Origin of the sequence: Streptomyces chiangmaiensis (assembly GCF_036281785.1) — a bacterium.
GTDB classification, from domain to species: domain Bacteria; phylum Actinomycetota; class Actinomycetes; order Streptomycetales; family Streptomycetaceae; genus Streptomyces; species Streptomyces chiangmaiensis.
The window spans coordinates 57,672-114,524 of sequence record NZ_JAYWVC010000002.1 but is presented as its reverse complement, the minus strand read 5'-3'; the positions used below and the strand labels follow the sequence as shown (position 1 = coordinate 114,524).

Genomic DNA, 56,853 nt, shown 5'->3' with positions numbered 1-56,853 from the left:
AGGACTCCACCCGCACCCGGATCTCCTTCGAGGCGGCCGAGAAGCGACTGTCCGCGGACGTCATCAACTTCTCCGCCAAGGGGTCCAGCGTGTCCAAGGGCGAGTCCCTGAAGGACACGGCCCAGACCCTGGAGGCCATGGGCGTCGACGCCGTCGTCATCCGGCACGGCGCCTCCGGAGCCCCTTACCGCCTGGCCAACTCCGGCTGGATCGACGCCGCCGTGATCAACGCAGGCGACGGCACCCACCAGCACCCGACCCAGGCCCTGCTGGACGCCTTCACCATGCGCCGCCGCCTGGTCGGACGGGATGCGGGGCTCGGTCACGACCTGGCCGGCAAACGCATCACGATCGTCGGCGACGTGCTGCACAGCAGGGTCGCCCGCTCCAACGTCGACCTGCTGCACACCCTCGGTGCCGAGGTCACGCTCGTCGCCCCGCCGACCCTGTTGCCGGTGGCCATCGGGTCCTGGCCCTGCGAGGTCTCGTACGACCTCGACAGCACGGTGCCCAAGTCCGACGCGGTGATGATGCTGCGGGTCCAGCGCGAGCGCATGAACGCCGCCTTCTTCCCGACCGAGCGAGAGTACGCGCGGCGCTACGGCCTCGACGCCGACCGCATGGCCAAGATGCCCGAGGACGCCATAGTGATGCACCCCGGCCCGATGGTCCGCGGCATGGAGATCACCGCCGAGGTCGCGGACTCCGACCGGTGCACCGCCGTGGAGCAGGTGGCCAACGGCGTCTCCATCCGCATGGCCGTCCTGTACCTGCTGCTCGGCGGGAACGAGCCCGCCGTCAGCCACACCCGGCCGCCCGTCTCCCACCACCACCCTTCCGACGAGCGCTCCGCGCACACCGTTTTCGCGGACGAGGAGAAGTAGGACAGATGAGCAAGATCCTTATCCGTGGCGCGAAGGTGCTCGGCGGCGAGCCGCAGGACGTGCTGATCGAGGGCGAGACGATCGCCGAGGTGGGTACCGGACTCGGTATCGACGGCGCGCAGGACGTGACCGTGGTCGAGGCCGACGGCAAGGTGCTGCTCCCGGGCCTCGTCGACTTGCACACCCACCTGCGCGAGCCCGGTCGCGAGGACTCCGAGACCGTCCTGACCGGTACCCGGGCCGCCGCGAGCGGCGGCTACACGGCCGTGTTCGCCATGGCCAACACCTTCCCGGTAGCCGACACCGCCGGTGTCGTCGAGCAGGTCTGGCGGCTCGGCAGGGAGCACGGCTACTGCGACGTGCAGCCCGTCGGCGCCGTCACGGTCGGCCTGGAGGGCAAGAAGCTCGCCGAGCTGGGCGCCATGCACGAGTCGGCGGCGGGCGTCACCGTCTTCTCCGACGACGGCAAGTGCGTCGACGACGCGGTGATCATGCGCCGGGCCCTGGAGTACGTGAAGGCCTTCAGCGGCGTGGTCGCCCAGCACGCGCAGGAGCCGCGGCTGACCGAGGGCGCCCAGATGAATGAGGGCGTGGTCTCCGCCGAGCTGGGTCTCGGCGGCTGGCCGGCGGTCGCCGAGGAGTCGATCATCGCGCGGGACGTCCTGCTCGCCGAGCACGTCGGCTCCCGGGTGCACATCTGCCACCTGTCGACCGCCGGATCCGTCGAGATCGTCCGCTGGGCCAAGTCCCGCGGCATCGACGTCACCGCCGAGGTCACCCCGCACCACCTCCTCCTCACCGACGAGCTGGTGCGCAGCTACAACCCGGTCTACAAGGTCAACCCGCCGCTGCGCACCGAGCGCGACGTGAGGGCGCTGCGCGAGGCGCTCGCCGACGGCACGATCGACATCGTCGCCACCGACCACGCCCCGCATCCCCACGAGGACAAGGACTGCGAGTGGGCTGCGGCCGCCATGGGCATGGTCGGCCTGGAGACGGCCCTGTCCGTGGTCCAGGAGACGATGGTCGACACCGGCCTGCTCGACTGGGCGGGCGTCGCCGACCGGATGTCCTGCAAGCCCGCGAAGATCGGCCGGGCCACCGGCCACGGCCGCCCCGTCGCGGCGGGCGAGCCCGCCAACCTCACGCTCGTCGACACGGCATACCGTGGGCTCGTGAACCCCGCGGGCTTCGCCTCGCGCAGCCGCAACACTCCGTACGAGGGCCGTGAGCTGCCGGGCCGCATCACGCACACATGGCTCCGGGGCAAGGCCACGCTCATCGACGGGAAGCTCGCGTGACACCTGTGATCCTGCTCGCCGCCGAGAAAAAATCGGCGGAAGTGACCGACTGGGCCGCCCGTATCGGCTGGCTCGTGGGGCTCGCCCTGTTCATCGCGCTCGTCTACTGGCTGATGCGCGAGGGCTGGAAGTGGCGCGGCACGCTCCAGGGCGGCCTGCCCGAGCCGTTCACCGCGCCCGAGGAGCCGGGCCCGGCGAAACTGAGCATGAGCGGCCGCTACCACGGGTCCACCACCGCAGGGCAGTGGCTGGACCGCATCGTGGCTCACGGCCTGGGCACGCGTAGCCGGGTCGAGCTCACGCTGACCGATGCCGGCCTCGACGTGGTCCGTCCCGGGGCGAGCGACTTCTTCGTTCCCGCCGACCGGCTGCGCGGTGCCCGGCTCGACAAGGGAATCGCGGGCAAGGTCCTCACCGAGGGCGGACTGCTGGTCGTGACCTGGCAGCTCGGCGACAAGCTGATCGACTCCGGGTTCCGCTCCGATCGTGCGGCCGAGCACAACGACTGGGTCGACACCCTGAACCAGATGATCAACAAGACGGAAGGCGCACGATGACGACCTCCACCAGGGAAGCCTCCAAGGTTCCCGCCGTACTCGTCCTGGAGGACGGCCGGATCTTCCGCGGCCGTGCCTACGGGGCCGTGGGGGTGACCTTCGGCGAGGCCGTGTTCTCCACCGGCATGACCGGCTACCAGGAGACCCTCACCGACCCGTCGTACCACCGCCAGGTCGTCGTGATGACCGCCCCCCACGTCGGCAACACCGGCGTCAACGACGAGGACGCCGAGTCGAAGCGCATCTGGGTCGCGGGCTACGTCGTGCGCGACCCCGCGCGTGTGCCCTCCAACTGGCGCGCCAGGCGCTCGCTGGACGAGGAACTGCGGCACCAGGGTGTCGTCGGCATCTGCGGCATCGACACCCGTGCGCTGACCCGCCATCTGCGCGAGCGCGGCGCCATGCGCGTGGGCATCTTCTCCGGCAACGCCCTGCCCGACGAGGGCACGATGCTCGCCGAGGTGCGCCAGACACCCGAGATGCAGGGCGCGAACCTCGCCGCCGAGGTCGCCACCACAGAGCCCTATGTCGTGCCCGCGATCGGCGAGAAGAAGTTCACCGTCGCCGCGGTCGACCTCGGGATCAAGGGCATGACCCCGCACCGCATGGCCGAGCGCGGCATCGAGGTGCACGTGCTGCCCGCAGCGGCGACCGCCGAGGACGTGTACGCCGTGAACCCGGACGGTGTGTTCTTCTCCAACGGTCCGGGCGACCCGGCCACCGCCGACCACGCGGTCGCCGTCATGCGGGCCGTGCTGGAGCACAGAACGCCGTTGTTCGGCATCTGCTTCGGCAACCAGATCCTGGGCCGCGCGCTCGGCTTCGGCACCTACAAGCTGAAGTACGGCCACCGCGGCATCAACCAGCCGGTGCAGGACCGTACGACCGGCAAGGTCGAGGTCACCGCGCACAACCACGGCTTCGCCGTCGACGCCCCGCTCGACCAGGTCTCCGACACCCCCTACGGCCGTGCCGAGGTCTCCCACGTCTGCCTCAACGACAACGTGGTGGAGGGCCTCCAGCTGCTCGACCGGCCGGCCTTCAGCGTCCAGTACCACCCCGAAGCGGCAGCGGGACCGCACGACGCCGCCTACCTGTTCGACCGCTTCGTATCCCTGATGGAGGGCCAGCGTGCCTAAGCGCACCGATATCCAGTCCGTCCTGGTCATCGGCTCCGGCCCGATCGTCATCGGCCAGGCAGCCGAGTTCGACTACTCCGGCACCCAGGCGTGCCGCGTCCTCAGGGCCGAGGGCCTGCGGGTGATCCTCGTCAACTCCAACCCGGCGACGATCATGACCGACCCGGAGATCGCCGACGCCACCTACGTCGAGCCGATCACCCCCGAGTTCGTCGAGAAGATCATTGCCAAGGAGCGGCCGTGCGCGCTGCTGCCCACCCTGGGCGGTCAGACCGCGCTGAACACGGCCATCAAGCTGCACGAGAACGGCGTCCTGGAGAAGTACGGCGTCGAACTGATCGGCGCCAACGTCGGGGCGATCCACAAGGGCGAGGACCGCGACCAGTTCAAGGAGGTCGTGGAGGAGGTCCGCAGGAAGACCGGGCACGGCGAGTCCGCCCGGTCCGTGATCTGCCACTCCATGGACGAGGTCCTGGCCGGCGTCGAGCAGCTCGGCGGTTACCCGGTCGTCGTCCGGCCCTCCTTCACCATGGGCGGCGCCGGCTCCGGCTTCGCGCACGACGAGGAGGAACTGCGGCGCATCGCCGGGCAGGGCCTCACCCTCTCGCCGACCACCGAGGTGCTCCTGGAGGAGTCCATCCTCGGCTGGAAGGAGTACGAGCTGGAGCTGATGCGCGACAAGCACGACAACGTCGTGGTCGTCTGCTCCATCGAGAACTTCGACCCGATGGGCGTGCACACCGGTGATTCGATCACCGTCGCCCCGGCGATGACCCTGACGGACCGCGAGTACCAGATCCTGCGCGACATCGGCATCGCCGTCATCCGCGAGGTCGGTGTCGACACCGGCGGCTGCAACATCCAGTTCGCGGTGAACCCCGAGGACGGTCGCGTGATCGTCATCGAGATGAACCCGCGGGTGTCGCGTTCGTCGGCCCTCGCCTCCAAGGCGACCGGTTTCCCGATCGCCAAGATCGCGGCCAAGCTCGCCGTCGGCTACACGCTCGACGAGATCCCGAACGACATCACCCAGGAGACCCCGGCCTCCTTCGAGCCGACCCTCGACTACGTCGTGGTCAAGGCGCCACGGTTCGCCTTCGAGAAGTTCCCGAGCGCCGACAACACACTGACCACGACCATGAAGTCGGTCGGCGAGGCCATGGCGATCGGCCGCAACTTCACCGAGGCGTTCCAGAAGGCGCTGCGCTCGCTGGAGAAGAAGGGCAGCCAGTTCACGTTCGTCGGCGACGCGGGCGACAAGGCCGAGCTGCTTCAGGAAGCTCAGCGCCCCACCGACGGCCGGATCAACACGGTCATGCGGGCCATCCGCGCCGGTGCCACCCAGGAAGAGGTCTTCCAGGCCACGAAGATCGACCCGTGGTTCGTCGACCAGCTCTTCCTGATCAAGGAGATCGCTGACGAGCTGGCCGAGGCGTCCGAGCTGACCCCCGAGCTGCTCGCCGAGGCCAAGCGGCACGGCTTCTCCGACCAGCAGATCGCCGAGATCCGCGGTCTGCGCGAGGACGTCGTGCGCGAGGTGCGGCACGCGCTGGGCGTGCGGCCGGTCTACAAGACGGTCGACACCTGCGCAGCCGAGTTCGCGGCGAGGACGCCGTACTTCTACTCGTCCTACGACGAGGAGAACGAGGTCGCCCCGCGCGAGAAGCCCGCGGTGATCATCCTGGGCTCCGGTCCCAACCGGATCGGCCAGGGCATCGAGTTCGACTACTCGTGCGTCCACGCCTCCTTCGCGCTGAGCGACGCCGGGTACGAGACGGTGATGGTCAACTGCAACCCGGAGACGGTCTCGACCGACTACGACACCTCCGACCGCCTGTACTTCGAGCCGCTGACGCTCGAGGACGTGCTGGAGATCGTCCACGCGGAGCGGCAGGCCGGCCCGGTCGCGGGTGTTGTCGTCCAGCTGGGCGGTCAGACCCCGCTGGGCCTGGCACAGGCGCTCAAGGACAACGGCGTGCCGATCGTGGGCACCTCCCCGGAGGCGATCCACGCCGCCGAGGACCGCGGCGCGTTCGGACGTGTGCTCGCCGAGGCCGGTCTGCCGGCTCCCAAGCACGGCACCGCCACCACCTTCGCCGAAGCCAAGGCCATCGCGGACGAGATCGGTTACCCGGTCCTCGTCCGGCCCTCCTATGTGCTGGGTGGACGCGGCATGGAGATCGTCTACGACGAGGCCCGCCTCGCCTCCTACATCGCCGAGTCCACCGAGATCGGCCCCTCCCGGCCGGTGCTGGTCGACCGCTTCCTCGACGATGCGATCGAGATCGACGTCGACGCCCTCTACGACGGTGCGGAGCTCTACCTCGGCGGCGTGATGGAGCACATCGAGGAGGCCGGCATCCACTCCGGCGACTCGGCGTGCGCCCTGCCGCCGATCACGCTCGGCGGTTTCGACATCAAGCGGCTGCGCGCCTCCACGGAGGCGATCGCCCGTGGCGTCGGGGTCCGCGGACTGATCAACATCCAGTTCGCGATGGCGGGCGACATCCTCTACGTCCTGGAGGCCAACCCGCGCGCGTCCCGCACCGTGCCCTTCACCTCGAAGGCCACCGCGGTGCCGCTGGCGAAGGCGGCCGCGCGGATCTCGCTGGGTGCGAGCATCGCCGAGCTGCGCTCCGAAGGACTGCTGCCCACGTACGGCGACGGCGGTGAACTGCCGCTCGACGCGCCGATCTCCGTGAAGGAGGCCGTCATGCCGTGGTCGCGGTTCCGCGACATCCACGGCCGGGGCATCGACACGGTCCTCGGCCCGGAGATGCGGTCCACCGGCGAGGTGATGGGCATCGACTCGGTCTTCGGCACGGCATACGCCAAGTCGCAGGCGGGGGCGTACGGCCCGCTGCCCACCAAGGGGCGTGCCTTCATCTCGGTCGCCAACCGCGACAAACGGTCGATGATCTTCCCGGCGCGTGAGCTGGTCGCCCACGGCTTCGAGCTGCTCGCCACCTCCGGCACGGCCGAGGTGCTCAAGCGCAACGGCATCCACGCCACGATCGTGCGCAAGCAGTCCGAGGGCACCGGACCGAACGGCGAGCGGACCATCGTCCAGCTCATCCACGACGGCGAGGTCGACCTCATCGTCAACACCCCGTACGGCACCGGCGGCCGCCTCGACGGCTACGACATCCGCACAGCCGCCGTCGCCCGCTCCGTGCCCTGCCTGACCACGGTCCAGGCGCTCGCCGCCGCGGTCCAGGGCATCGACGCCCTCAACCACGGTGACGTGGGCGTCAGTTCGCTTCAGGAACACGCGCAGCACCTGACCGCGGCCCGCGACTAGCAGCCCGAGGGGGACACCGGAAACGGTGTCCCCCTCTTCACGAGGACACCGAGAGATGTACAAGCTGTTTTTCCGTCTCGTTTTCCAACGGATGGACCCGGAGCAGGCCCACCACCTGGCCTTCCGCTGGATTCGCCTGGCGGTCCGCGTGCCGGTGCTGCGGACGTTCCTCGCCGCCGTGCTGGCGCCCCGCTACAAGGAACTGCGCACGGAGGCCTTCGGGCTGCGCATGCACGGCCCGTTCGGGCTCGCCGCCGGCTTCGACAAGAACGCGGTCGCGATCGACGGGATGTCGATGCTGGGCTTCGACCACGTGGAGATCGGCACGGTGACCGGGGAGCCGCAGCCCGGCAACCCCAGAAAGCGACTGTTCCGCCTCGTCCCGGACCGGGCACTGATCAACCGCATGGGCTTCAACAACGAGGGCTCGCTGGCGGTCGCCGAGCGCCTGGCCTCGCGCACCCCCGTGTTCCGGACGGTCGTGGGTGTGAACATCGGCAAGACCAAGGTCGTCCCGGAGGCCGAGGCCGCCCCGGACTACGTGAAGTCGACCGAGCGGCTCGCCGCCCACGCCGACTATCTGGTGGTCAACGTCTCCTCCCCGAACACCCCCGGCCTGCGCAACCTGCAGGCGACCGAGGCACTGCGCCCGCTGCTGACCGCCGTCCGCGAGGCCGCCGACCGTACCGTTCCGGGCCGCCGTGTGCCTCTGCTGGTGAAGATCGCCCCCGACCTCGCCGACGAGGACGTCGACGCCGTCGCCGACCTCGCCGTCGACCTGGGCCTGGACGGGATCATCGCCACGAACACCACCATCGCGCGTGAGGGACTCGGGCTGAAGTCCGGGCCGACCCTGGTCAAGGAGGCCGGCGGGCTGTCGGGCGCGCCGCTCGGGACACGCTCGCTGGAGGTGCTGCGCCGCCTCTACGCACGCGTGGGCGACCGCATCACCCTTGTGGGCGTCGGCGGCATCCAGGACGCCGAGGACGCCTGGCAGCGCATCCTGGCCGGTGCCACGCTGGTCCAGGGCTACAGCGCGTTCATCTACGAGGGGCCCTTCTGGGGGCGCGCCATCCACAAGGGGCTCGCCGCACGGCTCCGCACCAGCCCCTACGCCACCCTCGCCGACGCGGTCGGCGCCGATGTGAGGAAGCCCGTATGACCGTCCCCCCGACACCCGACCGCGCCCCCTCGACCAGGCCCTCCGGCTCGCAGCAGCGGCTCTCCGGAGAACCCTTCGGCGCCCGTCTCCGCCGGGCCATGGACGAGCGCGGCCCGCTGTGCGTCGGGATCGACCCGCACGCGTCGCTGCTCGCCGAGTGGGGCCTGAACGACGACGTCTCGGGCCTGGAGCGGTTCAGCCGCACCGTGGTGGAGGCGACGGCCGACCGGGTCGCCGTGCTCAAGCCGCAGAGCGCCTTCTTCGAGCGCTTCGGGTCGCGGGGCGTGGCCGTCCTGGAGAAAACGGTCGAGGAGGCCCGGGCGGCCGGGGCGCTGGTGATCATGGACGCCAAGCGCGGCGACATCGGTTCCACCATGGCCGCCTACGCCGAGTCGTTCCTGAAGAAGGACGCCCCGCTGTTCTCCGACGCGCTCACGGTCTCGCCCTACCTCGGGTACGGGTCGCTGAAGCCGGCCGTGGACCTGGCGCGCGAGAGCGGAGCCGGGCTGTTCGTGCTCGCGCTGACGTCCAATCCGCAGGGGGGCGAGGTGCAGCACGCCGTGCGGCCCGACGGCCGGAACGTGGCGGCGACGATGCTCGCCCATCTGGCCGCCGAGAACGCGGGGGAGGAGCCGCTGGGCTCCTTCGGCGCGGTCGTGGGCGCGACGCTCGGCGATCTGTCCTCGTACGACCTGGACATCAACGGACCCCTTCTCGCGCCCGGCATCGGGGCCCAGGGGGCCACTCCGGCCGATCTTCCCCGGGTCTTCGGGACGGCGGTGCGCCATGTCGTCCCGAACGTGAGCCGGGGAGTGCTGCGGTACGGGCCCGACGTCGTCGCGCTGCGTGACGCCGCGCAACGCTACGCGGAGGAGATCCGGGTCGCGGTGACGGCCACCTGAACCCCGCACGGCCATCGGATGAGCCCTCCGATGAGGGTCTCGAGGAGGGCCTGAGTCTGAATACATCCTCAAATCCTGGGCAATATGTCTGAAAAGTCTGGCTCGATAGAGGCTGACCAGGACTTTTCCGCTGTTCTCGCTGACTCCGGCGCACTTGACCGCTAGTCTCCGACGTGAGTGAACGGGCAAGCGTGTTGCTCGTGGCTCGTCAGGTGTGGGGCGACTAGGTTCCTCACCGGTCCGTATCCGACAGTTCGACATCCGAGGTGACGTAGGCGTGGCTCTTCCGCCCCTTACCCCTGAACAGCGCGCAGCCGCGCTCGAAAAGGCCGCCGCGGCTCGCCGGGAGCGGGCCGAGGTCAAGAATCGACTCAAGCACTCCGGCGCCTCTCTGCACGAGGTCATCAAGCAGGGCCAGGAGAACGACGTCATCGGCAAGATGAAGGTCTCCGCCCTCCTCGAGTCGCTGCCCGGCGTGGGCAAGGTCCGCGCCAAGCAGATCATGGAGCGACTGGGGATCTCCGAGAGCCGTCGCGTGCGTGGCCTCGGTTCCAACCAGATCGCCTCCCTGGAGCGCGAGTTCGGCGGCGCCGCCAGCTGAGTCCGGGACACACCGGGATTGCTGGAATAATCGCTGCATGAGTGAACGTCCGCGGCTGACCGTGCTCTCCGGCCCCTCCGGGGTGGGCAAGAGCACGGTCGTCGCCCACATGCGCCAGGAACATCCCGAGGTCTGGCTCTCGGTGTCGGCGACGACCCGCAGGCCCCGCCCCGGTGAGCGGCACGGAGTCCACTACTTCTTCGTCACCGACGAAGAGATGGACAAGCTGATCGCCAACGGTGAGCTGCTGGAGTGGGCCGAGTTCGCCGGCAACCGCTACGGCACGCCCCGGGCGGCCGTGCTGGAGCACCTGGAGGCCGGTGTGCCGGTGCTGCTGGAGATCGACCTCCAGGGCGCCCGGCAGGTCCGGGAGTCCATGCCCGAGGGCCGGCTCGTGTTCCTGGCTCCCCCCTCCTGGGAGGAGCTCGTGCGCAGGCTCACCGGACGGGGCACCGAGCCGCCGGCGGTGATCGAGCGCCGTCTGGAGGCGGCCAAGATCGAGCTGGCGGCCGAGCCCGAGTTCGATATGACCCTGGTCAACACCTCGGTCGAGGATGTGGCGCGCGAGCTGCTAGCCTTGATAAACGTTGTGTGATCAGGGTTGTGTGATCAGGTCTGATCTTTCCCATCTTTCGGAAGGCAGAGCGTGTCCTCTTCCATCACCGCGCCCGAGGGCATCATCAACCCGCCGATCGACGAGCTCCTCGAGGCCACGGACTCGAAGTACAGCCTCGTGATCTACGCGGCCAAGCGGGCCCGCCAGATCAACGCGTACTACTCGCAGCTCGGCGAGGGCCTCCTCGAGTACGTCGGTCCTCTCGTCGACACCCACGTCCACGAGAAGCCGCTCTCGATCGCCCTGCGCGAGATCAACGCGGGTCTGCTGACCTCCGAGGCCATCGAAGGCCCCGCGCAGTAAGTAGGCGCAGTACGTTCAGCAGTATGTCTATCTGCGGACCGCAGTAGGTTTCCACAGGCCCGACAGCAGCGCTGCCGGGCCTGTGGTGTGTCATGGATGGCGTACGCCTGTGAGTCGCGGCGTACGGGTGTCGAGTGCGGAGAGGACCGATGGACAAGCCGAAGGTCGTTCTGGGGGTCAGCGGCGGCATCGCCGCGTACAAGGCGTGCGAGCTGCTGCGCAGATTCACCGAGTCGGGACATGACGTCAAAGTCGTGCCGACCGCCTCGGCGCTGCACTTCGTCGGCGCAGCCACCTGGTCCGCGCTGTCCGGCAATCCCGTCTCGACCGAGGTCTGGGACGATGTGCACGAGGTCCCGCACGTCCGCATCGGCCAGCACGCCGACCTGGTGATCGTGGCTCCGGCGACGGCCGACGTGCTGGCCAAGGCGGCCCATGGCCTGGCGGACGACCTCCTGACCAACGCACTCCTCACCGCCCGCTGTCCGGTCGTCTTCGCGCCGGCGATGCATATGGAGATGTGGGAGCACGCGGCCACCCAGGAGAACGTGGCGACGCTGCGGCGCCGCGGTGCCGTGGTGCTCGAGCCCGCTGTGGGCCGGCTGACCGGGGTCGACACGGGCAAGGGCCGGCTGCCCGATCCCGCCGAGATCTTCGAGGCCTGCCGCCGGGTGCTGGCCCGGGGCGTGGCCGAGCCCGACCTCGCGGGCCGCCACGTCGTGGTCAGCGGGGGCGGTACCCGCGAGCCGCTCGACCCCGTCCGCTTCCTCGGCAACCGCTCCTCGGGCAAGCAGGGCTACGCCCTGGCCCGTACGGCCGCGGCCCGGGGCGCCCGCGTCACCCTGATCGCCGCCAACACGGGCCTGCCCGACCCGGCCGGAGTCGACGTCGTGCAGGTGGGCACGGCGGTGCAGTTGCGCGAGGCGGTGCTGAAGGCGGCCGCGGACGCGGATGCCGTGGTGATGGCGGCGGCGGTCGCGGACTTCCGCCCGGCGACATACGCCTCGGGGAAGATCAAGAAGAAGGACGACCAAGAGCCGGAGCCCATCGTCCTGGTCAGGAATCCGGACATTCTCGCCGAGATCTCGGCCGACCGCGCCCGTCCGGGCCAGGTGATCGTCGGCTTTGCCGCAGAGACGGACGACGTGCTGGCGAACGGCCGCAAGAAGCTGGAGCGCAAGGGCTGCGACCTGCTCGTGGTGAACGAGGTGGGCGAGCGCAAGACCTTCGGCTCCGAGGAGAACGAGGCGGTCGTGCTGGGCTCCGACGGCAGTGAGACCCCGGTGCCGTACGGCCCGAAGGAAGCGCTGGCCGAGACCGTCTGGGATCTTGTGGCCCCCCGCCTGGCCTGAGCGCTTCCCGCACGCCCTGACTCTTCGGCGGGCCCGGACATTCACGCGTGGCGACCCTGGAAAAGAGCGCGGGGCATTGGGCAGAATGCCCGTGCCGCAGGTCACAGCGCTCCCAAGAGGCGAGACGCGTGGGCCGGTGGCCGGGCGCGACCGATAAACTGTCCCCGGACGACGCCGGGCGCAGCCCCCGTTCCGTCCGCCAATGATCAGCCAGCAGCCGCTGCAACCACAGGGAGCGTTGTGTCCCGTCGCCTGTTCACCTCGGAGTCCGTGACCGAGGGCCACCCCGACAAGATCGCTGACCAGATCAGCGACACCATTCTCGATGCGCTCCTGCGCGAGGACCCCACGTCCCGGGTCGCCGTGGAGACGCTGATCACCACCGGTCTGGTGCACGTGGCCGGCGAGGTCACCACGAAGGCCTACGCCGACATCGCGACGCTGGTCCGCAACAAGATCCTCGAGATCGGTTACGACTCCTCGAAGAAGGGCTTCGACGGCGCCTCCTGCGGTGTCTCGGTGTCGATCGGCGCGCAGTCCCCGGACATCGCGCAGGGTGTGGACACGGCGTACGAGTCCCGTGTCGAGGGCGACGACGACGAGCTGGACCGCCAAGGCGCCGGTGACCAGGGTCTGATGTTTGGTTACGCGTCGGACGAGACGCCCACCCTGATGCCGCTGCCGGTCTTCCTGGCGCACCGCCTGTCCAAGCGGCTGTCCGACGTCCGCAAGAACGGCACGATCCCGTATCTGCGCCCCGACGGAAAGACCCAGGTCACCATCGAGTACGACGGCGACAAGGCGGTCCGCCTGGACACTGTGGTCATCTCCTCGCAGCACGCGAGCGACATCGACCTGGACTCCCTGCTGGCCCCCGATATCCGCGAGTTCGTGGTCGAGCCGGAGCTCAAGGTGCTGATCGACGAAGGCATCAAGCTGGACACGGACGGCTACCGCCTGCTGGTCAACCCCACCGGCCGCTTCGAGATCGGTGGCCCGATGGGCGACGCCGGCCTCACCGGCCGCAAGATCATCATCGATACCTACGGCGGCATGGCCCGTCACGGCGGTGGTGCCTTCTCCGGCAAGGACCCGTCGAAGGTGGACCGTTCGGCGGCGTACGCGATGCGCTGGGTCGCCAAGAACGTGGTGGCCGCCGGCCTTGCCTCGCGCTGCGAGGTCCAGGTCGCGTACGCGATCGGCAAGGCCGAGCCGGTCGGTCTGTTCGTGGAGACCTTCGGCACGGCCAAGGTCGACGCCGAGAAGATCGAGAAGGCGATCGAGGAGGTCTTCGACCTCCGTCCGGCCGCGATCATCCGTGCCCTCGACCTGCTGCGCCCGATCTACGCCCAGACGGCGGCGTACGGCCACTTCGGCCGCGAGCTCCCCGACTTCACCTGGGAGCGCACCGACCGGGTGGACGCCCTGCGGGCGGCGGTGGGCCTGTAAGCCCATCGCACCCACGCGTGCCACGAGGCCCGGCACCCTTTCGGGGGTCCGGGCCTCGGCGCGTCGCACATGACCGTCGGGGATGCCTCCTGCCGCGTACGGTGCCCGCCTGCCGTTGGCGAGGTGCCCGGGGGCCTCGGGCCCGCGCCGGTGTCAGTGGCTTTTGGTAAGAATGCAAGCGTGAGCAGCGGGAACGGGCAGCAGCCGGCGGGCGGGGGAGAGGCCGCGCCGCCGGAGCAGCTTGCGCTGCTGCGTGAGGCCGTGCGGAAGGCCAAGGCGCCCAGGGCCAAGCCACGGACGTGGCGGGGGGCCGCGCCGGCCAAGGAGCTGCCCGTCGCACGCGTGCTGGTGGACAAGGGCGTGCTGCATCTGGACCGCTACTTCGACTACGCGGTGCCCGAGGAACTCGATGCGGTGGCTCAGCCCGGGGTGCGGGTGCGGGTGCGGTTCGGGGCCGGCGGGCGCACCGTGCGCGAGGGGCGACGTGAGGGCGGTGGCCTCATCGACGGGTTCCTCGTCGAGCGCGTGGCCGAGTCCGACTACACGGGGCCCCTCGCGGCACTGGCGCAGGTCGTGTCGCCCGAGCCCGTCCTTTCGCCCGAGCTGCTCGGGCTCGCCCGCGCCGTCGCCGACCGCTACGCGGGCAGTCTCGCCGATGTGCTCCAGCTCGCAGTCCCCCCGCGGCACGCCCGGGCCGAGGCCACCCCGATGGGCGCGCCTCCCGCGCCACCGCCCGCGCCCGACCCCGGGTCCTGGCGGAGGTACGGGCGGGGTACGGACTTCCTGCGGTCGCTGGCCTCCGGCGACGCGCCCCGGGCCGTCTGGACGGCTCTGCCCGGCCCGCAGTGGGCGGAGGAGATCGCCCGCGCCGTGCAGGCGACGCTCGCTTCCGGCCGCGGTGCACTGGTCGTCGTACCGGCCGGGCGGCCCGCCGCGCGGGTGGACGCGGCGCTCCGGGCGCTGATGGGCGACGGCCGGCATGCGCTCCTGACCGCAGACGCCGGGCAGGAGCGGCGGTACCGGGAATGGCTCGCCGTACGCCGCGGTGCGGTGCGAGCCGTCGTCGGGACACGGGCAGCCATGTTCGCTCCGGTACGCGACCTCGGGCTGGTCGTCGTCTGGGACGACGGGGATGCCGGTCACAGCGACGACAACGCTCCCTTCCCACATGTCCGCGAGGTGCTGGAGCTTCGCGCCTCGCGTGACAAGTGTGGGTTTCTGCTGGGTAGTTGGAGCTGCACTGTCGAGGCCGCCCAGCTCGTGGAGAGCGGATGGGCCGCGCCGCTCGTCGCCGACCGCGAGCAGGTGCGGGCCGCCGCGCCGCTGGTACGGACCGTGGGGGACGGAGACCTCGCGCGGGACGAGGCCGCCAGGGCGGCGCGTCTGCCGACGCTCGCCTGGGAGGTCGTACGGGACGGCCTGCGGCACGGGCCTGTGCTGGTACAGGTTCCCCGACGCGGTTATGTGCCCCGCATGGCCTGCGCGCAGTGCCGCGCGCCCGCCCGGTGCCGGCACTGCGCCGGGCCGCTGTCCGCGCAGGACGCGGGAGAGCTGCGGTGCGGGTGGTGCGGGCGGCAGGAGACCGACTGGCACTGTCCGGAGTGCGGCGGGTTCCGGCTGCGGGCGCGGATAGTGGGGGCGCGGCGGACCGCCGAGGAGCTGGGCCGGGCGTTTCCGGCCGTCGCGGTGCGTACCTCCGGACGCGAGCAGGTACTGGACACGGTGCCGGGCACACCCGCCCTGGTCGTCAGCACGCCGGGGGCCGAGCCGGTCGCCGAGGGCGGGTATGCGGCGGCGCTGCTCCTCGACGGATGGGCCATGCTCGGCCGTCCCGATCTGCGGGCGGGAGAGGACGCGCTGCGGCGATGGATCGGTGCCAGCGCGCTCGTACGACCGCAGCCGGCCGGCGGCAGGGTCGTGGTCGTCGCCGAGCCGACGCTGCGGCCCGTGCAGGCGCTTGTGCGCTGGGATCCCGTCGGGCACGCGGTACGGGAGCTCGCCGAGCGGGCCGAGCTGGGCTTTCCGCCGGTGTCACGGATGGCGGCCGTGTCGGGTCCGGCCGACGCCGTGACCGGTTTCCTCGTCGGGGCCCGACTCCCGCCGGACGCCGAGGTGCTGGGGCCCGTACCGCTGCCGGTCACCGAGGCCGGGCGGCCACGCCGGGCCGGCGGGCCGCCGCCGGGGGAGCGGTGGGAGCGGGCGCTCGTCCGGGTGCCGCCGGGGAGCGGGGCCGCGCTGGCCTCCGCGTTGAAGACCGCGCTGGCCGCCCGGACCGCACGTGGCGGGGGTGGCGAGACGGTACGCATCCAGATCGACCCGCCCGACATCGGGTGAAGGGCGGCCGAGGGACGATGCGGAGTCCCCGAGGGCCGAAGGCGGCAGCCGACGCGTCGCCCTTCGTGCCACAGGGCCTCGGCGGGCAGGTAGGCCGCAGGCATGGTGCCCGCAGGCCGGTGTGCGGGCGTCGTCATGCAGCCGCCTCCCGGTGGCGAGGGGAGGCGGGGGATTCGGCGGCTCAGCCGTTGCGCGGGCCCGGAAAGGCCGTCGGCCTGACCTCGTCGCGGAAGGCGGGGGTGCCCGCCGGCGCCTGTGACGGCATGGAGCGGGCCGCGGGGACCGTGGGCATGGCCCCGCTCACGTTGAGGGTGCGACTGCCGGACGGTTCCGGTGCGCGTTCGGTCTCGGCGGGCGCCTGAGCGGCGGCGCGGCGGGCGCCGTAACGACGGTGCACCGCCTGCTTGGTGACGCCGAGTGCGGAGCCCACGGCGTCCCACGAGAAACCGAGTGAACGGTCGAAGTCCACGGCCGCCGTGACCAGGGTCTCGACACTGTCCCGCAACTCCTGGGCGAGACGGACGGTCGGGGCGGGGGCGCGCCCGTAGACGACGAAGCCCGTGGACGGGCCGGAGCGGCGCGGGCGGTAGACGTTGCCCAGTTGGGCGGTGAGGGTGCGCAGTGCGTCCACCTGCCGGCGGACCCGCTCGATGTCCCGCACCAGCAAGTGCAGGCTGGCCCGGGCCTGGGCGTCGTGGGTTGCGTGGTCGGCCATGAACAAGCCTCTCGAACCGGCGTTGAAAAGGGTCGGGCCGCCGACGCGGCCCGCTGTGGTCAACTCTTTCTTGACCAACGCGTTTACGGGTCTGTGGTCACGGGGCGGGGGCGTAAGGGCATATGCGTACGCCCCCAGGAGTGGTGTGCGCTACATGACGCGTTCGCCGTGCGTCGTGGGTGGCCGAAGCGTCCCCGGCGCGCGGGCCCCATAGACTGGTGCGTCGACCGCCCGCCACGGCGCAGCCGGAGGCGTGAGGGTCCGTCAGAGCTCCCGCCCGAGAGGCCGTCATCCACTTATGAGGCTTGTCTTCGCAGGTACCCCCGAGGTGGCTGTTCCCGCACTGGACGCGCTGCTCGCGTCCGGGAGGCACGAGGTCGCCGCCGTCGTCACGCGGCCCGACGCACCGGCGGGACGTGGGCGCAGGCTCGTCGCCAGTCCCGTCGCCGAGCGGGCGGAGGAGGCAGGGATCGAGGTCCTCAAGCCGAACAGGCCCCGGGAGGAGGACTTCCTCGCCCGACTGCGGGAGATCGCGCCCGACTGCTGCCCGGTGGTCGCCTACGGTGCGCTGCTGCCGCGTGTCGCCCTCGACGTCCCCGCCCACGGCTGGGTCAACCTGCACTTCTCCCTGCTTCCCGCCTGGCGCGGCGCCGCCCCCGTGCAGCACTCGGTCCTGGCGGGCGACGCGATCACCGGTGCCTCCACCTTCCTCATCGAGGAGGGGCTCGACTCCGGGCCCGTCTACGGCACCATCACGGAGCAGATCCGGCCCACCGACACCAGCGGGGACCTCCTCACCCGCCTCGCCTTCGCCGGTGCGGGACTGCTCGAGGCCACCATGGACGGCATCGAGGACGGCACGCTGAAGGCCGTGCCGCAGCCCACCGAGGGCGTCACCCTCGCTCCGAAGATCACCGTCGAGGACGCGCACGTCGACTGGTCCGCGCCCGCACTCCGGGTGGACCGCATGGTCCGGGCCTGCACGCCCGTGCCCGGCGCCTGGACCGCCTTCCGCGGCGAGCGGCTGAAGCTCATCCAGGTCGCACCCGTGCCGGAGCGGACGGATCTCGCCCCCGGGCAGCTGTCCGTCGGCAAGAACGACGTGTATGTCGGCACCGGCTCGTACGCCGTCGAGCTGATGTGGGTGCAGGCCCAGGGCAAGAAGCCCATGCGGGCCGCCGACTGGGCGCGTGGGGTGCGGATCGGCAACGGGGAGAGCCTCGGCGACTGACCTCCCCGAACCGCCCGACCCGCACGGACGTAGGCTGGGACACGCACGTCATCCCACACCCGGAGCACCTTTTCGTGAGCGACCAGTCCCGTCGTCCCCGCAAGCCCTATCGCCGGCCCAAGAAGGACCCTGTCCGCATCCTCGCCTTCGATGCGCTGCGCGCCGTCGAGGAGCGGGACGCGTACGCGAACCTCGTGCTGCCGCCGCTGTTGCGCAGGGCCCGCGAGAAGGGCGATTTCGACGCACGGGACGCGGCCCTCACCACAGAGCTGGTCTACGGGACGCTGCGCCGCCAGGGGACGTACGACGCCATCCTCGCAGACTGCGTCGACCGGCCGCTGCGTGACGTCGATCCGCCCGTGCTCGACGTGCTGAGCCTTGGTGCCCATCAGCTGCTCGGGACGCGGATCCCGTCCCACGCCGCGGTGTCGGCCACCGTCGAACTCGCCCGGGTCGTACTCGGCGACGGACGGGCCAAGTTCGTCAACGCCGTGCTGCGCAAGGTCGCCCAGGACGATCTCGACGGCTGGGTGGAGCGGGTGGCACCGCCGTACGACGAGGATCCCGAGGACCACCTCGCGGTCGTGCACTCGCACCCGCGCTGGGTCGTCTCCGCTCTGTGGGACTCTCTCGGCGGCGGCCGCGCCGGCATCGAGGACCTCCTGGAAGCCGACAACGAGCGGCCCGAGGTCACGCTCGTCGCCCGTCCCGGCCGCGCCACCACCGAGGAACTGCTGCGCGAGGAGGCCGCGGTACCGGGCCGATGGTCGCCGTACGCCGTCCGGCTCAGCGAGGGCGGCGAGCCCGGTGCCGTCGAGGCCGTACGGGAAGGCCGTGCCGGCGTTCAGGACGAGGGCAGCCAGCTCGTCGCCCTGGCCGTCGCGAACGCGCCCTTGGACGGACCCGACAAGAGATGGCTCGACGGGTGCGCGGGGCCCGGCGGCAAGGCGGCGCTGCTCGCGGCGCTCGCCGCCGAGCGCGGAGCCGTACTGCTGGCCTCCGAGAAGCAGCCGCATCGGGCCGGTCTGGTGGCGAAGGCACTCGACGGGAATCCCGGCCCCTACCAGGTCATCGCCGCCGACGGGACCCGCCCGCCGTGGCGGGCCGGCAGTTTCGACCGCGTGCTGGTGGACGTGCCGTGCACCGGGCTCGGTGCGCTGCGCCGTCGTCCCGAGGCCCGGTGGCGGCGCCGCCCCGAGGACCTGGACGGTTTCGCGCCGGTCCAGCGCGCCCTGCTGACCACGGCATTGGAGTCAGTGCGCGTCGGGGGCGTCGTCGGCTACGCCACCTGCTCGCCCCATCTCGCCGAGACCCGTGCGGTGGTCGACGACGTGCTGAAGCAGCACCGGGACACCGAACTCGTCGACGCCCGCCCGCTGCTGCCGGGTGTGCCGGCGCTCGGCGACGGTCCCGACGTACAGCTGTGGCCGCATCTGCATGGCACCGACGCCATGTATCTGGCGCTCATCCGCCGGACCGCCTGACCTCCTCGGGCACGCCCTCGTGGGCGACGGCGTCGCAGCCGGTCAGGTGGAGGGCGCCGATGGCCAGGTCGCGCGGGGCCCGCCCCGGCCTGCGTTCCCTGCCATGGGGTCCGCTTGTGAGCTCGTGGGCGTCGTGGAACCTTTCGGGGCCGGTCCGCCGTATGCCTGCCATCGTTCTTGCCCACTCGCCCCGGCGTCTGAGCCCGGTCGATGCCCGCGAGCGTTCCCGGAACGGGTGCCCCCTGGGCGGGGTGCCTTGGCCCTGGACTTCCCGAGGGTAGGCGCGGCCGGCGGGCCTACCGGTTTCGGGTGATCGTCTTGTGCTCGACGTACCCGGTCAGGCCGACCGCCCCGTACTCACGGCCGACCCCACTCGCCTTGTAGCCGCCGAACGGGCCGTCGAAGCTCATCGGTGAACCGTTGAGGGTGACGGTTCCGGTGCGGAGCCGGCGGGCGACGTCGAGGGCGCGCTCGGGGTTCGCTGACCAGACGCCCCCCGACAGACCGTAGTCCGAGTCGTTGGCGATGCGTACCGCGTCGTCCTCGTCGTCGTAGGCGATGACGGCGAGAACCGGGCCGAAGATCTCCTCCTGGGCGATGCGCATGCTGGTGTCGACTTCGGCGAACAGCGTCGGAGTGACGTAGTTGCCCTTCCCCAGGCCTTCGGGGACGTGCGGACCTCCCGTCACCAGGCGGGCGCCCTCCTCGATGCCCAGCCTGATGTACTCGATCACGCGCTGCTGCTGGTCGGGGCGGATCATGGGGCCGATGAAGGTGTCCTGCTCGGACGGGTCCCCGACCTTCAGGGACTCCACCATCTCCGTCAGCGCGGCGACGATCTCGTCGTAGCGGCTGCGCGGGGCGAGGATGCGGGTCTGCAGGATGCAGGCCTCCCCGTTGTTGCCCAGGGAACCGAAACGCAGCCCCTGCACGACGGACGGGAGGTCGGCGTCCTCCAGGACGATGGCGGCGGACTTGCCGCCCAGCTCGAGGCCGACACGCTTGAGCTGCTCGCCGGCGATCGAGGCGATACGGCGGCCGGCCCGGGTCGACCCGGTGAAAGAGATCTTGTCGACGTCCGGGTGCGAGACCAGGTACTCACTGGTCTCCCGGTCGGCCGGCAGTATGCTGAGGGTTCCCTCGGGCAGCCCGGCCTCGTGGAACAGGTCCGCGAGGATCATCATGCCGAGCGAGTTCTCCGGAGAGGCCTTGAGTACCACGGTGTTGCCGGCCAGCAGGGCCGGCGTCAGTTTCGCCATGGCCGCGGAGAAGGGAGAGTTCCAGGGGATGACCGCGGCGACGACACCGATCGGCTCACGCCTGACGACGGTGTCGAAGGCCACCGATGGATCCGAGGGCTCCACCACCTCCTCCCAGCCGAACTCCTCGGCCGCCTTGAGATAGGCGTTGACCTGGCGGGTCAGGAACGGCTGGCCCGCCTTGGTGAACCAGAGCGCCGAACCGTTCTCGGCGGAGACGGCGGCGGCGATCTCGTCGGCGCGGGCCTCACGCAGCGCGTTGAGCCGCCGGATCACCTCCTGCCGCTCCTTGGGGTCGGTGTGGGGCCACGGCCCGTGGTCGAACGCCTCGCGCGCCGCGGCCACGGCGGCGTCCACGTCCGCCACGGCCGCCTGAGCCACGCGGCCGAGAACGGACCGGTCGTGCGGAGAGCGGATCTCCAGCAGGTCAGGGCTGCTGGGCGCCACCCAGGAACCACCGAACCTCGCTGTCGGCCATCCCCCACGAGGCCGGGGTCGACCGCACCACCGCACCACCGCACCACCGCGCATCGCCGCTTCGCCACGCGCGAAGCCCTCCTCGGCGCGGTCTTCCAGGCAAAGCTCGACGCCTCTGAGTGCGTCCTCGACGAGGCCCGGCTCGCGGAGGCACCTGTCGCCGTCGCACTGCACCGCTATGTGGAGAGGATCATCCCCGTCAGCCGGGACTGGCCCGTCGACACGCGCCGCATGATGCGGGAGAACCCCGACGCGAACAGCCGGCGTCAGGAGCTGAGCGCGCGGTTGGACGCCTTTCTCCGGCGTGCGGTCGATGAAGGCTTCCTGCGCCCCGGTGTCCCGCTCCACTGGGCGCGAGCAGTCCTCGATCAGCTGGTGGACAGCGTCGCCCATCAGTTCCCCGAAGTGGAGCCCCTGCAGGCGGCCGACCTGGTCGTGGACACGTTCCTCACCGGCGTCGGCGCCCCCTGACGCGGCTTCTCCCGGGCGGGCCGACGGTCCCCGGGCACCCTCGGGCCGGCAGCCGTGACCGCGTGCCCCCCGCGGCTGGGGGTCCGGCAGGCGGACCGCCCGCAACAAGCGGCGCCGAGCATGGCAGTCTTGGGTCATGGCCGTGCAGATCAACCCCAGCATCCTGTCCGCCGACTTCTCCCGCCTCGCCGAGGAGGTGAAGGCCGTGGACGGGGCCGACTGGCTCCACGTCGACGTGATGGACAACCACTTCGTCCCGAATCTCACGCTCGGCACGCCGGTCGTAGAGGCCCTGGCCCGGACGACGGACACACCGCTGGACTGCCACCTGATGATCGAGGATGCCGATCGCTGGGCGCCTCAGTACGTCGAAGCGGGTGCCGGATCGGTCACCTTCCACGTCGAGGCGGCAGCCGCTCCCGTGCGGCTCGCCCGCGAGATCCGGGCCAAGGGTGCCCGGGCCTCCATGGCCCTCAAGCCCGCGACCCCCATCGAGCCGTACGAGGACCTGCTGCCCGAGCTGGACATGCTGTTGATCATGACGGTCGAGCCCGGCTTCGGTGGTCAGGCGTTCCTGGACATCATGCTGCCGAAGATCCGCCGCACCCGAGAGCTCATCAGCAAGCACGGCCTCGAGCTCTGGCTGCAGGTGGACGGCGGTGTCTCGGCCTCCACCATCGAACAGTGCGCGGAGGCCGGAGCGGACGTCTTCGTGGCCGGTTCGGCCGTGTACGGGGCGTCCGATCCGGCCGCCGCAGTACGTGCATTGCGCACCCAGGCAGAGCGGGCGATCGCCCAAGCGTCATGGGCGTGCGACGACTGAACCAACGGAACCTGAACGCCGACCGTCCCGGCTGATCAAGTACACCGGATCTGCAAGGATGAACGGCGAACGCAGAGTGTGAACGGCAGTGAGGAGATGGCCGTGTCGGGTATGTCGGCGGGCCGGTCAGCCATGCGGATGGGACCCGCTGAGCTGGTGCAGGCGGCGGCTATGGCCCGTCGCTTCTATCTCGAGGGCAAGTCCAAGATCCAGATCGCGGAGGAGTTCGGCGTCAGCCGCTTCAAGGTGGCCCGGGTTCTCGAGACCGCCCTCGAACGGGATCTCGTGCGGATCGAGATCCGTGTTCCCGCCGAGCTGGACGCCGAGCGCTCCGACGCGCTGCGCGCCCGGTACGGCCTCAGACACGCCGTCGTGGTCGAGTCCCCGGCCGAGGCCGAGGAGTCGCCCGACCCCGAGAACCTCGGTGAGGTGGCAGCCGACCTGCTCGGCGAACTGGTGACCGAGGGCGATGTGCTGGGTCTGGCCTGGGGCCGCTCGACCATCCACATGGCGGCCGCCCTGGACCGGCTGCCGCCGTGCACGGTGGTGCAGCTGACGGGCGTGTACGACGCCGGGACCGCCGAGCGCGGTTCGGTGGAGGCCGTCCGCCGCGCCGCCCAGGTCGCGGGCGGCGACGCCCACCCCATCTACGCGCCGATGCTGCTGCCGGACGCCGCGACCGCGGCCGCGCTGCGCAACCAGACGGGGATCGCCCGGGCCTTCGAGTACTTCGACAAGGTCACGGTCGCCTGTGTCTCCATCGGCTCCTGGGAGCCGGGCATCTCGACGGTGCACGACATGCTGAGCGACGAGGAGCGCGCACACTATGCGTCCCTCGGTGTCGCCGCCGAGATGTCCGCCCACCTCTTCGATGCCGAGGGACGCCGGGTCGGACGGGACCTGGGGGAACGGTGCATCACCGTCAAGGCGGACCAGTTGCGTCGTATCCCCGAGGTCGTCGCGATCGCCGGTGGGCAGCGGAAGGCGGCCGCGATCGACGCGGTGCTCCGGTCCGGACTGGTCACGAGCCTGGTGACGGACACGTCGGCGGCGGACTACCTCATGGCCGCGGGTCCGACCCCGAAGCCGGCCCTGAACCGGGCGGACCCGGACGGGCCCTGACGACCGGACGCGCGGTGGCGACCGTGGCGGAGGGGAGTGGGACGAAGGGGCGCGCCGGCGGTGCGAGACCATGGGCGCGCGGCGGCCGGACGGGCTGAGCGCGGGCGGACTCGCCACGCCGGCTGAGGCGTCCCGGAGGCGCGCGACTGGCATGCCCCTGCCATGTCGCGAGCGCGCCCCTCGTGTGCCCGCCGGGCTGCTCCACCGACGATCACCACAACTCGATCAGGGCGGTACCGATATGACCGACGACCTTGCGGACCGGCTCGTGGTCACGCTGGATCTGGACGGGGTGGACGACAAGGCCGCGTTCATGGAGCGGATCGCGTACGCCCTCGGCCTGCCGGAGTGGTTCGGCCGGAACTGGGACGCGCTCGCCGACTCGCTCAACGACCGCACCGTCTGGCCGTCCGCCGCCGTCGAAAGGGGCCTGCTCCTCGTCGTACGGGGTTGGCAGCGGTACGCGACGGTGCGGCCCGAGGAGTGGGGCGTCGCCCGGGAGGTGTTCTCCGAGGCGGTGGAGCGGACACCGGGGCTGTCCGTCGCCCTCGCCCTTGGAGGATCCCACGAAAACCCGGTTGACCTGCCTGGATGATCTGTGCAACGAAGGCATACCCATTGACATGGGACAATGAAGTACGTGCTCTTCCCCCTGGCTGACCTGTCAGGGGGCCGACTCTGATCGACCGGGATGTGCAGCACGTGCGTTTCCTCAATGACATCGAGCCTTCGTACGACCTGACGTACGACGACGTCTTCATGGTGCCGAGCCGGTCCGCGGTCGGCTCCCGTCAGGGCGTGGACCTCGCCTCCCCGGACGGTACGGGTACCACCATCCCGCTGGTCGTCGCCAACATGACGGCGATCGCCGGACGCCGCATGGCGGAGACGGTGGCCCGTCGCGGTGGTCTGGTCGTCATTCCGCAGGACATCCCGATCGACGTGGTCACCGAGGTCATCTCCTGGGTCAAGAGCCGGCATCTGGTGCTGGACACCCCGATCGTGCTGGCCCCGCACCAGACCGTCGCCGACGCCCTCGCGCTCCTGCCGAAGCGCGCGCACAACGCCGGTGTGGTCGTGGACGAGGAGCACCGGCCGATCGGCGTGGTCACGGACGCGGACCTCTCGGGCGTGGACCGCTTCACCCAGCTCGAAGTGGTCATGTCCAAGGACCTGCTGCTCCTGGACGCCGGCATCGATCCGCGTGAGGCCTTCAACACCCTCGACGCCGCAAACCGCCGCTATGCGCCCGCCGTCGACAAGGACGGCAGGCTCGCCGGGATCCTCACCCGCAAGGGCGCCCTGCGCGCCACGCTCTACACGCCGGCCACCGACGCGGGCGGCAGGTTGCGCATCGCCGCCGCCGTCGGCATCAACGGCAACGTCGCGGGCAAGGCCAAGCAGCTGCTCGACGCGGGGGTCGACACGCTCGTCATCGACACCGCGCACGGTCACCAGGAATCGATGATCAGCGCCATCAGGACCGTTCGGGCGGTGGACCCGCAGGTACCCATCGTGGCGGGCAATGTCGTCGCCGCCGAGGGCGTGCGTGACCTGATCGAGGCGGGCGCGGACATCGTCAAGGTCGGCGTCGGCCCCGGCGCCATGTGCACCACGCGCATGATGACCGGCGTCGGCCGGCCGCAGTTCTCCGCTGTCCTGGAGTGCGCGGCCGAGGCGAAGAAGTACGGCAAACACGTGTGGGCCGACGGTGGCGTCCGCCATCCCCGCGACGTCGCGATGGCGCTGGCCGCGGGCGCGTCCAACGTGATGATCGGCTCCTGGTTCGCGGGCACCTACGAGTCCCCGGGTGACCTGCAGCAGGACGCGAACGGCCGCCTCTACAAGGAGTCCTTCGGCATGGCGTCGGCCCGCGCGGTGCGCAAGCGCACGTCGGACGAGTCGGCGTACGACCGTGCCCGAAAGGCCTTGTTCGAGGAGGGCATCTCGACCTCCCGCATGTTCCTGGATCCGGCGCGCCCGGGCGTCGAGGACCTGATCGACTCGATCATCGCGGGCGTCCGCTCGTCCTGCACCTACGCGGGCGCAGGCTCCCTCGAGGAGTTCGCCGAGCGCGCCGTCGTGGGCATCCAGAGCGCGGCGGGCTATGCGGAGGGCGAGCCGCTGCACGCCAGCTGGAACTGAGACGGCTCCCTTTCGTTCGGCTTCGTCCGGCCCCCGTTGTCCCGTCGCCGGGAGAGCGGGGGCCGATCCCGTGTCCCTGCGGAAACCAGGACGCGTGCGGCCCGGCTCCCCGCCCTGGCTTCCCCGTCGAGAGCTTCCGTCAGGTCGCCTTGACGTCAAGCTGCCTTGACGCGATTCTGGGAGCATGACCACACCCCAGAGCATCGAGTCTCAGTACACGCTGGTGACCGCCGTGGCCCGGTTGGAGGATCTGCGCATCCGCGAGTCGCTCGCCGGGGCCGGGAGCGACGCCGGGGCGCCGGACCGGGGCGAGCTGCTGGAGCTGCTGGCGCTGAGCGAGGTCGTGGCCCGCAAGGCGGCGTACGGGCGTCAGCTCACCGTGCGTGCCGCACGCGAGGCAGGGGCGTCCTGGGCGCAGATCGGCGCCGCGCTCGGTACCAGCAAGCAGGCGGCCTGGGAGGCCCACACCCGCTGGATCGACGCTCAGGCGGCGGCCCACGGCAGCCCCGGGCAGACGGGCTTCGACGCGGCGGACGAGGCCGAGGCGCGGGCGATCGCCGGGGAGCCGGAAGAGAGCTGAGCGGGGTGGTCATCGGGTGCTGGATGGCCGTCGGGCTCGTGTTCTACTTCCTGTATGGCCACCGCCGCTCACGGCCGGCCGCCGTGGAGCCGCGCCGACCGCACTCACCGCAGAGAAGTGAACCACTCGCCTTGCTGAACGACCTCGACGAACGCATCGTCCACGCCCTGGCCGAGGACGCCCGCCGCTCCTACGCGGACATCGGCCAGCTCGTCGGCCTGTCCGCGCCCGCCGTCAAGCGGCGGGTGGACAGGCTGCGCGCGACCGGCGCCATCACCGGATTCACCGTCCGGGTGGACCCGGGGGCGCTCGGCTGGGAGACCGAGGGGTTCGTCGAGCTCTACTGCCGGCGCAACACCTCGCCGGAGACCATCCAGCGGGGCCTGGAGCGCTACCAGGAGGTCGTGGCCGCCTCCACCGTCACCGGTGAGGCGGACGCGATCGCCCAGGTCTTCGCCTCCGACATGCGCCACTTCGAGCGCGTGCTGGAGCGGATCGCCGGGGAGCCGTTCGTGGAGCGCACCAAATCGGTGCTCGTCCTCTCACCTCTGCTGCGCCGGTTCTCGTCGGGTTCGCCGACCTGACCCCTCCAGCCGGCCACGGCCGGTCACTCGGCCGTCTTCCGGGCCAGCGCGTTGTTTCCGATGGAGTTGTGCACGCTGAAGCTCACGGCGTCCGAGCGGTAGCGGTCGTCCGACCACTCCACCGGGCGCCCCTCGCGCGTGGTCGTGACGCGGCGGACCCGCAGCAGCGGGCTGGTGCGGCGGATGCCGAGCAGCTCGGCGTCCTGGGCCCCCGCCGCCACGGCGTCGATGATGTGCTCGCCGTACGCGAAGACCAGGCCCCTGTCCTCGAAGAGCCGCTGGGTGACGGAGGGGCAGTCGGGCTCGATGGACTCGACCGCCGGGGAGATCCAGTCGGCGTACACGGTCCGCTCCAGCAGGACGGGCTCGCCGTCCAGGCCGCGCACGCGCAGGACGTGCAACACCGGGGTCCGCTCGGGCAGATGGAGGCGCACCGCGTCCTCCTTGGTCGCCGGACGGTACGCCTGTGCCACCACGCGCCCGGTCGCCTCCCGGCCCATGGCCCGCGCCCACTGCGCGAAGCTGCGCAACTCCGCGAAGCTCTGGCTGCGCCGGCTGGCCAGGACCACCCGGCGGGCGCCCTGCCGCGACCCGATGAGCCCCTCGGCGGTGAGGGCCGCGACGGCTTGGCGGACCGTGCCGCGCGAGACGCCGTAGTGGGCCGCGAGGTCCGTCTCCGTGGGCAGCAGACTGCCGACGGTGTAGTCCTCGCGGTCGATCGCGCGCCGCAGTTCGTCGGCGATCTCCTCATGTCGGGCCGTCATGCTTCCCCTCTGGGTCGACTGCTGTGTACAGCCCGAACAGCCTAATCGAGACCTGAGCGTGATCTAGTCCGGTCGTGAATGTGCAGGCAACAAAGGTGCAGGGTTTTGTCGTTGTTCATGACCAGGACATCGACGCCGGGCGTACTGGGGCCAACTTGTTCAGACAAGTGCTCTGTACTCCTCGTGCCTCCTTTGGAGAAGCCGTGACCGTGTCCCTGCCGAGAACCACCGTCCTCAGCGGCGGCCTCGCCGTTGTTGCCGCGCTCGCCCTGAGCGCCTGCGGCGCCGCTCCCGACAACGCGTCGACCACCAGCGACGGCAAGAGCGCCGCGACCGCCACCTCCGCCGCCGACGTGGGAGGCATGGACGCCCTGGTCGCGGCGGCCAAGAAGGAGGGCACGCTGCACGCCATCGCGCTGCCCCGCGACTGGGCCAACTACGGCGCCCTCATCGACGGCTTCCAGAAGAAGTACGGCATCAAGATCGAGGTCGAGAACCCCGACGGCAGCAGCCAGGACGAGATCAACGCCGTCACCACGCGCAAGGGCCAGGACCGCGCCCCCGACGTCCTCGACCTGGGCAGCTCCTTCGCCCTGAGCGCCGCCCAGCAGGGGCTGCTCGCGCCCTACAAGGTGGCCTCCTTCGCGGACCTACCGGCGGCGCAGAAGGACCCGCAAGCCCGCTGGTACAACGACTACGGCGGCTACGTCTCCATCGGCTGCGACGCCAAGCGGGTCAAGACCTGCCCCACCACCTTCGCGGACCTGCTCAAGCCGCAGTACAAGGGCCAGGTCGCGCTCAACGGCAACCCCACCAAGTCCGGTTCGGCCTTCGGCGGCGTCTACGCGGCAGCGCTCGCGAACGGCGGCTCCTTCGACGACGTACAGCCCGGCCTCGACTTTTTCGCCAAGCTGAAGAAGAACGGCAACTACACGCCCGTCGAGTCGACCCCGGCCACCGTCGAGAAGGGCGAGACCCCGATCAGCATCGACTGGGACTACCTGAACGCCGGGTACGCCGACGAGTTCAAGTCCAAGGGCCTGGACTGGAAGGTGGCCGTTCCGAGCGACGGCGAGTACGCCCAGTACTACTCGCAGGCCATCAACAAGGACGCCCCGCACCCCGCGGCCGCCCGCCTGTGGCAGGAGTATCTCTACAGCACCGAGGGCCAGAACCTCTGGCTCAAGGGTTACGCCCGCCCGGCCCTGATGACCGCCATGGACAAGGCCGGCACGCTGGACAAGGCCGCCGCGGCCAAGCTGCCCGCGGTCACGGGCACGCCTTCCTTCCCGTCCGAGGCCCAGCAGAACAAGGCCAAGACGGTCATCGCGCAGGGCTGGGGAAGGGCCGTCTCCGGATGACCACCGCCCTCCCGCGCGTGGACGTGGCGCCCGCCGCTTCGGCGAAGCGGCGGCGCCGCGCCCCCGGCTGGCTCGCGGTCGTGCCGCTGCTGGCCTTCACCGCGATCGCCTTCGGGCTGCCCGCCCTGGCCATGCTGAACGGCGCCTTCACCGTCAAGGACCAGGCGACGGGCGCCGCTTCGTACAGCGGCGCGAATCTGAGCACCTCCCTGCAGGGTGCGTATCTGACCGCGCTGCTCGGCAGTGTGAAGCTGTCCGCCGTGTCCGCCGCCATCGCCACGGTGGGCGGGCTGCTGCTCGCCCAGGCAGTGGTGACCTCGCGCTTCCGCGTCCTGCGCGAGGCGGTGCTGACGGCGTCGGGCGTGCTCGCCAACTTCGGTGGAGTACCGCTCGCCTTCGCCTTCGTCGCCACCCTCGGCAACTCCGGCGTCCTCACCGGGCGCCTGAGTCTGAAGGACGCGGGCTGGGACCTGTACAGCTTCTGGGGCCTGACCCTGGTCTACCTGTACTTCCTCGTCCCGCTGATGGTCCTCACCATCACCCCGGCCCTGGAAGGGCTGCGCTCGCAGTGGCGTGAGGCCGCGCAGAACAACGGCGCCACCCACGTCCAGTACTGGCGTCACGTCGCTCTGCCGGTGCTCACGCCGTCCTTGCTCGGCGGCTTCGTACTGCTCTTCGGCAGCGCGTTCGCCGCGTACGCCACCGCGGCCGCGATGGTCGGCAGCACCGTCCCGCTGATCACCCTGCAGATCGCCGACGCCCTCTCCGGAAACGTCCTCGTCGGACAGGAGAACGTGGCACTGGCCCTCAGCCTCGACATGGTCGTGGTCGCGGGTCTGGTGATGGCCGTGTACCTGCCCCTGCAACGACGGAGCTCGCGATGGCTCGCCTGACCTCCTCCCGCATGCGCGTCCGGCCCGGGCGAGCTGTCGTCCTGGCCGCGGCCGCGGTGTACTTCCTCGTACCGCTCGCCGCGTCCGTGGTCTTCTCGGTCGATTCGGGTGGCCATGTGACGTTCGAGGCCTACAGCCAGATCGTCGGCGCCGACGGGTTCACCGCCAGCCTGCTGCTCTCCCTGGAACTGGCGGCGACCACCATCGCCCTCGTCCTGCTGCTGATGGTCCCTGCCATGGTCGCGCTGCGGCTCGGCGCGCCGAAGCTGCGGTCCGTCGTCGCGGTCGTCTGCTCGCTGCCGCTCGTCGTCCCGCCGATCGCGTTCGTCGCCGGGATCAGCACGGTCCTGAAGTGGGGGCCCGAGTACCTCTCGCGCACCCCGCTCTTCCAGACGATCGTGGCGATCCAGAACGAGAACTACCCGTTCGTGCTCGTCCTCGCCTACGTCGTGATGGCGTTGCCGTTCGTGTATCAGGCCTTGGACGCCGGACTGCGGGCCATCGATGTGCGCACCCTCGTCGAGGCCGCCCGCAGCTGCGGCGCGAGCTGGCCGCAGGCGCTGGTGCGAGCCGTGCTGCCGAACCTGCGTGGGGCCCTGCTGAACGCCTCGTTCCTCACCCTCGCGCTGGTGCTCGGTGAGTTCACCGTCGCCCACCTGCTGGGCTACGAGCCCTTTGCCGTGTGGATCGTGGACATCTCCGGCGCCCAGGCCCAGATGTCCGTCGCCGTCTCCGTGCTCAGCCTGCTCGTGACCTGGGTGCTGCTGCTCGCCCTGGCCGCCGTCGGCGGGCGCCGCGCCCCCTCCCGTACCGCCGCTTAAGGGATGACACTGCCATGACCCTCACCGCCCCAGAGAACGAGAAGACAGCCAAGGCCGGCGCCGCCACCGTCGAGTTCTGCGGTCTGCGCCGCCAGTTCGGGAACTCCGTCGCGCTCGACGGGCTCGATCTGACGGTCCGGCCGGGTGAACTCCTCGCCCTGCTCGGCCCGTCCGGTTGTGGCAAGACCACAGCGCTGCGCATGCTCGCCGGCTTCGAGCACCCCGATTCCGGTGAGGTGCTGGTCGACGGTGAGGACGTCACCGGCGTGCCGGCCCACCGGCGCGACGCCGGTATGGTCTTCCAGTCGTACAGCCTCTTCCCACACCTCAGCGCCCTCGACAACGTCGCGTTCGGGCTGCGCATGCGCAAGGTCGGTACGGCGCAGCGGCGTGCCAGGGCCGCGGAACTGCTGGACCTGGTGGGCCTGGCCGACAAGGGCGAGCGCTTCCCGCACCAGCTCTCCGGCGGACAGCAGCAGCGGATCGCGCTGGCCCGCGCGCTCGCCCTGCGCCCCCGGGTGCTGCTGCTCGACGAGCCGCTGTCGGCGCTGGACGCCAAGGTGCGCACCACCCTGCGCGAGGAGATCCGTCGACTGCAGCAGGAACTCGGCATCACCACCCTGTTCGTGACGCATGATCAGGAGGAGGCGCTGTCGATGGCCGACCGGGTCGCCGTGATGCGGGCCGGCCGGGTCGAACAGTGCTCCACGCCCACGGAGCTCTACTCCCGTCCGGTCACCGCCTTCGTCGCCGAGTTCGTCGGGACGGTGAGCCGGATCCCGGGCCGGATGGCGGCAGCGGACGCGGCCGAGGCACTGGGAAGCCGGGTGCCGGTGACGGGCGGGGCCGCTCCCGCGGGCGCGGGCGTGGATGTGCTGGTCCGTCCGGAGGCGGTGGAGATCGCACCGGATCCGCAGGGCGACGGCCAGGTGATGTCGGGTGCCTTCCTCGGGGCGACCACCCGGATCACGGTGCGACTGCCGGAGGGGTACGACATCAAGGCCGATGTGCCCACGCGGCGGGCTGCCGACTTCCCCGTCGGTGCGCGGGTGGTGGTCACGCTGCCCGCGCTGCCGGTGGTGGTGGCGGAGCGCGCCGACCGCTGAGGGTCGTCCCGGCCGACTGCGGCCGGGACAGCCCTCGGTCACCGCCCGGGTGCCAGGTCCGCGGCCCGGCACCCGAATCCGGGTCGTCACAGGTGCACCGGTGGGTGATGCTCCGATTTCCTGACGTCTTGTCCCTGAACACATCGTCCTTCCGCTCGTAGGCCTGGCGGCCGAATGCGGGATCGGGAACGAGAGGGCATGTATGACCCCCGATTCGGTGTGGTCGTTTGCCTGTCGACTCCACACGTGCCGAACGGTGGGGTGATAGCCGATCCAAGACCAAGCCCGTGTTCTCCCGGCTTGGTGAGAAGAAAGAGAATGTCTTGCTGAAGAGCCCTGTCGGCCACGTCTCCGGCGCCCCGCTGCAGGCGGTCCTGTTCGATATGGACGGCACGCTCGTCGACACCGAGCTGCAGTGGTGGGAGGCGGTGGAGCACGTCGCCGCACGGCCTCTCACCGAGGCGGACCAGCCCGAGGTGCTCGGCCGTCCGGTGGAGCACACCGCCGCGTGGCTGGCCACGACCTCGGGCGCGTCCGCCGCGGACCTCGCCGAGCGGCTGCACCGGGAGTTCGTCGACCGCGTTCGCATCGGCATCGTCCCGCGCCCCGGCGCACTGGACCTGCTGGACGCCCTTGCTCGCGACGGCGTACCCACCGCGCTGGTCACCGCCTCCCCGCGGACCGTCGCCGACACGGTGCTCAAGGCGCTCGGTGCCGGGCGCTTCGCGGTCTCCGTCACCGCCGACGACACCGACCGCAGCAAGCCGGACCCCGCCCCCTATCTCGCGGCCTGTCGCGCCCTCGGCGTCGACCCGGCGGCCTGTGTGGCGGTCGAGGACACCCAGACCGGTGTGCGTTCGGCCGAGGCGGCCGGGTGCGCGGTGCTCGCGGTGCCCTCGCTCGCGCCTATCGACGCGGCGCCCGGCCGCACGGTGCGCGCGAGCCTCGCCGGGGTCACTCCGGAGGACCTGCGCGCCATTGCCGCCGGGGACACGGCCGATCGAACGACCGGGTACGAACTCCGCGTCATGAGCTGGAATCTCTGGCTCGGCGGCACCCGGGTCGACGATCACCGGGCCAAGCAGCTCAAGGCGATCATGGAGAGCGGCGCGGACATCGTCGGCCTTCAGGAGACCGGCGGCACCGCAGCTCAGGAGCTCGCCGACGCCCTCGGCTGGTACCACCACCGGGCCGGCGAGAACCTCGGCATCATCAGCCGCCATCCCCTCACCCGCCACCTCGGCGACCCGGACGTCGGCTTCTACGGTGCTGCGGGCGCCCGGATCCGGATCGCCCCCGGTCGGGAGGTCGACATCTGGACGGCTCACCTGGACCACACGCCGTACGGCCCCTACGAATCCGTTTTCGACGGGCTCCCGGCGGACGTGCTCATCGCCCATGAGGAAGTGCGACTCGCGCAGATGCGGGACACCCTGCGGCGGATCGAGGAGACAGCCGACGACGGGGTGCCGGTCGTGCTCGTAGGGGACTTCAACTGCCCCTCCCACCTGGACCGGCCGGATGTCGCGTGGCCGGTGACGAGGGCGGCCGAGGAGGCGGGCCTGCGCGACTCCTACCGCGAGGCGCATCCGGACCCTGCGGGCGACCCGGGCCACACGTGGTCGCCGATCCACCCGGTGCACGAGGACGGCAGCGGGCGCCGCGAACCGCAGGACCGGATCGACTACGTACTGCACCGGGGTCTCGAGGTGCTCGACTCCCTGACATACGTCAGCGGCAGCCCGCGCCCCTGGCCCGACGTCTTCGGCAACGAGTGGCCGTCCGACCACGCTGCGGTGATCACGACGTTCGCCGTGCCCCCCACCGGCTGACCCCGCCGTACCGGTCGGCCGGGGCCGGTGTTACCCGGGGCAACCATTGCGATCGCGGTGCGTCATCCCATAGGTTGTGCGGGCTCGCTACCGGCGGGTAACACCTGTGGGTGAGCGATTCCCGCCCCAGCCTCCGGTCGTCCCCACGAGCAGCATGCCCACAGAGCGAACCGACACCCCCCACGGAGCGAACCCACACCGAGGAAGGGACGGACGCCGACGATGCGCCGTGACCAGAGCACCGAGCACACCGACGAGGCCGGCCGGCCGCCGGGCACGGACCTCGGCTGGCTGCTCGACGACCTTGTGGCGAGAACCGACCATGTGCGCCAGGCCGTGCTCCTCACCGCGGACGGCATCCCGCTGAGCTGCTCGGAGGGCATGCGCAGGCGGGACATCGAGCACCTGGCCGCCGTGTGCTCGGGCTTCCACAGCCTCGCCCGCTCGGTGGGGGAGCGGTTCGAGGCGGGCGAGGTGCGGCAGACCATGGTGATGCTCGACGGCGCCTACCTTTTCGTCACCCCGGCCGGTGACGGAAGCCGGCTCGCCGTGCTGAGCGAGGTGCAGACCGACGTCGGGCAGCTGGCTCACGAGATGGCGCTGCTCGTCCGCCGTGTCGGCCGCCACATGGACGCGGCCGTCCGCCTGGCCGCCGGCCCCGGGGCCTCCTGATCCGCCACCGCTCCACGATCTCCTGCAGCAGCTGCGGAACTGTAGACGCATCGCTGTGACCTGCACCTCAGCGTGTCAGAGGCATGCAGGAGGGTGCGCAACAAATCGCCGCCGGACCCCTTGGGGACGCAATGATCCGCTCACCGGCGCGCAACGGCTCCTTCTTGTCCGGCCGAGGGCGCCGACCGTACCGTCTAAGCGACCCCCCAACACTCTTCGGTACCGGTGGAGACCACGCATGCGCACCGCCCTGCTCCAGAGCTCCGGACACCCCGGCTCGGTCGCCGAGAATCTCAAGGTTCTCGACGAGGCCGCGGGCCGTGCCGCCGCCGCGGGCGCGGGGCTGCTGATCGTGCCGGAGATGTTCCTCACCGGGTACGCGATCGGTGGTGACATCGCCCGGCTCGCCGAGCCCGCGGACGGGGATTCCGCGGACGCCGTCGCCGAGATCACCTCCAGGCACGGCCTGGCGATCGCCTATGGCTACCCCGAGCGCGACGGCGAGACCGTCTTCAACTCCGCCCAGCTGGTCTCCGCCGAGGGCGGCCGTCTCGCCAACTACCGCAAGACCCACCTCTTCGGCGGCTTCGAGCGCGACCACTTCACCCCGGGCAAGAAGCCCGTCGTCCAGGTCGAGCTGAACGGCCTCCGGGTCGGCCTGTTGATCTGCTACGACGTCGAGTTTCCGGAGAACGTCCGCGCCCACGCCGTGGCCGGCACCGACCTCCTCGTGGTTCCGACGGCCATGATGCACCCCTTCCAGTTCGTCGCCGAGTCCCTCGTCCCGGTGCGGGCCTTCGAGAGCCAGATGTACGTCGCGTACGTCAACCGGGTCGGCCAGGAAGGCGAGTTCGAGTTCGTCGGGCTCTCCACCCTCGCCGGGCCCGACGGGATCGCCCGGGCCCGCGCGGGCCGCGTCGAGGAACTGGTCCTCGCCGACGTCGACCCCGCCCACCTGGCCGCCTCCCGCGAGGCGAACCCGTACCTCAAGGACCGGCGGCCCGGCCTCTACGGGTCCCTCGTCTGACCCTCAGCCTTCCCCAGAGTTCTTTCCGCGCAAGGAGTCCGTACCCCATGACGTCCACGGTGCCCAACGCCGTCCAGCGTGCAGACGAGCAGCAGCCGCCGATCACCATGTTCGGGCCGGACTTCCCCTTCGCGTACGACGACTTCCTCGCCCACCCGGCGGGCCTCGGCCAGATCCCGGCGACCGAGCACGGAACCGAGGTGGCGGTCATCGGCGGCGGCCTGTCCGGCATCGTGGCCGCCTACGAGCTGATGAAGATGGGCCTCAAGCCCGTCGTGTACGAGGCCGACGAGATCGGCGGCAGGCTGCGCACCGTCGGCTTCGAGGGCTGCGATCCGTCGCTGACCGCCGAGATGGGGGCCATGCGCTTCCCGCCGTCCTCCACGGCCCTGCAGCACTACATCGATCTGGTGGGCCTCGAGACCAAGCCGTTCCCCAACCCGCTGGCCGAGGCGACCCCGTCGACCGTCGTCGATCTGAAGGGCGAGAGCCACTACGCGGAGACGCTCGGCGATCTGCCGCAGGTGTACCGCGATGTGGCCGACGCGTGGAACGCCTGTCTGGAGGAGGGCGCCGACTTCTCCGACATGAACCGGGCCATGCGCGAGCGCGACGTGAAGCGCATCCGGGAGATCTGGTCCAGGCTCGTCGAGAAGCTCGACAACCAGACCTTCTACGGCTTCCTCTGCGACTCCGAGGCCTTCAAGTCCTTCCGGCACCGCGAGATATTCGGTCAGGTCGGCTTCGGCACCGGTGGCTGGGACACGGACTTCCCCAACTCCATCCTGGAGATCCTGCGCGTCGTCTACACCGAGGCCGACGACCACCACCGCGGTATCGTCGGCGGCTCCCAGCAGCTGCCGCTGCGCCTGTGGGAGCGCGAGCCGCAGAAGATCGTGCACTGGCCTCACGGCACGTCCCTGCAGTCCCTGCACGACAGCGGCGAGCCGCGCCCCGCCGTGACCCGGCTGCACCGCACCGCCGGCAACCGGATCACCGTCACCGACGCGAAGGGCGACATCCGCACCTACCGGGCGGCAATCTTCACGGCTCAGTCCTGGATGCTGCTGTCCAAGATCGCCTGTGACGACGCGCTGTTCCCGATCGACCACTGGACGGCGATCGAGCGCACGCACTACATGGAGTCCAGCAAACTCTTCGTGCCCGTGGACCGGCCGTTCTGGCTGGACAAGGACGAGGAGACCGGCCGTGACGTGATGTCGATGACGCTCACCGACCGGATGACCCGTGGCACCTATCTGCTGGACGACGGCCCCGACCGGCCGGCCGTGATCTGTCTGTCGTACACCTGGTGCGACGACAGCCTGAAGTGGCTGCCGCTGTCCGCGAACGAGCGGATGGAGGTCATGCTGAAGTCGCTCGGCGAGATCTACCCGAAGGTCGACATCAGGAAGCACATCATCGGCAACCCGGTCACGGTCTCCTGGGAGAACGAGCCCTACTTCATGGGTGCGTTCAAGGCGAACCTGCCCGGTCACTACCGCTACCAGCGGCGCCTGTTCACGCACTTCATGCAGGACGGGCTGCCCGCCGAGAAGCGTGGCATCTTCCTCGCCGGCGACGACATCTCCTGGACGGCCGGCTGGGCGGAGGGCGCCGTGCAGACCGCGCTCAACGCCGTGTGGGGCGTCATGCACCACTTCGGTGGTGAGACCGACCCGACCAACCCCGGTCCCGGCGACGCGTACGACGAGATCGCGCCGGTGGAGCTGCCGGAGGACTGAGGCGGCGGGTTCATCGGGCGCACAGGGGCGGGCGGCCGGATCCCGGCCGCCCGCCCGCCGGCGTGCCGGTCAGACGCCGGCGGCCCGCGCCGTCGTGATCAGCGCCGCCGCCACGTCCTTGAGTTCCTCCGCGTCCCGCGTCGATGTCTGCAGGTCGATGAGGATCTCGTCGAGCCCCACCGCGGCGTGGGCCACGAGGTCCGCCACGATCTGGTCGACATCGCCCTGGAAGGGAGCGCGGTCCGCGCCGTCGTACGCCTTGGCGGAGTAGGAGGCGTTGGCGCGCAGCACGGTCTGCAGCGGCGTCGCCCGGCCCCGCTCGGCGGCCAGGTCCTGCAACTCGCGCCACTGTGCGGCGATCCGGTCGGCGCCCAGGCCCACCGGGAGCCAGCCGTCGGCCTTGTCGACGAGCCGCCGCTGGGCTCTCTTGTTGGTCGCGGCCAGCAGGATCGGGATCGGCCGGGCGGGCTTGGGTGCGACGGCCGCGGACGAGATCTTGGTGAGCGTGCCCTCGTAGGAGACCGGGTCCGCCCCCCAGACCGCGCGGCAGACGTCGATCACCTCGTCCAGGGCCTTGCCGCGCTCCTCGAAGGGGCGAACCGCGGCGGCCGCGTACTCGTCCAGGGACCAGCCCGTGCCCAGGCCCGCCACCACCCGGCCGCCGGCCGCCGCGTCCAGGGTGGCGAGCGCCTTGGCGAGCTGGAAGGGCATGTGCAGGGGGGCCACCAGCACACTCGTCCCGAGCCTGGCGCGGTGCGTGGCCGCCGCGGCCAGCGTGAGCGTCACCAGCGGCTCGGCCACCCCGCGGTAGCCTTCCGGCCAGGGCAGTCCCTCGATGCCGTACAGGCCCTGGGAGGACGCCAGGGGGAACAGGGCCCGCTCGTACACCCACAGGCTCTCGTAGCCCATCTCCTCGGCGGCTCGTGCCACGTCGGGCACGTCGCGTCCGATGTCGTACTGCTTGTTCTGGGGGAGACCGAGTCCGAGCCGGGTCGCCATACCTGTTGCTCCTTCGCCTTGGATGCCGCTGGTTCAACGTACGTCTGGTGGGCGGGAGTTGCCTGTGCGACAGATGAGAACCGGCCGGGTCATCCGGGCAGCGGTGTGAGCAGGATCCGGCTCGCGAATCCCACCGCCGCGTCCAGCCGGCCCGCGAACTCCTCCGTCAGATCCGGAAGTTCCCGCAACGCCCACAGGGCGCGCGCCGCGGACCAGGCGGCCTCACGGGCCCGCTCCAGGCTCCAGGCGCCGATCAGATGGGTGAGGGGGTCGGCGACCTGGAGCAGATCGGGACCGGGCATCAGATCCTCTCGGATGTGTTCCTCCAACGAGAGGAGGACGTCGCCCACGCGGTCGAACTCGTCCTCGACATCAGCCGGTTCGCAGCCGAGCGCACGACAGGAGTCGACGACGGCGAGCGCGAGGTCGTGCCCGATGTGCGCGTTGATGCCCGCGAGCGCGAACTGCACCGGCCGTACCCCCGGATGGCGCCGGAACTGGAACAACGGCCGCCAGCAGGCGGGTCGGGGCCCCTCCTCGGCGACGGACAGATATCGCTCGGCGAACCGGACGTCCAGCGTGCTCGCGGCCTGTCTGTCCGGGAATTCCCCGGCGTCCAGACGGCGGTCGACCTCCTCGGTGACGGCGAGGTAGACGCGGTTGAAGACCGCGACGCCGTCGTGCTCGGGCCAGGCCTCGTCGAGCGCGCGCATGCGTGAGACGACCGTGTCCACTTCGATCGTGAACTGCTCCAACCGCACCATGGGGGCAGAGTCCCAGGCCGGAGCCGACCGGGGTGCGATCGCCCCGCGGGCTTCCCCGGAACGGGGGAACGCGCCGGTGGTCCGGGTGGGGGACAGGGGCGGGCGGCACGGCACGGGCTTGCCCGGGGTGGCTATGAGCCGGCGCGCTGGTCCGCGTCCCGGGCGGCGGCGTCCTCGCGGCCTTTCTCGTCCCCCTCGTCGTATGACGACGTCCCCGAGTCCAGGAGAGGCGCCTGCGTCTTGAGGTGGGCGGGAGCCATCGCCCGCAGCGCGTGATAGCCGGTGATGACGACCAGCGTGCCCAGCGCGATGCCGCTCAGCGAGAAGGTGTCGGTGAACTTCAGGCTGACGTTGCCGACGCCGATGATGATGCCTGCCGCGGCGGGGACCAGGTTCAGCGGATTGCGCAGGTCCACCTTGGAGTTGATCCAGATCTGCGCGCCGAGCAGGCCGATCATGCCGTACAGGATGACGGTGATGCCGCCGAGCACCCCGCCGGGGATCGCGGCCACGACGGCCCCGAACTTGGGGCAGATGCCGAAGAGCAGGGCGAAGCCCGCAGCGGCCCAGTATGCGGCGGTCGAGTAGACGCGGGTGGCCGCCATGACGCCGATGTTCTCGGAGTACGTCGTGTTGGGCGGGCCGCCGACCGCGGTCGAGAGCATGGAGGCGACGCCGTCGGCGGAGATGGCCGTGCCCAGCTTGTCGTCCAGTGGGTCCCCGGTCATCTCGCCGACCGCCTTGACGTGTCCCGCGTTCTCCGCGACGAGGGCGATCACCACGGGCAGGGCGACCAGCACCGCGGACCACTGGAAGGACGGTCCGTGGAAGTGGGGCAGACCGATCCAGTCCGCCTTGCCGACGCCCGACAGGTCGAGGCGCCAGTGGTCGGTGAGCCTGCCGCCGGAGTCCACCGAGTGGATCTTCCCGAAGATCCGGTCGCACACCCACGAGATCCCGTATCCGAAGACCAGCCCGAGAAAGATCGCGATTCGGGACCAGAAGCCGCGCAGGCACACCAAGGTCAGACCTGTGAACAGCATGACCAGCAGTGCGGTCCACTGGTCCTGCGGCCAGTACGTCGACGCGGTCACCGGCGCGAGGTTGAACCCGATCAGCATGACGACCGCGCCGGTCACGATCGGCGGCATCGTCGCGTGGATGATCCGTGCCCCGAACCGCTGGACCGCGAGGCCCACGACGAACAGCGCCACGCCGACGACGAACACCGCTCCGGTCACGGTCGCGCTGGTGCCGCCCTGCGCCCTGATCACCGCGGCGACGCCCACGAAGGAGAGCGAGCAGCCGAGGTAACTGGGCACCCGGCCGCGGGTCGCCAGAAGGAAGATGACGGTCGCGACGCCCGACATCATGATCGCGAGGTTGGGGTCGAGACCCATCAGTACGGGCGCTACGAAACTCGCCCCGAACATGGCCACGACGTGCTGCGCACCGAGCCCGACCGTGCGGGGCCAGGAGAGCCGTTCGTCGGGGCGGACGACCGCTCCGGGCGCGGGCGTGTGCCCGTCTCCGTGCAGCTTCCAGCGCACGCCGAGATCCATGGTGACGCTTCGCTTTCTCTGTACGTGAAGAACTGTCCGAACCATTGTCAGGTGCACCAGGCAGTCCTACGCTCACACGGTCCCACTCATGAACTGCGTTCACATGTCTGATCGGAGCCTCGATGAGTGCACGACCCCGTCCGGCCGTTCTGCTCGCCGCCGCGACCGCCTTCGCGGCCGTCGCAGTCGCCGGCTTACCCACCGCCTCCGCCCATGCGGCACCGAAGGCCCCCAGAACCGCCGTCCTCGACGGCACCCGGCTGCAGCAGACCAGAATCCGGCTGGACCACGGGGACCCCCGGCTGAGCGCCGCGCTCAAGGACCTGACCGAGCGCGCCGATGCCTGGCTCGACCAGGGCCCCTGGACGGTCGTCGACAAGCCGAGGCCGGCGCCCGGCGGCGACCTCCACGACTACCTCAGCCAGGCCCCGTACTGGTGGCCCACGCAGCCGAAGACCGCCGACAACCCCTGGGGCTGCCCCTACGAGCAGCGCGACGGGCAGCGCAATCCCGAGGTCGACACCGGCACCGACCGCCAGGACGTGGAGAAGGTGTTCGACTCCACCTACGACCTCTCGCTGGCCTGGTACTACACCGGCAGGAAGCAGTATGCGCAGAAGGCCGCCCAGGTCCTGCGCACGTGGTTCCTCGATCCGGCGACGAAGATGAATCCCGACCTGGACCACGGGCAGTTCATCCCGTGCAGGTACGACGGCCGCGCTATCGGGATCATCGACTTCTCCCAGTCCTACACCAGCGTCCTGGACGCGATCGCCATCCTGAACACCGGCGCTCCCGGCTGGTCCAAGGCCGACCGTTCGGGGATGCACGACTGGAACGTCGCCTTCCGTACCTGGCTGACGGACGGCGCCTTCGGCAAGGAGGAGAGCGCCGCCGAGAACAACCACGGCACGTTCTACGACATGCAGTTGGCCGCCCTGGCGTACGCGACCGGGGACGAGCAGCTCGCCCGGCGGACGGTGCTCGACGCACGCGCCAAGCGCATCGACCCGCAGATCGCCGGCGACGGCAGCCAGCCGCAGGAGCTCAGCCGGACGCGCAGTTGGCACTACTCGACCTTCGACCTGGTGGCGTACACGCGGCTCGCGGCCATCGGCCGGCACATCGGCGTGAACCTGTGGGCCCATCAGGGGCCGGACGGCCAGAGCCTGTTCAAGGCGGTCGACTTCCTGCTGCCCGCCGCGACCGGCGCCGCGTCCTGGCCGTACCCGGAGCTGGAGTTCCACCGGTACGCGGCGACCGATGTCGTCCACGCGGCGGCGGACGCGGGTGACGCGCGCGCCCGTGAGGCGGTACGGCTGCTGGAGGCCCCTCCCGGCGGGGACCTGTGGGCGCTGCGGCCCGCCGCCGAGCAACTGGACTCGATCGCGGGCTGACCCCCGGGCGGGGCATCCTGAGCGACCGCTTACCATGGGCCTGTCCAGCGCCGCGGTGTCGCGAGCGCCTCACCAGGCCAGATCGAGGAGCCCCGCCCGTGACCGCCGAAGCCCAGGCCGCGCCCGTCCTGTCGTACGGACGGCTGATCCCCGTCGCCGTCCACTTCGACGACCTCGACGCGCTCGGCCTGCTGCACAACGCCCGCTACCCCGTCATGGTCGAGCGCGCCTGGACCGTCCTGTGGCACGAGCAGGGCTTCGGCTTCGAGGGTGACTGGGAGGCGGCGGGAGACTTCTGCAACGCGGTCAAGGAGCTGCGGATCACCTACGAGGCCCCGGTGAACAAGCCGGGCGCGTACGCCGTGCACCTGTGGCTCGAGCGCCTCGGCAACACCGGCCTCACGTATGGGTTCCGGTTCTGCTCGGCCGACGGAGCGGTGACGTACGCGCACGGCACCCGGGTCCTGGTCCGCCTCGACGCGGCGACCCTGCGCCCCACGTCGTGGAGCGAGCGGTTCAGGGCCGTGGGTCGGGAACTGCTGCGCTTGCCGGACTGACCGTCGGCCGATCCCGGTCGCCCGCCCGGAGCACCCCCGCGAACACGGCGAGCCCGCACGCCAGTGCCGTCACCAGCCCGAACGACACCACGAGGCTGGTCGCCTGGGCCAGACCGCCGATCGCGCTCGGCGCAACGAGCCCCGAGGTGTACGTGATGGTCGCGACACCGGCGATGGCCTGACTGGGGTTCGGTCCGCTACGGCCGGCCGCGGCGAAGCACAGCGGCACGACGACCGCGATGCCGAGGCCCATCAGCGCGAACCCGGTCATCGCCACGACCGGATGGCCGGCCACGATGATCAGTAGGCCACCGAGGACGGCCAGGACGCCGCCCGCCCGCACGGTGCGCACCGAGCCGAACCGGTCCACCACCCTGTCGCCCGCGACCCGGGCGACGGCCATGGTGAGCGTGAAGCCCGTCGTGCACGCGGCCGCGAGCCCGGCGGAGGTGTCCAACTGGTGCCGCAGGTACACGGCGGACCAGTCCAGGCTCGCGCCCTCCGCGAACACCGCGCAGAACCCGATCGCGCCGATCAGCAGCGCCGACTTCGGCGGCAGGGCGAACCGGGGCGGCGGCTCCTCGTCCTCGGCGGGCTGCAGGTCGAGCACCCAGGTGCAGGCGACCAGCCCCAGCACGGTCAGGACCGCGGCAGCCAGGGTGTGGTGCACTCGGGCATCCGAGCCGAAGTGCGCGGCGAGCGTGCCGGCCGCGGAACCGATCAGGGCGCCCGCGCTCCACATGCCGTGCAGACCGGACATGATCGACCGTCCGAGCCGATTCTCGATCTCCACACCGAGGGCGTTCATCGCGACGTCCGCCATGCCCGCCGAGGCACCGTAGACGAACAGAGCCAGACAGAGCGTGAGGAGGTTGGGCGCGAGGGACGGCAGGATCAGGGAGAGCGTCCACAGGGCGATCAGGCCGCGCAGGGCGTTGCGGGCACCGAAGCGGTGGCTGATGCCGCCCGCGAGCGGCATCGCCACGGAGGCGCCGAGCGCGGGGAAGGCCAGCGCCAGGCCGAGCTGCCCCGCGCCGAGAAAGGCGTGGTCCTGGATCCACGGCACGCGGGTCGCGAACGAGCCGGTGACGGCTCCGTGCACGGCGAAGACCGCCGCCACGGCGTACCGCGCCCGCCTCACCTCCCGCATGGGGTAGACCTTCTCCACCACGCTCATCGTCGCCCCTCCCCGGCTGTGCCCGCCCTGCTGCCCGCCCGCGTAAACTATCAGGAACCCTACCTGATAGATAAGGACCAGGGGGCCCGTGAAGGGCCCCGCCGATCTGGAAGGATCCCGGCATGCCCGCATCTCCTAGCACCGCCCGGGTTATCAACGACCGGCTGGCCCTGCGGCTGCTGCAGCAGGAGGGCCCCCTGACGGCAGGGCAGTTGAAGCAGTTCACCGGCCTGTCCCGGCCCACGGTCGCCGACCTCGTCGAGCGGCTCACCGCGGCCGGACTGGTCGCGGTGGTGGGGGAGTCGGGCGAGCAGCGGCGCGGTCCGAACGCACGGCTGTACGGGATCGTCGCCGACCGCGCCCACCTCGCGGCCCTTGACGTGCGCACGGAGGGCGTCTCCGTCCTCGTGGCGGATCTGCTCGGCGGGGTCCTCGCCGAGGCGTCGGTGCCGATCGGCGGCGACACCGGAACGGGACCGGCGGTCGAGCAGGCCGTCGCGCTGGTGGAAAGCGCCGCGAAGGAGGCGGGTGCCGCGCCGCTCCACACGGTGGGGATCGGAGCGCCTGGTCTCATCGACCCCGCCACCGGCGAACTCCGAGACTCCTCCGGACTGCCGGAGTGGCACCGCCGTCTGGTCACCGCGCTCCACGAGAGGTTGCCCGCGCGTGTGATCGTGGAGAACGAGACCAACCTCGCCGCCCTGGCCGAGCAGCGCGAGGGCGCCGCACGCGACCGTGACACCTTCGTGCTGCTGTGGCTCGGGCACGGTACGGGGGCGGCCGTGGTGCTGGACGGCGCGCTGCGCCGCGGCGCCTCGGGCGGCACCGGCGAGATCGGCTTCCTGCCGGTCCCGGGCACCAGGACGCTGCCGTCGGCGACGGACTGCGAAGGCGGCTTCCACTCTCTGGCGGGGTCGGGGGCCATCGCGCAACTGGCGGGGGAATACGGACTGTTCACCGGGGACACCGGGGGCGAGCCGCAGGCGGCGGTGCTCGTGCGACGGGCGGTGGAGGCGGTCACCAGGAGCGAGGCGGCGGCCGTGGCGCCCGCTGCGGAGGCCGTCCGGGCCACTGCGGCGGGCGCCGGCCGGCCGGCATCGGACCTGAGGCCCGAGGAAGCCCGGCGATTCCTCGACGCCCTGGCCGACCGGCTCGCGATCGGTGCCGCCTCCCTCGCCGCCATCCTCGACCCCGGGTGCGTGGTGCTCGGCGGCGAGGTCGGCCAGGCAGGCCAGGACGTGCTCGCCGCACGCGTCGAGGCGCGGCTCGCGCGGATGTCACCGCTGGTCACCGAGGTGCGCGCCGGCGTCCTGGGCGGTGGCGCCGTACTGCGCGGTGCGTTGCTGACCGCACGGGACGGCGCACAGGACGAAATCTTCGCGCCCCCGGCGAGATAAGCGGCCGCTCCGTGCGGTCAGCCGCGTTCTTGGCTTTCGAACCGCTGCGCGAGGTGGTCCTCGAACGTCTCCTTCCCCACCGCCCGCTCCGGCGCGAGATGCCCGCCCGCGCGGAATGCGCGGTAGGTCTTGCCCGGCAGCGGCACGCTCACCACCGAGCGCCGCCGGCCCGTCGCCTTCAGGTACGCCCGGGCCAGTGACGCGAACGTCCGCACCTCGGGGCCGCCCATGTCCGCGACCCGCCCCGCGGGCGCGCCCTGCGCCAGTTCGGCCAGCCGGTCCGCCACCTCCGCGACCTCGACGGGCTGATCCGCGACGCCGGCCGGCAGCAGCATGACCGGCAGCTTGGACAGTGCGCCGAACAACTGCACGGGCAGGTCGTGGAACTGTGTCGCGCGCAGCACGGTCCAGCCGAGGCCCGACTCCTCCGTCAGCCGCTCCACAGCGAGCTTGGTCCGGTAGTAACCGAGCGGCACACGGTCGACCCCGACGATCGAGATGTAGATCAGATGGCCCACGCCCGCCCGGCGCGCGGCCGCGATCAGATTGGCGGCCGCCTTCTCGTCGCCACCGCGCGGCGTGGTCGCGCAGTGCACGATCGTGTCCACGCCCGAGACGGCCGCGTCCAGGCCACTGCCGCCCCGGATCAGATCGACGGCGTACTGCGGTGCGTGCCGGGACAGGGCGCGCACCTCGTGCCCGCCGTCCCGCAGCCGCTCGGTGACGAGCCGGCCGAGGGTTCCGGTGGCTCCGGTCACCAGGATCGTGGTCATGCTGTTCAGTCCCTTCGGACGCGCGGCGCTCCCTCATGGAGCGCTCGTCACCGGTTACGACCGGTCGACCGCCACGAAAAGTGACATGACACGGCGAACCGGCGAGTCGCCGCTCGAGGCACTCGAGTCTGTCCGGGGCCCCCCGCACGCACGCGAGAACCCGTCGTGTCGTGGATCCCTCGAGGGAGACGAACCCGGCCACTTCGGACGCCGTGCCGGAGGCCCGGCGGCGGGGCAAGGGCCTCCGTCACCGCCGCCGGACCGCTCGTGGACGGCGCACCGCACCGGGACCGCCGACCCTAGGAGGACTAGACCATACGGGTCAATAGGTATGGACCAATTGTCAACTATCCCTCATCGACCGAGAGTTGTCCCTTGCCGCGGCGTATGCGGGCCTCGCGCGGCCGGAGCGGGAAGTCCAGTATGTGAACCTGTGAGGCACCACACAGCGGTTCACCCGCTTGGCGGTCGATCAGGCGTGGCACACTGATGCTGTACCAGAAGCAGCGCACTCCGGGGTCGGTGAAAGTCCGAACCGGCGGTTATAGTCCGCGACCCGGTCGCTTCCAGCGGCCGGTTGACCAGGTGGAATTCCTGGACCGACGGTTAAAGTCCGGATGGGAGGCAGTGCGCGGCGGGCGGGCATGCGTGCGCGCCGCCGTATTCGGTTCGTCCCGATGGACGAACTCCGTCCGGCGTCGTCCCAGTGTCCTCGTCCGCGGTCTGCTGTCGTTCTCGACAGTCCCCGGAGTCCGTGCCCGATCGTGGCAGGAGGACCCGGGAAGTGTTCACCGGAATCGTCGAAGAGCTGGGTGAGGTCACCGCCGTCGAGAAACTCGGCGATTCCTCCCGATTCCGGCTCCGCGGACCCGTCGTCACCGAAGGCGCTCAGCACGGTGACTCCATCGCCGTCAACGGCGTGTGTCTCACGGTCGTGAAGCACGAGGGCGACGAGTTCACCGCCGACGTCATGGCGGAGACCCTGAACCGCTCCAGCCTCGGGGCCCTCACGGTCGGTTCCCGCGTCAACCTCGAGCGCCCCACCGCCGTCGGCGCGCGTCTCGGCGGGCACATCGTGCAGGGTCATGTCGACGGCACCGGCACGGTCCTGGAGCGCAAGCCCTCCGAGAACTGGGAGCTCGTCACCATCTCGCTCCCGGGGGACCTCGCCCGCTATGTGGTCGAGAAGGGCTCGATCACCGTGGACGGCATCAGCCTCACCGTCGTCGAGGCGGGCGCCGACCGCTTCTCCGTCAGCCTCATCCCGACGACCCTGGGCCTGACCACGCTCGGCACCAAGCAGCCCGGCGACCCGGTCAACCTCGAGGTCGACATCATCGCCAAGTACGTCGAGCGCTTGCTGGCCGGTCAGGGGGCCCCCGAGTGAACTGGCTCAACTCGGAGGCGTTCCCCGTCTTCGGCCAGCACATCAAGTGGTCGGACATGATCGGCAATGTGATCGGTCTGATCGCCCTCGCCTTCGGCTGGCGACGCTCCATATGGAGCTGGCCGGTGCAGTTCCTGTCCGGCCTCATCCTCTTCGCCGCGTTCGCCACGGCCCACCTCTCCGGCAGCGCCGGCAAGCAGGTCGTCGTCATGGTCGTCGCCGTCTACGGCTGGTGGCAGTGGAACCGCGGCAAGAGACAGGGGGACGACGGCCATGTCGCCGTGCGGTTCGCCACCTGGCGCGAGCGGGTGACCCTGCTCGGCGCCGCGGCCGTGGGCACGCTCGCGATGGCGAGCCTGTTCACCGCCTACCCGTCGTTGTCGTGGGACCCGTGGCCGGACGCGTACATCTTCGTCGGCACGATCGTCGCCATGTACGCCCAGGCGCGCGGCATGGTCGAGTTCTGGTTCGCCTGGCTCCTCGTGGACGCCGTCGGCGTCCCGCTGAACTTCGCCAACGGCTTCGCATTCTCCGGATTCGTCTACGTCATCTACGGCGCGCTCGTCCTGTGGGGCATGCGCGACTGGTGGCTGCGCTCCCGCAGGGCAGGGCAGCCCGTCCTGGAAGGAGCCGCGGCATGAGCACCGCACCGGTCCTGTACAGCACGGACAACATCGAGGACTTCGCGCTCGACCCGGTCGAGCGGGCCATCGCCGACATCGCGGCCGGCCGGCCGGTCGTGGTCGTCGACGACGAGGACCGGGAGAACGAGGGCGACCTGGTCATCGCCGCCGAGAAGGTCACTCCGGAGATCGTCGCCTTCATGATGAGCGAGTGCCGCGGTCTGATCTGCGCGCCCATGGAGGGCGACGAACTCGACCGCCTCGAACTCCCGCAGATGGTCGACCACAACACCGAGTCGATGCGCACCGCGTTCACCGTGTCCGTCGACGCGAGCGGGGCCCACGGCGTGACCACCGGTATCTCCGCGTCCGACCGGGCCACCACGCTGCGTCTGCTGGCCGGGGGAGAGGCGGGCCCCGGCGACTTCGTCCGCCCGGGCCACATCTTCCCGCTGCGGGCCAGGCCCGGCGGTGTGCTCGTCCGCAACGGCCACACCGAGGCGGCCGTCGACCTCGCCCGGCTCGCCGGGCTGCGGCCGGCCGGCGCGATCGTGGAGATCGCCGGCGAGGACGGCCACATGCTCCGGCTGCCGGAACTCATTCCGTTCGCCCGCAAGCACGGTCTGACGATCATCTCCATCGAGGACCTGGTCGCCTACCGGCGCTCCCCCAAGCTCTCGGCTCCGCTCGAGACGGGGAAGCCCGGCGAACAGGTCGCGCCCCCGTCCGAGCCCGCCGTCCGCCGCGAGGCCGAGGTGCGCCTTCCCACCGCCTTCGGCGAGTTCACCGCGTACGGATACCGGTCCACCGTGGACGGTGTCGAGCACATCGCCCTCGTCCACGGCGAGATCGGCGACGGCGAGGACGTTCTGGTCCGCGTTCACTCCGAATGCCTCACCGGAGACGTCTTCCACTCCCTACGCTGCGACTGCGGCCCCCAGCTGGAGGCCTCCCTGGAGCGCGTCCAGGCGGAAGGCAGGGGAGTGGTGGTCTATCTGCGCGGCCACGAAGGGCGCGGTATCGGGCTGATGTCCAAGCTGCGCGCGTACGAACTCCAGGAGCGCGGTCGCGACACCCTGGACGCCAACCTGGAGCTGGGTCTGCCCGCGGACGCCCGCGACTACGCCGCCGGCGCCCGGATCCTGGCGGACCTCGGCGTGCGCAGCGTGCGTCTGATGACGAACAACCCCGACAAGACCGAGGCTCTGCTCCGGCACGGCCTCGAAGTCACCCGGCGCGAGCCGATGCCCGTACAGGCGGGCGAGCACAACCTCCGTTACCTGCGCACCAAGCGGGACCGGATGGGGCACGACCTGCCCTGGCTGGACGCGACCGCCGTGTCCGCCTGCGGCAACCAGTAAGAGAGCACTGAGGAGAGACGTGAGCGGCAAGGGTGCACCGGAACTGTCCGTACGCAACGCGAGCGATCTGCGGGTCGCCGTCATCGCGGCACAATGGCACGACAAGGTGATGGACGGACTGGTGGACGGCGCAATGCGCGCCCTCCACGAGTTGGGGATCGACGAGCCGACCCTGCTGCGGGTACCCGGCAGTTTCGAGCTCCCGGTCTCCGCCAAGGTCCTCGCGGGCCGCGGCTACGACGCCATCGTCGCCCTCGGGGTGGTCATCCGCGGTGGCACCCCACACTTCGACTACGTGTGCCAGGGAGTCACCCAGGGCCTGACCCAGGTCTCCGTCGAGACCGGCGTCCCCGTCGGCTTCGGTGTCCTCACCTGTGACACCGAGGAGCAGGCCCTGGATCGCGCCGGCCTGGAGGGCTCCAACGAGGACAAGGGACACGAGGCGGTGACGGCGGCGGTGGCCACGGCCTGCACACTCCGCTCGGTGTCCGAGCCCTGGCACTGAGATACCGCCCGGAGCGCGTAGGGTAAGGACCACCATGTCCAAGAAGACGTTCGAGGAGCTCTTCACCGAGCTCCAGCACAAGGCCGTCCATGGCGATCCCGCCACCTCCCGCACCGCAGAGTTGGTCGGCAAGGGCGTCCACGCCATCGGCAAGAAGGTCGTCGAGGAGGCCGCGGAGGTCTGGATGGCCGCCGAGTACGAGGGCAAGGAGGCGGCCGCCGAGGAGATCTCCCAGCTCCTGTACCACGTCCAGGTGATGATGGTGGCGCGCGGGATCTCCCTGGACGACGTCTACGCCCATCTCTGAGCCGTAAACCGAACATCTGCACACCCCACGCACGAACGAAGGAAACCGACCTCATGCTGCGCATCGCCGTCCCCAACAAGGGTTCACTGTCCGGCCCTGCGGCGGAGATGCTGCATGAGGCCGGTTATCAACAGCGCAGGGAGTCGAAGGAGCTCAGGATCGTCGACCCGGAGAACGAGGTGGAGTTCTTCTACCTCCGCCCCCGCGACATCGCGATCTATGTGTCCTCCGGCCGTCTCGACATCGGCATCACCGGCCGGGACCTGCTCATCGACTCCGGCGCCAACGCCGAGGAGATCCTGCCGCTGGGCTTCGCCCGCTCCACCTTCCGATTCGCCACCAAGCCCGGCACCGCCGGCGGCGTCGAGGACCTCGTGGGCAGGACGGTCGCCACCTCCTACGAGGGCATCGTCGCCAAGCACCTTGCCGACAAGGGCGTCGACGCCGCCGTCGTCCACCTGGACGGCGCCGTCGAGACCGCCATCGAGCTCGGCGTCGCCGAGGTCATCGCCGACGTGGTCGAGACCGGCACCTCGCTGCGCAACGCCGGTCTCGAGGTCATCGGTGAGCCGATCATGAAGTCCGAGGCGATCGTCGTCCGCCGGACCGGCGCCGACGCCGAGGAGCCCAAGGTCCAGCAGTTCCTGCGCCGCCTCCAGGGCGTCCTGGTGGCCCGGACGTACGTGATGATGGACTACGACTGCCGCGTCGAGCAGCTCGACAAGGCGGTCGCGCTCACTCCGGGCCTGGAGTCCCCGACCGTGTCGCCGCTGCACAACGAAGGCTGGGTCGCCGTTCGGGCGATGGTCCCGGCCAAGGAGGCGCAGCGGATCATGGACGACCTCTACGCCATCGGGGCCCGTGCCATCCTGACCACGGCCATCCACGCCTGCCGCCTCTGAGGGACCGTACGACGATGCCGGACCTGCCTACCCTTCCCGTGACCTTCCGGCCGGGGCGCACCCGGGCCGTGCTGCTGAGCGCCGGTGTGGCGATCTTCGTGGTCATCACCGTGGTGGCGATGCTCCTGGAGCAGCTCAGCCCCGGGGAGCGCCTCAGCTTCATCCTGACGGCGGCCGTCCTCTTCGGAGTCCTGCTGCTGCTCGCCCGGCCCAAGGTCGTCGCGGACGAGTCCGGGGTCACCGTCGTCAACATCGCCAGCCGCCGTCATCTGCACTGGGCGGAGATCGTGCAGGTGAATCTGCGTCCGGGGGACCCGTGGGTGTTCCTCAACCTGAGCGACGGCACGAGTCTGCCCGCTCTCGGCATCCAGCCGGGCATCGCCAAAGAGCGCGCGATCGAGGACGCGCGTACGCTCCGGGCGCTCGCCGAGGCCCGCTCCGCGGTCGACCCCGGGCGACATCACAGCTGACTCGGAGCCGTCCGCCCTGCCGCACAAGCCGGAGTCTTGACTAATCTGGTGACAGAGGCGCCCCCGAGGCGCCTCCGCCCCTGAGGTTCCGCCCGGTGCTCAGGGGCTCCTGCTACCCGAGGAGTGACTCCCTCCGGCGATGGACGGATCGTCCTGTAGTACCTGCGCCGCCCCCTGCCGACATAGCGCGGACCGTGTCCGCGTGAACGCGGAGGTGGCGGCATCATGACCATCCCCCTGCTGCTCCTGGGGGCGGCGTTCGTGCTGATCCTGGCCAACGGATTCTTCGTCGCGGCCGAGTTCGGGCTCGTGACGGTCGAGCGGCCCGACGCCGAGAAGGCCGCCGCCGAGGGCGACCGACGGGCCCGCACGGTCGTCGAGTCGCTCAGCGAGCTGTCCTTCCAGCTCTCCGGCACCCAGCTCGGCATCACCATCACCTCGCTCGTCGTCGGCATGCTCGCCGAGCCTGCGCTGGCGGACCTGCTGCACGGCCCGTTCGCCATGCTCGGCATCCCCGAGGGCGCCGTTTCCGGCGTCGCCGTGGTCGTGGGCATGTTGCTGGCCTCGGCCGCACAGATGGTGATCGGCGAACTCGTCCCCAAGAACTGGGCCGTGTCCCGGCCGCTCCAGGTCGCGCGCTTCGTCGCCGGCCCGCAGCACCTCTTCTCACGGCTGTTCCGGCCGGTGATCGCGGCCCTCAACGCGGTCGCCAACCGGCTGGTGCGCGCCCTGGGTGTCGAGCCCGCCGAGGCGCTGGCCTCCGCCCGCACCCCCGATGAGCTCGTCTCCCTGGCCCGGCATTCGGCGCAGGCCGGAGCGCTGGAACAGGACACGGCGGACCTGTTCGTACGAACGCTGTCTTTGGGCGAGCTGACCGCCCAGCACGTGATGACCCCACGGGTGAAGGTGAGCGCGCTGCAGTCGTCCGCAACCGCGGAGGACGTGGTCAATCTGACCCGTGCCACCGGACTGTCGCGCTTCCCCGTCTACCGGGAGAAGATCGACGAGATAGTCGGCATGGTGCACCTGAAGGACGCCCTCGCGGTGCCCTCGCGCGATCGGCTGCACACCCCCGTCACCCGGATCGCCCAAGCGCCGCTGCTCGTTCCGGAGACGCTGCCCGTGCAGCCCCTCCTCGACCGGCTGCGCAGCGAGCAGCCCATCGCCGTCGTCGTCGACGAGTACGGCGGAACGGCGGGCGTCGTCACGCTGGAGGACATCGTCGAGGAGCTCGTCGGCGAGGTGCGGGACGAGCACGACGGGCTGGACCTGCCCGAACTCGCCGTCGCGCCGTCCGAGGACGGGCGCCCGGCGTGGGATGCCGACGGCAGCTGCCGGGTCGACATTCTGCAGCGCATAGGCATCGATGTGCCGGAGGGGCCGTACGAGACGGTGGCGGGACTCGTCGCCGACCTTCTCGGCCGGATCCCCGCCCCCGGTGACCGGGCCGAGCTGCCGGGCTGGCGGCTCACGGTGCGCCAGGTGGGGCACTACCGCGCGGAGCGGGTCAGGCTCGTGAAGCTGACGGACACCCCCGTGCCGGCCGCGGAGGCGGTGCGATGAGCGTGCTGCAACTCGTCTTCGCCGCGCTGCTGGTCCTGGCGAACGGGTTCTTCGTCGGCGCCGAGTTCGCGCTCGTGTCCGTGCGGCGCAGCCAGATCGAGCCGCTCGGGATCGCACGGGCCCGGCAGGTGCTGTACGGACTCGAGCGGCTGCCGCAGATGATGGCCGCGGCCCAGTTCGGCATCACCGTGTGCTCGCTGACGCTGGGCGCCGTCGCCGAACCGACGGTGGCGCATCTGCTCGAGCCGCTGTTCGAAGCGGCGCACATCCCCGACGGGATGGTGCACCCGCTCGGCTATGTGGTCGCGCTCGCAGCCGTCGTCTTCTTTCACCTGGTGATCGGCGAAATGGTGCCGAAGAACCTGGCGATGGCGGCACCGGAGAAAGCCGCGCTGTGGCTGAGCCCGGGCCTGGTGGCCTTCGCCCGGCTGTGCCGTCCGGTGACGATCGCGCTGAGCGCCTGCGCCAAGCTGATCCTCAAGCTGTTCCGGGTGGACCCGAAGGATGAGGTCGACTCGGTCTTCACCAGTGAGCAGCTCAACCAGCTGGTGGAGGATTCGGGTCAGGCGGGCCTGCTCGACCCCGAGGAGCAGGAGCGGCTGGAGGACGCCCTGGAGCTGGGGTCGCGCCCGGTGACGGACGTGCTCCTGGACCCGGTGTCCTTGGTCACCGTGGAACCTACGGTCACCCCCGGGGAGGTGGTGGCCCTCACCGCGCGCACGGGCTACTCGCGTTTCCCCGTCGTCGCGGCCAACGGCGCCGTCATGGGGTACCTGCACGTGAAGGACGTCCTCGATCTGGAGGAGTCCGAGCGGGCGGTGCCGCAGCAGTTGTGGCGCCCGATGACCACGCTCGCCGCGGAACTGCCGCTGGACGACGCGCTGACGGTGATGCGCCGGGCCGCCACCCATCTGGCCCAGGTGGCCGACGGCTCCGGCCGGGTGCTGGGCCTGGTCGCCCTGGAGGACGTACTGGAGCTGCTGGTGGGCGAGGTCAGGGACCCGGCGCACCGCGAGGCTCCGCCTCAGCCGCGGATGGCGGAACCTGAGCAGCGGGAGGCGGTACCCAGCTGATCGCGGTTCACCCGCGCCCCGACCGGGGCGCGGGTCCGCGTCTCCCCAGCCCTCCGCAGGGGCACCTGAACCGGTAATCACCGGTCGCCGGACCGACCGAGCCGTGTGGCGCTCCTCACAATCCCGGGGGATCCTGCGGTCCTCGGCCCGACAGCACCTCCCCGTACGCCTGCATGAGATCCGGCAGCCTCAGAGTCGACAGGTCCTCCCGGGACGGAGTCCCCGGGTACCCCGTCAGCCGCAGATCCCGGTACGCACAGCTCTTCTCGTACAGCGTTCGCAGGAACCGGCCGTTGCCGAGCTCGTCGATCCAGCCCTGGTCCACCACGTGACCGGCGATCGAGCGGAGCTCCTCCAAGGCCTCCTCGTCCCATACGTCGCCGTTCTCGGCGGCCAGGACCTCACCGATCGCGGTGAGTTCCAGCGGGCGGTACGAGGGGAAGTCGACGCGGGTCGTGAAGCGGGAGGACAGGCCGGGGTTGGCGGCCAGCAGACGGTCCATGCCCTCGGGGTAGCCGGCGAGGATCACCACCAGGTGGTCGCGGTTGTCCTCCGCCCGCTTCAGCAGCACCTGCAGCGCCTCGTCCCCGTACGCATCGCCCTTGCCGTAGCCAGAGTTGGACAGCGAGTACGCCTCGTCCACGAACAGCACGCCGCCGATCGCCGAGTCGATCAGCTCGTTCGCCTTCACGGCGGTCTGGCCCAGATACTCGCCGACCAGGTCGGCCCGCTGCGCCTCGACAAGATGATCGCCGCCGAGCAGGCCGAGGGCGTAGAAGACCCGGCCCAGGATCCGCGCCACCGTCGTCTTGCCCGTGCCCGAGGGACCGGAGAAGACGAAGTGCCGTTTGGGCGGCTGTACGGGCAAGCCCTGCCCGGCCCGCAGCCGGGCCATGTTCAGTTGCGCAGACAGCGCCTTGACCTGCCGCTTCACCGGCTCGAGACCGACCATGCGCTCCAGCTCGGCGAGTGCCTCCTCCAGCAGGGCCGGATCCGTCGGTCCGGTCGGCAGCGGCGGTGACGGCACGTTGGCCTTCTCGCGCACGAGGTCGCTCTGGGCCGGGAGCGCTCCGGGCGGCGGTTCGGGGTCCGACAGCTTCACGTCCCGGCCCTCGGCGCCGAACAGCGGATCGAGACCGTCCGGCCCGTCCAGCACGTCGCCGCCGCCGGCGAACGCCATCGCGGTCAGATCGGCCGACTCGTCGTAGCCGTCTCCCTCGGCGATCGCCGCGAGGCGCGCGGAGGTGTCCATGAAAGCCGGGTCCACCCGGTGCACCGCCCGGTACAGAGGCAGAGCGGCGGCGGAACGACCCGTGCCCTCGTGGGCACGGGCCAGCCAGTACCGCAGCTCCTTGCGCTGCGGCTGCTCGCTGCGGCAGCGCATCAGGGCGGCGGAGAGCAGCGGTTCGGCCTGTCCGAACGTCTCCAGGCGGACCCGGGCCATCCCCCCGAACAGGCCGGCCTCGATGCCGAGCATGGGGTCGTCGATCAGCGGATCGGTGTGCCGGACCAACTGCTCCCAGTCCTTGACCAGGTAGGCACGGCAGGCGTGCAGGAAGCGGACCTGAGGGTCGGTGTCGACGGGCGGCAGCCCGGCGAGGGCCCGGTCCAGCTCCGGGACATGGCGGCCGTCCAGCCAGTGCGAGGCGTGCGCGAGCAGCAGGTCGCGCGGGTTCTCCAGCACCGGTTGCACCCACCAGCCAAGCCAGTACCAGGAGTTGAGCGTGCGCCGATGCCGGGTCCGCTGCTCCCCGAAGCGGTCCCGGTGGCGGAACATGCGCAGCAGCGCGGTCGTCGTGTCGACGCGCAGCGCGTGCAACCCGAGCCAGCCGTCGGCCATCCCGGCATCCAGGCGGACCGCAGCGCGGAACTCCTCCTCCGCCTGGGGATAGGCGCCCATCGTGTAGGCGTCGACACCTCGCAGCCAGGCGAGGTCGGCCGGGGCCTCGGGGCCCCGCGAGCCGAAGTCCATCACGTCCCCCACAAACCGTGCCCCCGTTGGTTCACCGCCGGGCCTGTGCCCGCCGGCCGCATTGCTCGAACCGCTGTGCCGCTGACCGGAGTTGCAACGGTGCGCAGAGCAGTGTCCGATGGCCGCACCGAAAGGCATCGTACCTGCGGGGGAGTGGCGTACCGAAGGGTGCCGCACGGGCCGTTCGGCGAGGTGGGAGCAGACGGGGCACACGACGTGTGGTGACCGAGGGTGAGCGAATCACGTCTCCCAGCGCCCGGGCGAAGGTGTTCAGGGCAGAACGAAGCCCCCGATCACGGGGGAACAACCGGGGGCTTCGCGTCTGGCCGGCGGCTGCGAAAGCCGCACATTGAGAACGTAAGTCCTGTACGGCTCCCGGGTCAAGCCGACCTGGAGCACTCAAGAAAGTTCTCCCGCAAGGGTCTTCACGAGTTCAGCACACTGCCGATGGTTCGTCACTGTCGGTGAGGGACTGGTCCGGACCATCCCCCCTCTGGGGTCCCGGAAGCACCCCATACCCCTCATTTCTCTGGCACACCAGAAGATCGGCGAACGGGCGCGACGGGTCCTCCGTGAAGTGCCGTTGCTCAGCCTCGACCCATCCCGTCCAGAACGCCTTCTGCTCCTCGCCGTCCCGGGCCCGTCCCCGCGCCCAGGCCTCCTCGCGCGGCAGCTCCATCCACAGCAGCCGCGCCAGATGGGGGCGCAGGGCCCGGCGGCCGGCACCGACACCTTCGATCAGGATCAGGGGAGCGGGCGGGAGGGTCCGGGCCGGGCCGAAGCGCCGAGCGCGCCAGTCGTAAGGGCGATAGTGCGCCGTCTCGCCGCGGCCGAGCGGGTCGATCACCTCGCGCAGCAGCCGTTCCGTCCAGGCGAAGAGTTCCTCGTGTGTGGCGATGTCGTCGAGGCGCAGCACGGGGGCGCCGCCGAGCACGGCCGCCAACTCCGCGGCGAACGTGGACTTCCCGGAGCCCGCATGCCCGTCGACGCCGATGAGGCGGACGGGGCCGCAGGACGGGGGCAGCCGGCGCAGGCGCGACGCGACGGTTTG

The 56,853-nt window shown here is 70.9% G+C and carries 52 protein-coding genes and 1 riboswitch (2 of these 53 running past the window's edge); of the genes, 42 read left to right on the top strand and 10 right to left on the bottom strand.

Annotation, left to right across the window (positions count from 1 at the left end; translation table 11 throughout):
• From VXC91_RS01330 to VXC91_RS01270, 13 genes are all read left to right on the top strand, one after another.
• Positions 1-884, top strand: the 3' portion of a protein-coding gene (locus VXC91_RS01330; RefSeq protein ID WP_329504459.1) for an aspartate carbamoyltransferase catalytic subunit. It extends 151 nt beyond the left edge of the window; the window shows 884 of its 1,035 coding nt (coding positions 152-1,035); its start codon lies beyond the left edge, outside the window; its stop codon occupies positions 882-884.
• A gap of 5 nt (positions 885-889) precedes the next feature.
• Positions 890-2,185: a dihydroorotase gene (locus tag VXC91_RS01325; protein WP_329504458.1), complete on the top strand. Its 1,296-nt coding sequence runs from the start codon at positions 890-892 to the stop codon at positions 2,183-2,185.
• Positions 2,182-2,742, top strand: coding sequence for a PH-like domain-containing protein (locus tag VXC91_RS01320; RefSeq protein ID WP_329504456.1), 561 nt, complete (start codon positions 2,182-2,184; stop codon positions 2,740-2,742). Before VXC91_RS01325 ends, VXC91_RS01320 begins: the two co-directional genes overlap by 4 nt.
• Positions 2,739-3,881 carry a glutamine-hydrolyzing carbamoyl-phosphate synthase small subunit gene (gene carA / locus VXC91_RS01315; RefSeq protein WP_329504455.1) on the top strand — a complete coding sequence of 381 codons (1,143 nt, stop codon included), beginning with the start codon at positions 2,739-2,741 and terminating at the stop codon, positions 3,879-3,881. The genes VXC91_RS01320 and carA overlap by 4 nt, the downstream gene beginning before the upstream one ends.
• The gene (gene carB / locus VXC91_RS01310; protein ID WP_329504454.1) at positions 3,874-7,182 is read left to right on the top strand and encodes a carbamoyl-phosphate synthase large subunit; all 3,309 of its coding nucleotides are present in this window, start codon (positions 3,874-3,876) and stop codon (positions 7,180-7,182) included. Before carA ends, carB begins: the two co-directional genes overlap by 8 nt.
• Positions 7,183-7,237: 55 nt before the next feature.
• On the top strand, positions 7,238-8,344 hold the full coding sequence (locus tag VXC91_RS01305) for a quinone-dependent dihydroorotate dehydrogenase (RefSeq protein WP_329504453.1): 1,107 nt from the start codon (positions 7,238-7,240) through the stop codon (positions 8,342-8,344).
• A complete protein-coding gene (pyrF, locus tag VXC91_RS01300; protein WP_329504452.1) occupies positions 8,341-9,246 on the top strand; it encodes an orotidine-5'-phosphate decarboxylase in 906 nt (301 codons plus the stop codon). Before VXC91_RS01305 ends, pyrF begins: the two co-directional genes overlap by 4 nt.
• 277 nt (positions 9,247-9,523) lie before the next feature.
• The gene (locus tag VXC91_RS01295) at positions 9,524-9,847 is read left to right on the top strand and encodes an integration host factor (protein WP_055492888.1); all 324 of its coding nucleotides are present in this window, start codon (positions 9,524-9,526) and stop codon (positions 9,845-9,847) included.
• 37 nt (positions 9,848-9,884) lie between these two features.
• A complete protein-coding gene (gmk, locus tag VXC91_RS01290; RefSeq protein ID WP_329504451.1) occupies positions 9,885-10,442 on the top strand; it encodes a guanylate kinase in 558 nt (185 codons plus the stop codon).
• 51 nt (positions 10,443-10,493) lie between these two features.
• Complete coding sequence (gene rpoZ / locus VXC91_RS01285) at positions 10,494-10,766, top strand: DNA-directed RNA polymerase subunit omega (RefSeq protein WP_005319902.1); 273 nt, start codon at positions 10,494-10,496, stop codon at positions 10,764-10,766.
• Between the two features lie 149 nt (positions 10,767-10,915).
• Positions 10,916-12,118 carry a bifunctional phosphopantothenoylcysteine decarboxylase/phosphopantothenate--cysteine ligase CoaBC gene (coaBC, locus tag VXC91_RS01280; RefSeq protein WP_329504450.1) on the top strand — a complete coding sequence of 401 codons (1,203 nt, stop codon included), beginning with the start codon at positions 10,916-10,918 and terminating at the stop codon, positions 12,116-12,118.
• Positions 12,119-12,358: 240 nt separating this feature from the next.
• Positions 12,359-13,567, top strand: a complete 1,209-nt coding sequence (gene metK / locus VXC91_RS01275) for a methionine adenosyltransferase (protein WP_329504449.1) — start codon at positions 12,359-12,361, stop codon at positions 13,565-13,567.
• A gap of 180 nt (positions 13,568-13,747) precedes the next feature.
• On the top strand, positions 13,748-15,901 hold the full coding sequence (locus VXC91_RS01270; protein ID WP_329504448.1) for a primosomal protein N': 2,154 nt from the start codon (positions 13,748-13,750) through the stop codon (positions 15,899-15,901).
• Positions 15,902-16,082: 181 nt separating this feature from the next.
• On the opposite strand, the gene VXC91_RS01265 is transcribed toward VXC91_RS01270, so the two are convergent.
• Positions 16,083-16,616, bottom strand: coding sequence for a hypothetical protein (locus VXC91_RS01265; RefSeq protein WP_329504447.1), 534 nt, complete (start codon positions 16,614-16,616; stop codon positions 16,083-16,085).
• Between the two features lie 298 nt (positions 16,617-16,914).
• On the opposite strand from VXC91_RS01265, the gene fmt reads away from it, so the two are divergent.
• Both fmt and VXC91_RS01255 read left to right on the top strand, forming a co-directional pair.
• Complete coding sequence (fmt, locus tag VXC91_RS01260; protein ID WP_329504446.1) at positions 16,915-17,847, top strand: methionyl-tRNA formyltransferase; 933 nt, start codon at positions 16,915-16,917, stop codon at positions 17,845-17,847.
• Between the two features lie 74 nt (positions 17,848-17,921).
• The gene (locus tag VXC91_RS01255) at positions 17,922-19,331 is read left to right on the top strand and encodes an RsmB/NOP family class I SAM-dependent RNA methyltransferase (protein WP_329504445.1); all 1,410 of its coding nucleotides are present in this window, start codon (positions 17,922-17,924) and stop codon (positions 19,329-19,331) included.
• 296 nt (positions 19,332-19,627) lie between these two features.
• On the opposite strand, the gene VXC91_RS01250 is transcribed toward VXC91_RS01255, so the two are convergent.
• Positions 19,628-21,103 (bottom strand): aldehyde dehydrogenase, encoded by a 1,476-nt coding sequence (locus tag VXC91_RS01250; RefSeq protein ID WP_329504444.1) that lies wholly within the window; start codon positions 21,101-21,103, stop codon positions 19,628-19,630.
• On the opposite strand from VXC91_RS01250, the gene VXC91_RS01245 reads away from it, so the two are divergent.
• The 7 genes from VXC91_RS01245 to VXC91_RS01215 all read left to right on the top strand — a co-directional run bounded on the left by VXC91_RS01245 (position 20,993) and on the right by VXC91_RS01215 (position 26,792).
• A complete protein-coding gene (locus tag VXC91_RS01245; RefSeq protein ID WP_329504443.1) occupies positions 20,993-21,538 on the top strand; it encodes a TetR/AcrR family transcriptional regulator in 546 nt (181 codons plus the stop codon). The genes VXC91_RS01250 and VXC91_RS01245 overlap by 111 nt on opposite strands.
• A gap of 136 nt (positions 21,539-21,674) precedes the next feature.
• Positions 21,675-22,361 (top strand): ribulose-phosphate 3-epimerase, encoded by a 687-nt coding sequence (gene rpe, locus VXC91_RS01240; RefSeq protein ID WP_329504442.1) that lies wholly within the window; start codon positions 21,675-21,677, stop codon positions 22,359-22,361.
• Between the two features lie 78 nt (positions 22,362-22,439).
• A complete protein-coding gene (locus VXC91_RS01235) occupies positions 22,440-23,483 on the top strand; it encodes a sugar-binding transcriptional regulator (RefSeq protein ID WP_329504441.1) in 1,044 nt (347 codons plus the stop codon).
• A 241-nt stretch (positions 23,484-23,724) separates the two neighbouring features.
• Complete coding sequence (locus tag VXC91_RS01230; RefSeq protein ID WP_329504440.1) at positions 23,725-24,078, top strand: barstar family protein; 354 nt, start codon at positions 23,725-23,727, stop codon at positions 24,076-24,078.
• Between the two features lie 107 nt (positions 24,079-24,185).
• Positions 24,186-25,628, top strand: a complete 1,443-nt coding sequence (locus VXC91_RS01225) for a GuaB1 family IMP dehydrogenase-related protein (protein WP_329504439.1) — start codon at positions 24,186-24,188, stop codon at positions 25,626-25,628.
• A 184-nt stretch (positions 25,629-25,812) separates the two neighbouring features.
• Complete coding sequence (locus VXC91_RS01220; RefSeq protein WP_329504438.1) at positions 25,813-26,208, top strand: hypothetical protein; 396 nt, start codon at positions 25,813-25,815, stop codon at positions 26,206-26,208.
• A gap of 131 nt (positions 26,209-26,339) precedes the next feature.
• Positions 26,340-26,792 (top strand): Lrp/AsnC family transcriptional regulator, encoded by a 453-nt coding sequence (locus VXC91_RS01215; RefSeq protein ID WP_329504515.1) that lies wholly within the window; start codon positions 26,340-26,342, stop codon positions 26,790-26,792.
• A gap of 23 nt (positions 26,793-26,815) precedes the next feature.
• On the opposite strand, the gene VXC91_RS01210 is transcribed toward VXC91_RS01215, so the two are convergent.
• A complete protein-coding gene (locus VXC91_RS01210; RefSeq protein ID WP_329504437.1) occupies positions 26,816-27,556 on the bottom strand; it encodes a GntR family transcriptional regulator in 741 nt (246 codons plus the stop codon).
• Between the two features lie 203 nt (positions 27,557-27,759).
• Between VXC91_RS01210 and VXC91_RS01205 the strand changes: the two genes are divergently transcribed.
• From VXC91_RS01205 to VXC91_RS01170, 8 genes are all read left to right on the top strand, one after another.
• Complete coding sequence (locus tag VXC91_RS01205) at positions 27,760-28,917, top strand: ABC transporter substrate-binding protein (protein ID WP_329504435.1); 1,158 nt, start codon at positions 27,760-27,762, stop codon at positions 28,915-28,917.
• Complete coding sequence (locus tag VXC91_RS01200) at positions 28,914-29,810, top strand: ABC transporter permease (protein ID WP_329504433.1); 897 nt, start codon at positions 28,914-28,916, stop codon at positions 29,808-29,810. Before VXC91_RS01205 ends, VXC91_RS01200 begins: the two co-directional genes overlap by 4 nt.
• Complete coding sequence (locus VXC91_RS01195) at positions 29,798-30,631, top strand: ABC transporter permease (RefSeq protein ID WP_329504431.1); 834 nt, start codon at positions 29,798-29,800, stop codon at positions 30,629-30,631. The genes VXC91_RS01200 and VXC91_RS01195 overlap by 13 nt, the downstream gene beginning before the upstream one ends.
• A 14-nt stretch (positions 30,632-30,645) precedes the next feature.
• Entirely contained in the window at positions 30,646-31,737 is a 1,092-nt protein-coding gene (locus tag VXC91_RS01190) for an ABC transporter ATP-binding protein (RefSeq protein WP_329504429.1), read from the top strand.
• Between the two features lie 323 nt (positions 31,738-32,060).
• Positions 32,061-33,569, top strand: coding sequence for an HAD-IA family hydrolase (locus tag VXC91_RS01185; protein WP_329504427.1), 1,509 nt, complete (start codon positions 32,061-32,063; stop codon positions 33,567-33,569).
• Positions 33,570-33,791: 222 nt separating this feature from the next.
• Complete coding sequence (locus VXC91_RS01180) at positions 33,792-34,241, top strand: roadblock/LC7 domain-containing protein (RefSeq protein ID WP_329504425.1); 450 nt, start codon at positions 33,792-33,794, stop codon at positions 34,239-34,241.
• 238 nt (positions 34,242-34,479) lie between these two features.
• A complete protein-coding gene (locus VXC91_RS01175) occupies positions 34,480-35,268 on the top strand; it encodes a carbon-nitrogen hydrolase family protein (protein WP_329504424.1) in 789 nt (262 codons plus the stop codon).
• Positions 35,269-35,315: 47 nt separating this feature from the next.
• Entirely contained in the window at positions 35,316-37,013 is a 1,698-nt protein-coding gene (locus VXC91_RS01170; protein WP_329504423.1) for a flavin monoamine oxidase family protein, read from the top strand.
• Between the two features lie 69 nt (positions 37,014-37,082).
• Here the strand turns inward: VXC91_RS01170 and VXC91_RS01165 are convergent, their stop codons facing one another.
• The 3 genes from VXC91_RS01165 to VXC91_RS01155 all read right to left on the bottom strand — a co-directional run bounded on the left by VXC91_RS01165 (position 37,083) and on the right by VXC91_RS01155 (position 40,338).
• A complete protein-coding gene (locus VXC91_RS01165; protein WP_329504422.1) occupies positions 37,083-38,012 on the bottom strand; it encodes an LLM class F420-dependent oxidoreductase in 930 nt (309 codons plus the stop codon).
• An 89-nt stretch (positions 38,013-38,101) separates the two neighbouring features.
• Complete coding sequence (locus VXC91_RS01160; RefSeq protein WP_329504420.1) at positions 38,102-38,776, bottom strand: DUF5995 family protein; 675 nt, start codon at positions 38,774-38,776, stop codon at positions 38,102-38,104.
• A gap of 131 nt (positions 38,777-38,907) precedes the next feature.
• On the bottom strand, positions 38,908-40,338 hold the full coding sequence (locus tag VXC91_RS01155) for a uracil-xanthine permease family protein (RefSeq protein ID WP_329504419.1): 1,431 nt from the start codon (positions 40,336-40,338) through the stop codon (positions 38,908-38,910).
• A gap of 122 nt (positions 40,339-40,460) precedes the next feature.
• On the opposite strand from VXC91_RS01155, the gene VXC91_RS01150 reads away from it, so the two are divergent.
• On the top strand, positions 40,461-41,735 hold the full coding sequence (locus VXC91_RS01150) for an alginate lyase family protein (RefSeq protein ID WP_329504417.1): 1,275 nt from the start codon (positions 40,461-40,463) through the stop codon (positions 41,733-41,735).
• A gap of 98 nt (positions 41,736-41,833) precedes the next feature.
• On the top strand, positions 41,834-42,292 hold the full coding sequence (locus VXC91_RS01145; RefSeq protein ID WP_329504416.1) for an acyl-CoA thioesterase: 459 nt from the start codon (positions 41,834-41,836) through the stop codon (positions 42,290-42,292).
• Here VXC91_RS01145 and VXC91_RS01140 read toward each other — a convergent pair.
• The gene (locus VXC91_RS01140; protein WP_329504415.1) at positions 42,252-43,469 is read right to left on the bottom strand and encodes an MFS transporter; all 1,218 of its coding nucleotides are present in this window, start codon (positions 43,467-43,469) and stop codon (positions 42,252-42,254) included. The two genes, VXC91_RS01145 and VXC91_RS01140, sit on opposite strands and share 41 nt — an antisense overlap.
• A gap of 122 nt (positions 43,470-43,591) precedes the next feature.
• Here VXC91_RS01140 and VXC91_RS01135 point away from each other — a divergent pair, with 122 nt between their 5' ends.
• Positions 43,592-44,866 carry an ROK family transcriptional regulator gene (locus tag VXC91_RS01135; protein ID WP_329504414.1) on the top strand — a complete coding sequence of 425 codons (1,275 nt, stop codon included), beginning with the start codon at positions 43,592-43,594 and terminating at the stop codon, positions 44,864-44,866.
• 17 nt (positions 44,867-44,883) lie between these two features.
• Here the strand turns inward: VXC91_RS01135 and VXC91_RS01130 are convergent, their stop codons facing one another.
• Positions 44,884-45,639, bottom strand: a complete 756-nt coding sequence (locus tag VXC91_RS01130; protein WP_329504413.1) for an SDR family oxidoreductase — start codon at positions 45,637-45,639, stop codon at positions 44,884-44,886.
• 504 nt (positions 45,640-46,143) lie between these two features.
• Positions 46,144-46,274, top strand: a riboswitch (FMN riboswitch).
• Positions 46,275-46,423: 149 nt separating this feature from the next.
• Here VXC91_RS01130 and VXC91_RS01125 point away from each other — a divergent pair.
• The 9 genes from VXC91_RS01125 to VXC91_RS01085 all read left to right on the top strand — a co-directional run bounded on the left by VXC91_RS01125 (position 46,424) and on the right by VXC91_RS01085 (position 53,830).
• Positions 46,424-47,026: a riboflavin synthase gene (locus VXC91_RS01125; RefSeq protein ID WP_329504411.1), complete on the top strand. Its 603-nt coding sequence runs from the start codon at positions 46,424-46,426 to the stop codon at positions 47,024-47,026.
• Positions 47,023-47,667, top strand: a complete 645-nt coding sequence (pnuC, locus tag VXC91_RS01120; RefSeq protein ID WP_329504409.1) for a nicotinamide riboside transporter PnuC — start codon at positions 47,023-47,025, stop codon at positions 47,665-47,667. The genes VXC91_RS01125 and pnuC overlap by 4 nt, the downstream gene beginning before the upstream one ends.
• Complete coding sequence (locus VXC91_RS01115; protein ID WP_329504407.1) at positions 47,664-49,010, top strand: bifunctional 3,4-dihydroxy-2-butanone-4-phosphate synthase/GTP cyclohydrolase II; 1,347 nt, start codon at positions 47,664-47,666, stop codon at positions 49,008-49,010. The genes pnuC and VXC91_RS01115 overlap by 4 nt, the downstream gene beginning before the upstream one ends.
• Positions 49,011-49,029: 19 nt before the next feature.
• The gene (gene ribH, locus VXC91_RS01110; protein WP_329504406.1) at positions 49,030-49,515 is read left to right on the top strand and encodes a 6,7-dimethyl-8-ribityllumazine synthase; all 486 of its coding nucleotides are present in this window, start codon (positions 49,030-49,032) and stop codon (positions 49,513-49,515) included.
• Between the two features lie 34 nt (positions 49,516-49,549).
• Positions 49,550-49,822 (top strand): phosphoribosyl-ATP diphosphatase, encoded by a 273-nt coding sequence (locus VXC91_RS01105; protein ID WP_132853542.1) that lies wholly within the window; start codon positions 49,550-49,552, stop codon positions 49,820-49,822.
• 53 nt (positions 49,823-49,875) lie between these two features.
• Complete coding sequence (hisG, locus tag VXC91_RS01100; protein ID WP_329504405.1) at positions 49,876-50,724, top strand: ATP phosphoribosyltransferase; 849 nt, start codon at positions 49,876-49,878, stop codon at positions 50,722-50,724.
• 14 nt (positions 50,725-50,738) lie between these two features.
• Positions 50,739-51,194, top strand: a complete 456-nt coding sequence (locus VXC91_RS01095; RefSeq protein WP_329504404.1) for a PH domain-containing protein — start codon at positions 50,739-50,741, stop codon at positions 51,192-51,194.
• A 225-nt stretch (positions 51,195-51,419) separates the two neighbouring features.
• Positions 51,420-52,757 carry a hemolysin family protein gene (locus VXC91_RS01090; RefSeq protein WP_329504403.1) on the top strand — a complete coding sequence of 446 codons (1,338 nt, stop codon included), beginning with the start codon at positions 51,420-51,422 and terminating at the stop codon, positions 52,755-52,757.
• Positions 52,754-53,830: a hemolysin family protein gene (locus VXC91_RS01085; protein WP_329504402.1), complete on the top strand. Its 1,077-nt coding sequence runs from the start codon at positions 52,754-52,756 to the stop codon at positions 53,828-53,830. Before VXC91_RS01090 ends, VXC91_RS01085 begins: the two co-directional genes overlap by 4 nt.
• 115 nt (positions 53,831-53,945) lie before the next feature.
• Here the strand turns inward: VXC91_RS01085 and VXC91_RS01080 are convergent, their stop codons facing one another.
• Positions 53,946-55,802 (bottom strand): AAA family ATPase, encoded by a 1,857-nt coding sequence (locus VXC91_RS01080; RefSeq protein ID WP_329504400.1) that lies wholly within the window; start codon positions 55,800-55,802, stop codon positions 53,946-53,948.
• Positions 55,803-56,235: 433 nt separating this feature from the next.
• Positions 56,236-56,853: the 3' portion of a uridine kinase family protein gene (locus VXC91_RS01075; RefSeq protein WP_329504514.1), read on the bottom strand. It continues 3 nt past the right edge of the window; the window shows 618 of its 621 coding nt (coding positions 4-621); the start codon falls outside the window, past its right edge; the stop codon is at positions 56,236-56,238.

Bases quoted from the DNA above. Each gene is read 5' to 3' on its own strand.
- VXC91_RS01325 (WP_329504458.1), top strand. From the start codon at position 890: ATGAGCAAGATCCTTATCCGTGGCGCGAAGGTGCTCGGCGGCGAGCCG.
- carA (WP_329504455.1), top strand. From the start codon at position 2,739: ATGACGACCTCCACCAGGGAAGCCTCCAAGGTTCCCGCCGTACTCGTC.
- VXC91_RS01305 (WP_329504453.1), top strand. From the start codon at position 7,238: ATGTACAAGCTGTTTTTCCGTCTCGTTTTCCAACGGATGGACCCGGAG.
- pyrF (WP_329504452.1), top strand. From the start codon at position 8,341: ATGACCGTCCCCCCGACACCCGACCGCGCCCCCTCGACCAGGCCCTCC.
- gmk (WP_329504451.1), top strand. From the start codon at position 9,885: ATGAGTGAACGTCCGCGGCTGACCGTGCTCTCCGGCCCCTCCGGGGTG.
- coaBC (WP_329504450.1), top strand. From the start codon at position 10,916: ATGGACAAGCCGAAGGTCGTTCTGGGGGTCAGCGGCGGCATCGCCGCG.
- VXC91_RS01265 (WP_329504447.1), bottom strand. From the start codon at position 16,616: ATGGCCGACCACGCAACCCACGACGCCCAGGCCCGGGCCAGCCTGCAC.
- fmt (WP_329504446.1), top strand. From the start codon at position 16,915: ATGAGGCTTGTCTTCGCAGGTACCCCCGAGGTGGCTGTTCCCGCACTG.
- rpe (WP_329504442.1), top strand. From the start codon at position 21,675: ATGGCCGTGCAGATCAACCCCAGCATCCTGTCCGCCGACTTCTCCCGC.
- VXC91_RS01230 (WP_329504440.1), top strand. From the start codon at position 23,725: ATGACCGACGACCTTGCGGACCGGCTCGTGGTCACGCTGGATCTGGAC.
- VXC91_RS01220 (WP_329504438.1), top strand. From the start codon at position 25,813: ATGACCACACCCCAGAGCATCGAGTCTCAGTACACGCTGGTGACCGCC.
- VXC91_RS01210 (WP_329504437.1), bottom strand. From the start codon at position 27,556: ATGACGGCCCGACATGAGGAGATCGCCGACGAACTGCGGCGCGCGATC.
- VXC91_RS01200 (WP_329504433.1), top strand. From the start codon at position 28,914: ATGACCACCGCCCTCCCGCGCGTGGACGTGGCGCCCGCCGCTTCGGCG.
- VXC91_RS01195 (WP_329504431.1), top strand. From the start codon at position 29,798: ATGGCTCGCCTGACCTCCTCCCGCATGCGCGTCCGGCCCGGGCGAGCT.
- VXC91_RS01190 (WP_329504429.1), top strand. From the start codon at position 30,646: ATGACCCTCACCGCCCCAGAGAACGAGAAGACAGCCAAGGCCGGCGCC.
- VXC91_RS01180 (WP_329504425.1), top strand. From the start codon at position 33,792: ATGCGCCGTGACCAGAGCACCGAGCACACCGACGAGGCCGGCCGGCCG.
- VXC91_RS01175 (WP_329504424.1), top strand. From the start codon at position 34,480: ATGCGCACCGCCCTGCTCCAGAGCTCCGGACACCCCGGCTCGGTCGCC.
- VXC91_RS01170 (WP_329504423.1), top strand. From the start codon at position 35,316: ATGACGTCCACGGTGCCCAACGCCGTCCAGCGTGCAGACGAGCAGCAG.
- VXC91_RS01165 (WP_329504422.1), bottom strand. From the start codon at position 38,012: ATGGCGACCCGGCTCGGACTCGGTCTCCCCCAGAACAAGCAGTACGAC.
- VXC91_RS01160 (WP_329504420.1), bottom strand. From the start codon at position 38,776: ATGGTGCGGTTGGAGCAGTTCACGATCGAAGTGGACACGGTCGTCTCA.
- VXC91_RS01155 (WP_329504419.1), bottom strand. From the start codon at position 40,338: ATGGATCTCGGCGTGCGCTGGAAGCTGCACGGAGACGGGCACACGCCC.
- VXC91_RS01150 (WP_329504417.1), top strand. From the start codon at position 40,461: ATGAGTGCACGACCCCGTCCGGCCGTTCTGCTCGCCGCCGCGACCGCC.
- VXC91_RS01140 (WP_329504415.1), bottom strand. From the start codon at position 43,469: ATGAGCGTGGTGGAGAAGGTCTACCCCATGCGGGAGGTGAGGCGGGCG.
- VXC91_RS01135 (WP_329504414.1), top strand. From the start codon at position 43,592: ATGCCCGCATCTCCTAGCACCGCCCGGGTTATCAACGACCGGCTGGCC.
- VXC91_RS01130 (WP_329504413.1), bottom strand. From the start codon at position 45,639: ATGACCACGATCCTGGTGACCGGAGCCACCGGAACCCTCGGCCGGCTC.
- VXC91_RS01115 (WP_329504407.1), top strand. From the start codon at position 47,664: ATGAGCACCGCACCGGTCCTGTACAGCACGGACAACATCGAGGACTTC.
- VXC91_RS01105 (WP_132853542.1), top strand. From the start codon at position 49,550: ATGTCCAAGAAGACGTTCGAGGAGCTCTTCACCGAGCTCCAGCACAAG.
- hisG (WP_329504405.1), top strand. From the start codon at position 49,876: ATGCTGCGCATCGCCGTCCCCAACAAGGGTTCACTGTCCGGCCCTGCG.
- VXC91_RS01095 (WP_329504404.1), top strand. From the start codon at position 50,739: ATGCCGGACCTGCCTACCCTTCCCGTGACCTTCCGGCCGGGGCGCACC.
- VXC91_RS01090 (WP_329504403.1), top strand. From the start codon at position 51,420: ATGACCATCCCCCTGCTGCTCCTGGGGGCGGCGTTCGTGCTGATCCTG.
- VXC91_RS01085 (WP_329504402.1), top strand. From the start codon at position 52,754: ATGAGCGTGCTGCAACTCGTCTTCGCCGCGCTGCTGGTCCTGGCGAAC.
- VXC91_RS01080 (WP_329504400.1), bottom strand. From the start codon at position 55,802: ATGGACTTCGGCTCGCGGGGCCCCGAGGCCCCGGCCGACCTCGCCTGG.